Source organism: Streptomyces sp. NPDC059668, from assembly GCF_042734135.1.
In the GTDB taxonomy this organism is placed as follows: domain Bacteria; phylum Actinomycetota; class Actinomycetes; order Streptomycetales; family Streptomycetaceae; genus Streptomyces.
Map to the genome: position 1 here is coordinate 952 of NZ_JBHWEL010000051.1, position 48,704 is coordinate 49,655.

The following is a 48,704-nucleotide window of genomic DNA, read 5'->3' on the forward strand; positions in this document are numbered from 1 at the left end:
CCCCTGGGAGGACGGGGCGCGCCGCCGGTCGGTGGGGCAGGGCGTGCTCAGCCGGTGGTGAGCATGCCTGTCCGGAGCTTGGTGAGGGTGCGGTTCAGCAGGCGAGAGACGTGCATCTGGGAGACGCCGAGGTGCTCGCCGATCTGCGCCTGGGTGAGTTCGTCGACGAACCGCATATGGATGATGCAGCGTTCCCGCTCGTCGAGCGCGGCGATCATCGGCGCCAGCGCGTGGAAGTCTTCGACGAGTTCCAGGGCGTGGTCGTCGGCGCCGATGAAGTCGGCCAGCGCGGCCTCGCCCTCGTCACCGGAGTTGACGGTGGCGTCGAGGGAGGACGAGTTGTAGCCGTTGGAGGCGAGCCGTGCCTCGTTGACCTCCTCCTCGCTCAGGCACATCAGCTCGGAGAGCTCCTTGACCGTGGGGGTGCGGCCGAGCCGGCTGCGGAGCTCCTCGGTGGCCTTGGCGAGCTGGATGCGGGCTTCCTGCAGGCGGCGGGGAACGTGGACCGCCCACGAGGTGTCGCGGAAGAAGCGCTTGATCTCGCCGACGATGTAGGGGACGGCGAAAGACGTGAACTCGACTTCCCGAGTGAGCTCGAACCGGTCGATGGCCTTGATCAGTCCGACCATGCCGACCTGGACGATGTCCTCCATGTCGTCCGGGCCGCGGCTGCGGAACCGCGCGGCCGCGAAACGGACGAGGCTCATGTTCATCTCGATCAGCGTGTTGCGTGCGTACTGGTACTCGTGCGTGCCCTCTTCGAGCACGGCCAGCTGTTCGAAGAACAGTCCGGACAGCTGACGCGCGTCCCGGGGAGCCACCCGCGAAGGCACCTCTATCTCCGGCAGCGCCACCGTCTGTGTCTCTGTCGCCTCGGTCACCGTCATACCAGGCCCCTCCCACGTGATCCAGCCCCCGTGCCGCCGACTGCTGGAGGCCGACGCAAGGCCGACTACCCCCATACAGGCGGGCCATACCGGCGCATCGCCGAACGGCCGGACCACGGGGCCGGATCGCGCGCACTCGCCCGGCGGATGAAGTGCGGCCGCACGTCCCACGGCGCGGCTCACCCGACGTCTGCCCCGGGGTGTTGACGTGGGCTTTCAGTCGGCACCGAACCAGCACGGGAGTCGGCACGCCGCCGCCGAATCATCCCTGCCAAGGGGACATCTCGTACGGCACTCGTTCCGGTCCCCTTCAGGCCGTCGAACCATCCTTCCGCGAGCGGCATGGGGGCCGCACGCACAAGCCGCCCCCAAAGTATGGTGCCCCACCACATGTGCCCCTGACCTGCATCTTCCTACGGTGTGCCACACGTACCCGTCCCCACGGCACACAAGGAAGTGGCGCACATGGCCTCCGCAGCAACCGCTCCCCCACCACCCGCCAACCTGAAGCGCATCGTCGCCGCCAGCCTCATCGGTACCACCATCGAGTGGTACGACTTCTTCCTGTACGGCTCGGCGGCCGCGCTCGTCTTCAACAAGCTCTTCTTTCCCGGCTCCGACCCGCTCGTCGGCACGCTGCTGTCGTTCCTCACGTACGCGGTCGGTTTCGCGGCCCGGCCGCTCGGCGCCCTGGTCTTCGGACACTACGGGGACCGGCTCGGCCGCAAGAAACTGCTGGTGCTCAGCCTGTTGCTGATGGGCGGGGCGACGTTCGCGATCGGTCTGCTGCCGACCCACGCGACGGTCGGCGCGGCGGCCCCCGTACTGCTGACGGCGCTGCGCCTGGTGCAGGGCTTCGCGCTGGGCGGCGAGTGGGGCGGCGCCGTCCTGCTGGTGTCCGAACACGGGGACGCGAAGCGACGCGGCTTCTGGGCCTCCTGGCCGCAGACCGGAGCTCCCGCGGGACAACTCCTGGCGACCGGCGTGCTCTCGCTGCTCACCGCCACCCTGTCGGACGGCTCCTTCGTCGCCTGGGGCTGGCGCGTCCCCTTCCTGCTGTCCGGTGTACTGGTCGTCGTCGGTTTGTGGATACGTCTGTCTGTCGATGAATCACCCGTGTTCAAGGAGGCGTTGGCGCGGGCCGAGGAACGCGGGCGGGCACCGGCATCCGCCGCGGAGAAGCTGCCCCTGGTGTCCGTGCTGCGCCACCACTGGCGCGACGTCCTGGTCGCCATGGGCGCTCGTATGGCGGAGAACATCAGCTACTACGTGATCACCGCCTTCATCCTCGTGTACGCCACCACGTCCGCGGGCGTCTCCCGGCAGACCGCGCTCAACGCGGTACTGATCGCCTCCGCCGTGCACTTCGCCGTCATCCCGGCCTGGGGCGCGCTGTCGGACCGGATCGGCCGCAGGCCCGTCTATCTGCTGGGCGCCGCCGGGGTGGGGCTGTGGATGTTCCCCTTCTTCTCGCTCATCGACACGGGCGGCTTCGGCAACCTGGTCCTCGCCGTCACCGTCGGACTCGTCCTGCACGGCGCGATGTACGCGCCCCAGGCCGCCTTCTTCTCCGAGATGTTCGCGACCCGGATGCGCTACTCCGGTGCCTCGATCGGCGCCCAGTTCGCCTCGGTCGCGGCGGGCGCTCCCGCCCCGCTGATCGCGACCGCGCTGCTGTCCGACTACGGCAGCTCCACACCGATCTCCCTGTACGTCATCGCGGCGGCCGTCGTGACCCTGATCGCGGTGGGCGTCGCCGACGAGACCCGGCACCGCGACCTGGCCGGCGTGGCGGACCACGACGAGGCAGAGGTGGCCGTGCCGGTGGCGGACGCGCGCTCCACGTCCTGACGCCGCACGTCCACGCCCTCATCTCCCGACCCCCGTACCCGCGTACGGGGGTCAGTGCGGTGCCACCGTGGACAACCGATGCAAGCGCAGGGCGAGTTGGATCTCCAGCACCCGGGCCGGGCTCTGCCAGTCCTCGCCCAGCAACCGGCCCACCCGCTCCAACCGCTGGGCCACCGTGTTCACATGGACGTGCAGGTCCTCCTTGGTGCGCGCCGGGCTCATCCCGCACGCGAAGTAGGCGTCGAGGGTGCGCAGCAGGTCCGTGCCGCGCTGCTGGTCGTAGGCCACGACCCGGCCGATGGTTCGCCCGACGAAGCCGGAGATGTCCCGGTCCCCGGCGAGCAGCAGCCCCAGGAACCCGAAGTCCTCGGCTGCGGCGCCGTCCCCGGCACGCCCGAGCAGGCGCAGCGCCTCCAGACAGCGCTGCCCCTCCTCGTACGCCGCCGCGACCGCCTCGGGGTGCGCGGCGAGGGCCTCCAGGGGTGCCGAGGCGCCGACCGTGACGGCCTCGTGGACGGCGGTGCCCAGTTGTCCGGCCGTGCGGCGGGCCAGGTCGGTGGCGGTCTCGTCCGGGCCGAGCGGGAGCAGCAGCACCGTGCCGCCGTCCCGGGCGGCGGCCAGTCCGTGTCCGGTCGCGGCCAGATGGGACGCGGCGGACCACAGCCGTCGGCGGGCGTCCGCCTCCCGGTCGGCGTCGGCGGCCGTGGTGTCGAGGCGGGCGGCGAGCACCACGTGGACGGCGTCCAGGTCGGCGTGGAGCCGGCTGGCGCGCTCCCGCAGCAGCCGCGGGTCTCGGTCCCGCGCGTCCAGCAGATCGTCCAACAGCTCGCCACGGACGCGCTGTTCGGCCTCGGCCGCCGAGCGTCTGGCCAGCAGGAGCAGTGAGGTGACCATCGCGGCGCGTTCAAGGGTGCGCTGGTCGACGGGGTCGAGGCCCGGGTGTCCGCCCAGCACCAGCGCGCCGAGCAGCTCGCCCCCGGCCGTCACGGCCGCGACCCAGTCCCGGCCGTGCCGCACCGCGTGGCCCTCGGCGCGGGAGGCCTGGAGGGCGGCGCCCGGCGCGGTGTCCGTCCCGGTGAACTCGACCGGCCCGTCGAGCACTTCGGAGACCGCGGCGGCCACGTCATGGACCCCGCCGCCGCGCAGCACCAGCTCGGCGAGGCGGTCGTGGACCTCCGAGGCGCGCTCGATCACTCCGCTGCGGTCCCGGATGATCTCGTTGGCGCGGCCCAGGCGATCGAGGGCCGAGCGGGTCTCCAGCAGCCGGTTCGCCGTGTCGATGGCCGCCGCGGCCAGCGCCGCGAACGAGCCGAGGAGGGCGATCTGCTCACGCTCGAAGATCCGTGCCCGCCGGTCCGCGGCGAACAGCACTCCGATGACATGACGCCCGATCATGAGGGGGACGCCGAGGATCGCGACCAGGCCCTCGTCCCGTACGCCCGCGTCGATGGCCCGGGTGTGCTGGAAGCGGTCGTCCTTGAAGTAGTCGTCGGTGACATAGGGACGGGCGGTCTGGGCGACGAGGCCGCCGAGCCCCTCCCCCATGCCGAGCCGCAACTGCTGGAAGCGCGCCGCGACCGAGCCCTCGGTGACGCGCATGTAGGTGTCTCCCTCGGCCTCGTCGTGCAGGCTGAGGTAGGCGACGTCCGTGCCCAGCAGTGACCGGGCCCGCTGCACGATCGCGCGCAGCACCGCGTCGAGGTCGCGCAGGCCCGCCAGGTCGTGGGCGGTCTCGAAGAGCGCCGACAGTTCCGCCTCGCGACGGCGCCTGCCCTCCATCTCGGAGCGCACGCGCAGGGCCAGCAGCTTCGCCTCTTCCAGCGCGGCGACTCGGGCGGCGGGACGGCCCTCGGCGCGGGCGAGCAGGACCGGCTGCTCGTACGCCTCGGCGGGGGCGCCTCTGGCCAGCAGCCGGAGGAAGGGCGTCTCGGCGTTGTCGGCGGGGCGTTCGGCGGACGGCACGTGATCGCGGGACATGCTCACAGGATGACCTGTCGTCGGGTCGGCCCGGCCGGCCCTGTGGACAACTCGGCGGCGACCGGATCGGCCGGTGCCGCGGCGGGCGGGGTTCGCCGCGTCCGGGCGCCCGGCACCGGGTGTGGACAGCGTTCGTGATCGATACGCCTAGTGCGCGGTCCAGCCGCCGTCCATGACCAGCGAGGTGCCGGTGACGAAGGAGGTCAGGGGCCCGCACAGATAGACCACGGCCTCGGCGACCTCCTCGGGTTCGACGAGACGTTTGACCGCGCTGTCCCGCAGCAGCACCTCGGACAGCACACGCTCCTCGGGAACGGCGTGGGCCCGCGCCTGGTCCGCGAGCTGCTTCTCGACCAGTGGGGTGCGCACGTAGGCGGGATTCACACAGTTCGAGGTCACTCCGTGGGGGGCGCCTTCCAGGGCGGTCGTTTTCGACAGCCCCTCCAGCCCATGTTTCGCGGCCACGTACGCCGACTTGAAGGCGGACGCACGCAGCCCATGGACCGAGGACACGTTGACGATGCGGCCCCAGCCCTGCCCGTACATGTGCGGCAGTGCGCCGCGGATCAGCCGGAAGGGGGCTTCCAGCATCACCGTGAGCATGGTGTGGAAGACCTCGGGCGGAAACTCCTCGATGGGCCGCACCGTCTGCAGTCCGGCGTTGTTGACGAGGACGTCCGTGCCCTCGGCGGCGCGCTCGGCCGCGTCGAGGTCGGTGAGGTCGAGCGGATGCGGCTCGACGGTGCCCGGGAGGCCTCGGGCCAGCTCGGCGAGTTCGTCCAGCCCCGCGGTGTCCAGGTCGACCGCCCGCACCGTGGCCCCGTCGGCGGCCAGCCGCAGCGCGCAGGCTCGGCCGATGCCGCCGGCGGCGCCGGTGACCAGGGCGGTACGGCCGTGGAGGCCGGACGGGAGGGCGTGGGGGCCCGGGAGGGCACTGGGCGCGGTCATGGCTCGACCCTAGGCAGGCCGACCGGCCCCACACATGTGCTCACCGCACACAGTTCCCCCTCAGCTCGTGGTGTCGAACCATGTGGGTGCCTGGGACAGGGCCTGCTTGATCCGGAGCAGCGCGAACTCGTTCAGCTCCGGCAGGGCGTCGACCGAGAACCAGCCGACCTCCAGGGACTCGTCGTCGTTGACCCGCGCCTCGCCGCCGACGGCCCGGCAGCGGAACGTGATGTCCATGAACTGGCAGACGTCGTCGTTCTCGTAGGTGACCGGTTCCATGGCCTGGACGAGCACGACGCGCTCGACGACGCAGTCCACGGCCGTCTCCTCGAAGACCTCCCGCACCGCGCAGGCCGCGGGCTGCTCGCCGGGATCCGGGATGCCACCGACGACCGACCACTTGCCGGTGTCCGTGCGCCGGCCCAGCAGCACTCGGCCCTCGTCGTCGAAGACGATGGCGGTGACTCCGGGGAGCCAGAGCAGCTGATGCCCCGCGGAGGCCCGGATCGTACGGATGAAGTCAGGGATAGCCATGACCCGACCCTAACGGTCGGCTTCCGCCACCCGGCCGCGGCCGCGGCCGCACGACACGACCCGGCCCCGGCGCCCAGGACCCCTAGACCGCGCCGTCCCGGCGCCCGCGGACCGCCCGGGCCCCGGCCCAGCCGAGCCCGCCCGCCGCGACCAACACCAGAAGCATCTCGGGGAGGATCCCCAGCCGCGTCGCCGGGGTCTCGGAGGAACGCAGCGGCACCTTCTGGACCAGCGAGTCCGCCACGAACATCCCGGTCCGCTGGGTGATCCGCCCGTCCGGCATGATGACGGCGCTGACGCCGCTGGTCACCGGCACCGTGACGGTACGGCTGTGCTCCACGGCACGGACCCGGGACATGGCGAGCTGCTGATAGGTCATCTCGCTGCGGTCGAAGGTCGCGTTGTTGCTCGGCACCGAGATGATCTGCGCACCGTCCGTCACGGTGCTGCGCACGGCCCAGTCGAACGCGGCCTCGTAGCAGGTGACGAGTCCGACCCCGGTGCCGTCCATGGAGAAGACGCCGGGCTTGTGACCCCGGCTGAAGTCCTGGCGCACCATCGACGTCCAGTTCTCGTTGATCGCGCCGAGCAGCGAGCGCAGCGGAAGGTACTCGCCGAACGGCTGGACCTGTCGTTTGTCGTAGGTGTCCAGGGGCCCCTTCACCGGGTCCCACAGGATCTGCTCGTTGTAGAGCCTGCCGTCCCGCTCGACGACCCCGCCGACCGAGATGGGCGCACCGATGGCCTTCGCCGCGGTGTCGATGACGGCACGGGCGTCGGCGTTGGTGAACGGATCGACGTCCGAGGAGTTCTCCGGCCACAGCACGAAGTCGGGCCGTGCGACCTTGCCCGCCTTCACCTCGGCGGCCAGCCGCTCGGTCTCCCGCGCGTGGTAGTCGAGGACGGCGCGCCGCTGGGAGTTGAAGTCGAGTCCCGCGCGCGGCACGTTGCCCTGCACCACCGCGACGGTCGCCGTGCCGTCCTCGGCCTTGTCGCTCACCAGCGCACGCGCTGCGAGCGCCCCCACCACGGGGACCGCGACGGCGAGCAGCGCCACCGCGGCGGCACCCCGTCGTACGGCACCGGCGCGACGGCCCTCGACGATCTGGCGCACGATCTCGTACAGCCCGAAACCGCAGAGCACCACGCCGAAGCCGAGCACCGGAGTGCCGCCCAGCGCGGCCAGCGGGAGGAACACGCCGTCCGCCTGACCGAAGGCGATCTTCCCCCAGGGGAAGCCGCCGAACGGCGCTCGCGCGCGGGCCGCCTCTCCAGCGATCCACACGGCAGCGGCCCACAGGGGCCAGCCGGGCAGCCGGGACACCAGGGTGATGCCCGCGCCGACGAGCGCGATGTACACCGCTTCCACGGCGACGAGCGCCAGCCATGGACCGGGACCCACCTCGACGCCGGTCCACACGAGCAGCGGGAGCAGGAAGCCGAGCCCGAACAGATAACCGAGCCCGAGCCCCGCCTTCCAGGAGCGTCCGCGCAGGACCCAGGCGAAGACCGCGAAGGCGGGCAGGGCCAGCCACGACGCGGTGCGCGGCGGGAAACTGACGTAGAGCAGCACTCCGGAGAGCGCAGCGGCGGCGGCCGGTGCGTATCGCCGTGCCAGTCTGGCCCCGCGCGATGCGGACGCGGCGTGGGGCTCGAGCTGTTCCGGCTCGTCTACGGAGGTTGCTGTGGCGGTCACCCGGGGAGTGTACGGCGCGTGACCTGGGCTCCGACAGCACGGTCCGTCCCGGGGCCCCTGAGGGGATCTCCCGCCCTTCCCGGCCGCCCCCGTCCAGGGTCCCGCGCCGCCCAGGAGACGGATCACGCGCCCCGGAGGCCGCTCACCCTCCGTCCGATGCATCGTTTTTCTGCGCAAGTCATCCACAAACCGGCGCATCAGCCGTTACGGTGTGCCCGAGCTTCTGACGTGGCCGGATATGGCCACGACGGTCTGGGCTCGTCACAGGTCGGGGGGCTACGGGGTGGGTTCGACGGGGATGACGTCCGCGGCCGGTGCGACGGCCGCGGGAGAGAGACGAAACGTTTCGGACGCGGCGGGCGTGCTGGCCCTCGGGGCCTGCGCGGTCTGGTCACTGATCACCGCGGGCGTGCACGACGGGCGCCCCGAGGGAGTCCTGCTGGCGGTGCTCGCGATGGCCGCCGGCTACGCCTCGGGGCGGATCCTGGGCGCGGTCGCACCGGTCGCCGCCCCCTGCGCCGGTGCCTTGGTCGGACTCGGCCTCGCCCTCGTCGCGCGATACACCACCCCGGGCCCGCAGATCACGGTGCCGCTCGGGCACACCGGCGCCGCGGCAGCACTGCTGACCCTCTCCACCGCGGCGGCGTGCTGCGCGGCCTGGGCGGCACGCCGGCCGGGGCTTCGGCTCGCGCTGCGCCTGCTGGCCCTCGGGATCACGGTGGCCGCCGCGATCCTCGGCTCGGCCGCCGGATGCGCCCTCGGCACCGGTGTGCTGCTGTGCTCGCTCGCCGCCGACCGCGTACGGCGCCGCGCCCTCGGCCTCGGGGGCTTCGCGCTCGCCGCGGCCGCGGTCACGTCGACGACCTGGGCCGTCGCGGAGAACGCGCTCCCGGACGGGCTGACCGCCTCCCTCGAAGGCCAGCTCACCGAGCACCGGGTGCTGCTCTGGCAGGACGCGCTCCATCTGACCGGCCGGAATCCGGTACTGGGAGTGGGACCGGGCCGTTACGCGGAGCTCAGTCCGACGGTCGCGCAGACGCCGCTGCCCGACGGCAGGCCGCACTCCGCCGCGCTCCAGCAGATGGCCGAACAGGGAGTGACCGGCGCACTGCTGCTCGCATTGCTCTTCTGCTGGGTCCTCTACTCACTGTGGCGCTCGCCGCAGTCCACGCCGGTCGTGCTGACGGCGGGAGCGGGCCTGACGGCCCTGGCCGTGATCGCCTCGGTGGGCAACGCGCTGAGTTTCACCACGGTGACCGCGGGCGCGGGGCTGCTCGCGGGTCTCGCGACGGCACGGCCGCTGGCGGACGGATGTCCTGAGAACGTCGTCAAGGAGGACGAGCGGCCCTGGGCACACCGGCTCGAACCGTGAAGCCCACGAGCCGGCCCCGACCCCGACCCCGTGCTCGTACAGGCGCGCATTGCCGTGCGGGCGCTTTGCCGCACCGAACGTACCGGCGTACCGGACGTACAGGCGTACCGGCTCAGATCACGGCGCCGGGAGTGGCCGGCCGCAGCCTGTCCCGGATCACCCGGACGGCCGCCTCCGCGTTGTCCACCGTGATGGTGAACGTATGGCCGTCCCCGAGCCGGAGCACCATGCCCTCGCCGCGCCGGACGATGACGGCGGTGCCCTTCTCGGGACGCCAGCGGTAGCCCCAGCCGCCCCACTGCCACGGCGTGACGCTGGGCGCGAAGTCGGCGCCGACCACGTCCGAGAGGGGAATGCGGCGCCGGGGCAGCCCGACGTGCCCGCAGCGCACTTCGAGGCAGTCCTTGTCGACCTTCACGGCGACGTGCACGAAGGCGAGCGTCCCGAAGAGGACGAGCAGTCCCGCCGCGATGCAGCCGACGACGGACATGGCGAGCGCGGCGACGCCCGAGGTCCAGGTGGACTCGACGGCCAGCTCGATGCCGAGCGCGATACAGGCGGCACCGGCGAGCGCCGGAAGCCACTGGACACGATTGGTCGCACGCCCGGTCCAGACATCGGAGTGCGGGACGTATTCGCCGTGGGGGTGGTCCCTCATGCGTAAGAGACTACTCATGTTCCGCAGCGCGGGCACCGGCTCGCGGAGGGTCACTGCTCCGGCGGGAGGCCCGGCGACGCAGGGCGCCCGAGGGGTGACCGGCGGTCAGCGGACGGGGCTGACCGACTGAAGGAGGCGGCCCTCCTCGTACTCCAGCGCGGGCTCGGGCAGCGCACCGGCCCGGCCGCTGAGAAGCACGGTGACGGTGCCGTCGGGGGACGCTCCCGGGTCCGGGAACGCGCCGATCCTGCGCAGCGCCTGCGCGGCCACGGCGCCCGCGGAGGCGTGCAGGACGAGCGGCGGGAGACCGGGCCGCTGCACCGCCGCGCGGATCCGTTCGGCGACCAGCTCGTAATGGGTGCAGCCCAGGACGACGGCCCTCACATCGTCGGGGGTCCGGGCGGCGGCCGCGGCGATCGCGGCGTCGATACCCGCCTGGTCCCCGTGCTCCACGGCGTCGGCGAGCCCGGGGCACGGCACCTCGGTGACGGCCACTCCCTCGGCGAACTCGCTGATGAGTCCCCGCTGGTAGGGGCTGCCGGTGGTGGCGGGCGTCGCCCAGATCGCGACGGGACCGCCGCCGGCCGCGGCCGGCTTGATCGCCGGGACCGTGCCGATCACCGGCACGTCCGGCTCCAGGCGGGCACGCAGGGCGGGCAGCGCGTGCACGGAGGCCGTGTTGCAGGCGACGATCAGAGCGTCGGGGTGGTGTCCGGCCGCCGCCTCGGCGACCGCCAGCGCGCGCTCGGTCACGTCCTGCGGCGCGAGGGGTCCCCAGGGCATGGTGTCGGGCGCCGAGGAGAGGACGAGATCGGCGTCGGGCCGCAGTCTGCGTACCGCGGTGGCGGCGGCGAGCAGTCCGATTCCGGAGTCCATGAGCGCGATCTTCACCCGGTCACCATAGACGATCCGCCCCGACGGGCCCCCGGGGTGGGGCAGACTGCCGCGCGTGAGTGCCGTCGCGTGGACCGCCGTGGGATCACTGGCCGCCTGGCTGTGGCTGCTGCTCGGCCAGGGCTTCTTCTGGCGTACGGATCTGCGGCTGCCACCGCGCCGGGAGCCGGACCACTGGCCGTCCGTCTGTGTCGTCGTCCCCGCACGCGACGAGGCCGGTGTCCTGCCCGCGAGCCTGCCGACGTTGCTCGCGCAGGACTATCCGGGACGGGCCGAGGTCTTCCTCGTCGACGACGGCAGCTCGGACGGCACCGGGCAGCTGGCCCGTGAACTGGCCGGCGCGCACGGCGGGCTCCCGCTCACCGTCGACTCGCCCGGGGAGCCGCCCGCGGGCTGGACCGGCAAGCTCTGGGCCGTACGCCACGGCATCGCCCTGGCCCGCACGCGCGAGCCCGTGTACCTGCTGCTGACGGACGCGGACATCGCCCACGCGCCCGACAGCCTGCGGTCCCTGGTGGCCGCGGCGGACGCCGGCGGGTTCGACCTCGTCTCCCAGATGGCCCGGCTGAGGGTGGAGAGCGTGTGGGAGCGGTTCGTCGTGCCCGCGTTCGTCTACTTCTTCGCCCAGCTCTATCCCTTCCGGTGGATCGCGGTGAGGGGGTCGCGCACGGCGGCAGCGGCCGGTGGCTGTGTGCTGCTGCGCGCGGACGCCGCCGAGCGGGCGCGGGTTCCGGACGCCATCCGGCACGCGGTCATCGACGACGTGGCGCTCGCGCGGGCGGTGAAGGGCGCGGGGGGTCACATCTGGCTGGGGCTCGCCGAGGGGGTGGACAGCGTGCGTCCCTACCCTCGGCTGCACGACCTGTGGCGCATGGTCTCGCGCAGCGCGTACGCCCAGCTGCGGCACAACCCGCTGCTGCTCCTGGGCACGGTCCTCGGCCTCGCGCTGGTCTACCTGGTCCCGCCGCTCGCGCTCGTCACGGGTCTGGTCGTGGGAAGCACGGGGGCTGCGGCGGCCGGGGGGCTCGCGTGGCTGGTGATGACGGCGACGTACCTGCCGATGGTGCGCTACTACCGGCAGCCCTGGTGGCTGGCTCCGCTGCTGCCGGTCACCGCGTTCCTGTACCTCCTCATGACGGTCGATTCCGCGGTGCAGCACTACAGGGGGCGCGGCGCGGCCTGGAAGGGCCGCACCTACGCCCGTCCGGACACCGCCCTCGACGAACGCTGACCGGTCACTTCCCGCCGGTCACTTCCTGCCGGGTGTCCAGTTCATGCCCCACCCGTAGACGCGGTCGACGGTGCGCTGGGGGCTCACACCGCGTTCGGGGACGAGGTAGCGGGCCTCACGCTGGACGATCAGGTCGCCGCCGCTGTTGGTGATCAGAGCGAGGGCGCAGACGGTCGAGGGCACGGTGCACTCGTCGAGCGAGAAGTCGACCGGCGCGCCGTTCGTCGGCTGGAGGGTGACCGTCGCGTGCAGGTCGGCGAAGGAGCGCGCGCCCTCGTAGATGGTCACGAAGATGAGGATGCGCCGGAAGCTCTGGCGGTGGTCGAGGTTGACGGTGAGGTTCTCGCCGCTCTCGACGGCACCGGTGCGGTCGTCGCCGTCGAGATGGATGTACGGCGGCTGGTTGAGCGCTCCGAAGGCGTTGCCGAGCGCCTGGACGACTCCCTTGCGGCCGTCGGAGAGTTCGTACAGGGCACACAGGTCGAGGTCGAGGTCCGCGTGCATCGCGACGGCCCGGCCCCGTTTGCTGCCCCACCCCGAGAACTGTTTGCGTACTTGCCAGTTGAGGTTCACCCGCATGGAACCTGAGGTTCCGCCCTGTTTGGTGAGCGACACCGAGGGGGCCTCTTTGGTGAGGGTGACCTTGGAGAGACGTACCGGGGGCCGGGGCGGGACGGGCGGCGGTGGCTGCGTGGGGGGCGTCATGGTGGCGGGCGCGGGGACCGGCGGGGGCGGGCCGACCACGCGTGTGCCGGGCACGGGCGGGGGCGAGGAGGCGGCCGGCCCGGGGGCGGAGGGGAGCGGGGCGGGCGGTGCCGTGTGCTGCGGCTCGTCCACCGTGATCCCGTAGTCCGTGGCCAGGCCTTCCAGGCCGCTGCCGTACCCCTGTCCGACGGCGCGGAACTTCCAGGCGCCCTGGCGCCGGTAGAACTCCCCGAGCACGAAGGCCGTTTCGACCGTCGCGTCCCTGCTGTCGAAGCGGGCGACCTCCGTGCCCCGGCCCGCGTCGAGCACCCGGACGTACAGGCCGGGCACCTGTCCGAAGGTGCCGCCGTCGCAGGAGGCGGCCAGCACCACGGTCTCGATGGCGGGCTCGACGCGCGCGAGGTCGACGAGCAGCGTGTCGGTCACCTGGCCGCCCGCGTCACGCTTCCCCTCGTGACGCACGGCGCCGGAGGAGTGCGCGGGCTGGTTGTAGAACACGAAGTCGTGGTCGGACCGCACCTTCCCGGCGACCAGCAGGAGCGCCGAGGCATCCGCGTCGGGCACCCCGGGGCCCGGACTCCAGCCCATTTCGACGCGCAGCGCACTCGTCGGCACCGGAACATTTGATCCTTTAGGCATTGTCATGTCCGCCCCCATCACATGTCACCGCGCCAGGCCGTGCCCCGGGCCGCCTCTCCGACCCGTTGCCGCCCAACCTATTCCCCCGGGGCCGGGAAGGGCCCGGACAGCCCCGGAAGACGAATGGTCAACCCCCGGTAACCCCTTGGGAACTCGGCCTTTACACGATCTGAACCCGGTTTGGCGCCCTTTTTTGCCGAGTTCGCTCGCATTGGGGATCCCGAGGTGCCGCCGACACGGAAAACAACCCTCTTATCGGTCTCCCCAACCAGCACATCGTGGGCTTAACTTATGTCCCATGACCTCCCCCCGCTCCACCTATGGCGGCGGTTACTACTCCGCGCCGTCCTTCCCGGACACCCCGATCTACGACTCGCTCGTCGCCGAGCGGGGCACCCCCCAGATCGCCCCGATCCGGGTTCCCGCCGCCTACGACACGAGCAGCAGCTACCTGCCCGCGCTCCCGTCGGCACTCCCGGCCCTTCCGGCCGGACCCTCTCATCAGGTCCCCGCGTACGGCGGTTACCCGCAGGCCCAGCAGCCGTCCCCGCTGCAGCAGGCCCCCGCGCCCTACATCCCGCAGCAGGCCGGCGCCCCGCGCGGCTACCCGGGCCCGCAGCAGCAGCCGCAGCGCCCGATGGCGACCGGCACCGGTTACGAGGCGATGCGCCCCGCCGCTCCCCGCCCCGCCCCGGCTCCGTACCAGGACCCGTACAACAACCAGCAGTACCGCGGATACTGAGGCCTTAGGACGGAATTGTCGGCGCCGCCTGGCACGATGGGCGCCATGGGGAACGCGGAGCTGCACTCGATCCATGTCCACCCGGTCAAGGCGTTCCGTGGTCGGTCGCCACGGGACGCCGTGGTGGAGCCCTGGGGACTGGCCGGGGACCGGCGCTGGGCACTGATCGACGACGGGGGAAAGGTCGTCACCCAACGCCAGCAACCACGTCTGGCGCGAGCCGCCGCCGAGCTGATGCCCGGCGGCGTCCGGCTGTCCGCTCCCGGCCGTGCGTCAATCGGGGTCCCGGTGCCCGATCCGGCAGCCGCGGACAGGGTCACGCTGGACCTGTTCGGCGACAAGGTGGAGGCGGTCCTCGCCGGCCCCGCCGCACATGCCTGGTGCAGCGAGTATCTGGGGGCGGAGACCCGCCTCGTCCACATGGACGATCCCGCCACCCGCCGGCCCCTGGACCCGGAGTACGGGCGACCGGGCGAGACCGTCAGCTTCGCGGACGGCTATCCGCTGCTGATCACGACCCTCGCCTCGCTGGACGCGCTCAACTCCTTGATCGCCCAGGGTGACCGCGCCCACGAGGGCCCTCTGCCGATGAACCGCTTCCGGCCGAACCTGGTGGTCTCCGGCACCACGGCCTGGGCCGAGGACGACTGGACCCGCGTCACCATCGGCGAGGTCGCCTTCCGGGTGGCCAAGATGTGCGGCCGCTGCGTCGTGACCACCACCGACCAGGAGACCGCGGAGCGCGGCAGGGAACCCCTCCGCACGCTCGGGCTCCATCGCCGCTTCGGGTCCCGGCTGATGTTCGGACAGAACCTGGTGCCGGAGACCACGGGCATCGTGCGCGTCGGCGATCAGGTCACGGTCGTCGCATGACCGCCGTGACCGGTTTCCGGTCGCCCTTCCGATCCTCTTCCGCCCGTCCCCCGCACCCGGGAACCCGAGCCCCGGGCACGGTCGTTGGGTCTGTGTGAGAAGTTCATGAGAGGACCGCGGGAACCGCGGGAGGGGTGATGTCGCTCTCTCCTTCCCCGGCCCACGGGTGAACGGCTCTGCCGGGGGTTGTCACGGACGCGGAAGGCGGAAGGGGGGCGCGGTGATGCGCGCGATCGGCGGACTCTGGCGCTGGCGGCACAACCCGTTGCGCCGCGGGACCGATCTGGCCGAAGCCTGGCTGGCCGTGCTGGCCCTCGTGCTGATCGCGGTCGTCGCTCCCATGGCCGGGGTCGCCGCCGGAGCCGCCGCCGAGCACGCCCTCCAGCAGTCCGTCCGGGAACAGCACAGGGCCCGGCACGAGGTGGTGGCCACCGTGGTCAGGAAGCTGACGCGCGCCCCGCTGGAACCCGACCCCGAGGCCTCGTCGGCGCAGGACCCGCACAGCCGCGTGCTCGCCGACTGGACCGCCCCGGACGGCTCCGCGCACCACGGCAGGGTGATCACGGTGCTCAGGTCCCCGCACCGGGGCGACCACTTCACGCTCTGGACCGACCGGCACGGCCGGCTGGTCGGCCGCCCCCTGGACCCGGCCACCGCGACGACGCACGCGGTGCTGGCGGGGATCGGCGCGGCCCTCATGACCGTGGTGCTGCTGGAGGCCGCACGGCGTCTGATCGTCTGGCGCATGACCCTTGGCCGGTACGCCCGTTGGGATCAGGCATGGGACCGGGCAGGCCCGGACTGGGGCAGGACCGGTACCGGCAGTTGACCGCCTTCCCGCTCCGGTCAACCCTCCGTCCCCGCGCACGCTACGGTGGGACGGCCGGACTGCTCGGCATCGTCGTGAGAAGCTGTTCTTGATCGCGACGGCGTTTCAGCACGGCCTCGCAGGACCCGCGTACGACGAGGTGGGGGCAGAACAGCGCCATGGCACAGGGCACGGTCCAGGTGACGCACACCGGCACCTCGCGGTGGCGGCGCCGCACGGGAGAGTACGCATCACTGGCCGCGGCCCTGGAAGCGGCAGCCGACGGAGACGTGCTCACCGTCGCCCCCGGCACCTACCGGGAGAACCTCGTCGTCGAGCGCGCGGTGACACTGCGCGGCCCCGAGGGCTCGCCCGGCTCCGTGCGCATCGCGCCGGTCGACGGGGTCCCGCTGACCGTCCGTGCCTCCGCCGTGGTCCAGGACCTGCACGTCGAGGGCCAGGACTCGGCCGCGCCCGCACTGCTCGTCGAGGAGGGCACCCCGGAGCTGCTGGACATGCGGATCGTCACCCGGTCCTCGGCCGGCATCGAGGTGCGCGGCGGCGCGCGTCCGACCGTGCGCCGCTGCACGGTCGACAATCCGGCGGGCGTGGGCATCGCCGTACTCGACGGCGGCGGCGGGGTGTTCGAGGAGTGCGAGGTCGTCGCGGCCGGCCAGTCGGGCATCGCGGTCCGCGGCGGCGGCCGTCCCCGCCTGGAGCGCTGCCGGGTGCACCACACCTCCGGCGCGGGCCTGTCGGCGACCGGCGAGAACTCCTCGCTGGAGGCGATCGGTTGCGAGGTCTACGAGGTCAAGGGCTCCGGGGTGCAGATCACCGGACGGGCCGCCGCCCACCTCACCGACTGCGATGTGCACCGCACGACCTCGGACGGCGTCACGCTGGACACGGACGCGGTCCTCACGCTCGCCGACTGCCGCATCCACGACATCCCGGAGAACGCGGTCGACCTGCGCTCCCGCTCGGTCCTCACCCTCACCCGCACCACCGTCCGCAAGTTCGGGCGCAACGGCCTGTCGGTGTGGGACCCGGGCACCCGTGTGGACGCCAACCAGTGCGAGATCTTCGACAGCACGGGCGACTACCCCGCGGTCTGGGTCAGCGACGGCGCCACCGCCGTGCTGGAGTCGTGCCGGGTGCACGACGTGCCGGACGCCCTGTTCGTCCTCGACCGCGGTTCGCGTGTCGACGTCGTCGACAGCGACCTCTCCCAAGTACGCAACACGGCTGTCTCGGTGAGCGACGGCGCCACCGCGCAGCTCGACGACTGCCGCATCCGGGACGCCGCGACGGGCGCCTGGTTCCGCGACCACGGAAGCGGCGGAACGCTGTCCGGCTGCACCGTGGACGGCACCCAGACCGGTGTCATCGTCACCAAGGGCGCCGACCCCACCATCGAGCGCTGCACGGTCGACTCCCCCGCGGAGGCGGGCTTCTACGTCTCGGCGGGCGGGCGCGGCAGCTTCCACCACTGCCGGGTGACGGGCAGCGGGGGCTACGGCTTCCATGTCATCGACGGCTGCCGCTCGACGCTGAAGAAGTGCCGTACGGAACGGTGCGCGCGCGGGGGCTACGAGTTCGCCGACGGCGGCAACGCGGCGGGCGGCGGCCCGGTCGTCGAGGACTGCACGAGCGACGAGAGCGCCGGAGTGCGGTCCCCGGCCCCCGAGACGGCCGTACAGACGTCCGGTCCGTCCTCCGGCCTGCTGGGCGCGATCCCGGGCCAGCGCACCACCGAGCAGGAGTCGCCCGCGGGCTCCCCGGAACCCGAGGAGCCGGCGCGCTCCTCCAAGGCAGTCCTCGGCGAACTCGACGCGCTGGTGGGCCTGGAGAGCGTCAAGCGCGAGGTTCGGGCCCTCACCGACATGATCGAGGTGGGCCGGCGGCGGCAGGAGGCGGGCCTCAAGGCGGCCTCGGCGCGGCGCCACCTGGTCTTCACGGGCTCACCCGGTACCGGCAAGACGACGGTCGCCCGGCTGTACGGCGAGATCCTCGCCTCGCTCGGTGTCCTGGAGAAGGGACACCTGGTCGAGGTGTCCCGCGTGGACCTGGTCGGCGAGCACATCGGCTCCACGGCGATCCGCACCCAGGAGGCCTTCGACCGGGCGCGCGGCGGTGTGCTCTTCATCGACGAGGCCTACGCGCTGTCGCCGGAGGACTCGGGGCGCGACTTCGGCCGGGAGGCCATCGACACGCTCGTGAAGCTGATGGAGGACCACCGGGACGCGGTCGTCGTGATCGTCGCGGGCTACACGGCCGAGATGGAGCGCTTCCTCACGGTCAACCCCGGGGTGGCGTCCCGCTTCTCGCGGACCATCACGTTCAGCGACTACATCCCCGAGGAACTCCTGCGGATCGTGCAGCAGCAGGCCGAGGAACACGAGTACAGCCTCGGGTCCGGAGCGCCCGAGGCGCTGCTGAAGTACTTCACGGCCATCCCCAAGGGACCCGCTTTCGGCAACGGCCGCACCGCGCGGCAGACCTTCGAGGCGATGGTCGAGCGGCACGCCGGCCGGGTCGCCCAGCTCGACGAGCCGAGCACGGACGACCTGACCCTGCTCTACGCGGACGATCTTCCCGAGCTGCCCTGAGCGTCCCCCTCGGGACGCGGGCCCGGCACCTCGTGCCGCAACCGCGCCAGCAGCCGCTCCCGTTCCTCGGCGAAGGCCGGGTCCGACTGGTAGTCGGAGTGTCCGAGGATCGGTGCGGGCAGGGGGTGCTCCTGAGTGCGTCCGTAGACGAGCGGGTCCGCCAGGGGGGCGCGGTCGACCTCGGGGCCGCAGTCCCCGGGCAGGCGTACGGGGCCGCCGATGGGGTCGGTGAGCCGGTACAGGTTGCGCCAGCAGTCGACCTCGCGATGCAGGGAGACGAGGGCGGCCGGCCCGAAGTGGGCGGGGAACCAGCGGCCGTAGAGCCGTTCCAGCGGTGAACCGTAGGTGAGCAGGGCGACCCGTCTGCGGACCGAGGGCGTCAGCTGCCAGGCCGCGGCCGCCGCCAGCACGCTGCCCTGGGAGTGCCCGGACAGCACGAGGCGTCCGCCGGTGGCCCGGGTCCAGGTGACCATGCGCCAGGTCAGGTCGGGCACGGCACGCTCGGCGTAGCAGGGCGGCGCGAAGGGATGGGCGGCACGCGGCCAGAAGGTGCCGACGTCCCAGAGGATGCCGATGGTGCGGCGGGCCGCGGGGTCCTTGTAGGCACGCCGGCCCGAGGCGACGAGCAGTATGAAGCCGAGGCCGATCAGCCAGGAGCCGAGGGACTGCGAGGCTTCGGCCGCGCCGTGGACGAAGGCGTACGACCCTCGCGCGGCGCGTGCCGGCGTGTCGCCCGTCGTCAGCGCGCCCATCACGGCTCCGCAGCCCAGCAGCAGCGTCACGAAGGAGACGATCCCGACGACGAGGGGTGCCTGGTCGGTGAGGGCGGCCATGGCGCGCGTGCCGGCGATACGGCGGGTGCGGGTTCTGTCCGTCGGCTCCCCCTGGTGGTCGCGCTCCACCGCGCGCGTCTCGCGGGCGCGCAACCGCCGGGTGCGCAGGGCCAGTCGTCCGCAGAGTCCGAGGAGCACGAGCAGGGTCGGCGGGATCACGGACGCCTGCCAGGTCAGCAGGACGGGCGGGCCCGGCAGTGAACCCCGGGTGCCGTCCAGCCAGTCGGCGACGCGTTGGGCCACTCCCCCGGACATCACACCGCCCAGCGCGCAGGCCAGCATCGCGACGGCGGGGCCGGCCAGACCGCGCAAGGCCGTGCGCGTGTCGGTGGGAAGGGGGGTGTCCGGTGTTCCGGGGGAACCGACGCCGCGCGGGAGGGCGCGGTGCAGGACGCGGGCCACCAGGGCGAGCGCGACGACGAGCAGGCCCTGGGCGAGGGCGAGGCCGCCGAAGGCCGCGTCGCCGGGCAGCCGGCCCGTCGACTGCCAGCCGGGCCGTGACCAGCCGGCGTACAGCAGGGTGAGCGCGAGCAGGACGATCGCCCCCAGGGGCAGCGCGCGCACCAGTCTCGCGTCCAGTTCCCGGTCGAGCCGGTGTTCGCTGCGGCCTCGTCGGCAGACCACCCACAGCACGACGAACGCGCCGACGGCGAGGGCCGTGTGCAGCAACTGGCCCAGGAAGCCGAGCGGGACGGGCCCCGCGGCCCGGCTGTCGAAGCGGGCGGCGGGCCCCCCGACCGCCGCGGTGACCGTCAGCAGTCCCGCGGCGGTGTGCGCCGCGCGCAGCCGGGCCACCAGGCGGCGCCCGTACCAGAAGCCGGGGCGGCCGAGCGCGGTGGGGCCGGTCTCCTCCTCGGGTTCGGCCGCGCGGGACACCGGCTGCTGGGACTCGTACGCGCTCCAGGTGCGGTGGGACAGGTACCACAGCAGGCAGGTCAGCGCCATGGGCACCAGGCCGGCCAGGGCGAGGCGGCGGCCGGGTCCGCTCCACCAGCCGTCGTGCGACAGGTCCGGGGAGAGGAAGGCCAGCCAGGAGTGTTCCTCGGCGCAGGCCCGCGTGCCCGCGCACTGCCAGGCGGCCAGGTCGAGGGCGACCTCGCAGGCGGCGGCGACCAGCAGCACGGTCAGGGTGAGCCCGGTCAGCCGGACGAGCAGACCGTACAGCCGCACCGCCCGCCGGCGGCCGCCGCCGGCGGGGCGCATCCAGTGGGCGAGGTTGACGACCATGAAGGGCAGCAGCAACAGCCACAGGGCACGGGTGCCGTTGCCGGAGGTGAGGTTGCACCACACATAGGCCTCGGGGACCGGCCTGCCCCGGTAGTCGTCGGGGCGCCGCTCCGCGTCGGCGTCCTCCAGGCGCCGGTGGACGGCCGCGACGTCGTCACCGCTGATCCGCACCGTGCGCGGATCGTCCAGCATCTCCGCGGGTGTGGTGCCGCCGACTCCGTGGACCAGGAGTTCGAGGGCGGTGTCGGCCGCTTCGGGCCGTTGCGCGGGGCCGGTGAGCGCTCCCGCCGAGGTCTGTTCCCGTTCTCTCTCCACTGTTTCCGCGCTTCCCCGTGCCGTGTCCGTCGCCTGTGTCATGGGCAGGGACAAGGATCTCCGCCGGGGGCCGCGCCCGCACCGGTGGTCACGGAATCTCCCCGATACGGATGACGGCACGGTGAAGGGAGAGGAACGGTGTCCTCACAGGGAGTGGCGCGACTGTCGGTACCCCGTGCGAGGATGGGTCGTCCTGCAGGCCTCGGAGAGGGAGAATGGCCACGTGGGAGTGGGTTCGGACGGAGTGTCGGGCAGGGCGGACGAAAGGACCGGAGCGGACGTGAGTGAGAATCAGAACCTCCTCGCGGAGCAGCGTCGCGCCCTGATCCTCGACGAGGTGCGGCGCCGGGGCGGCGTCAGGGTGAACGAGCTGACGCGCAAGCTCGGGGTCTCCGACATGACGGTCCGCCGCGACCTCGACGCTCTCGCGCGCCAGGGCGTGGTGGAGAAGGTGCACGGCGGTGCGGTGCCGGTGGCCGAGGCGAGTACGCACGAGCCGGGTTTCGAGGCCAAGTCCGGACTGGAGCTGACCGCCAAGGAGGACATCGCGCGGGCCGCCGCCGAGTTGGTCGTCCCGGGCACCGCGATCGCGCTCTCGGGCGGTACGACGACGTACGCGCTGGCCCATCGTCTCCTGGACGTGCCGGACCTCACCGTGGTCACCAACTCGGTGCGGGTGGCGGACGTGTTCCACGCCGCGCAGCGCGTCTCCGGTCAGCGGCAGGGTGCGGCCACGGTCGTGCTGACCGGTGGGGTGCGCACGCCTTCCGACTCGCTCGTCGGCCCGGTGGCCGACCAGGCCATCGCCGCGCTCCACTTCGACGTGCTGTTCCTGGGGGTGCACGGCATATCCGTGGAGGCGGGTCTGTCCACACCGAACCTGGCGGAGGCCGAGACCAACCGGCGGCTGGTGCAGTCCGCGCGGCGGGTCGTGGTGGTCGCCGACCACACCAAGTGGGGCACGGTGGGGCTGAGTTCGTTCGCCGCGCTGGAGCAGGTGGACACGCTGGTGACGGATGCCGGGCTGCCGGCCGAGGCCCGCGCCGAGATCGCCGAACACCCGACGCATCTCGTGGTGGCCGGTGAGCCGGCGGACGGTACAGACATCTGACGGTCCGCCAGCTAGGGTGACGCTGCCCGTGCGGAGGTCGCGGTACGGGCGTGCTCAGGTCACCGTCCGCCCGCGCCCGGGACTCCGGTCCCGTCAGGGGGTTTCGTCCATGGCACGCCGTCTGCGCCCGGAGGGTCTCGACTTCACCGAGACCGCTCCCCTGCGTCTGGTGTTCGCCCGCGAGATGACCGCTCCTCCCGAGGCCGTCTTCCGGGCGCTGGCCGAGGACGTGTCCGGCTGGAGCGAGTGGTTCCCGGCCGTGGCGCTCGCCCGGCCGAGCGGGGACGGCACCGGGCGTGAGGTCCGGCTCCGCGGCGGCACGCGCTTCCAGGAGACCGTGCTCGCCTCCCGGGCTCCCGAGGTGTACGCGTACCGGGTGGACGTCACGAACGCGCCCGGTGCCCGTGCCCTGGTCGAGGAGTGGCGGCTGACGCCGGCCGGAGGGGGCACGCGGGTCCGGTGGACGTTCGCCGCCGACGGGACGGCTCCCTTCCGGGTGGCCCTGAAGGTGGGCCGGGCGGGCCTCGGCCGGGCCTTCCGGGACGCGGTCACGAAACTGGACCGGCGGCTGGAGTCGGCCCACGCGTGAGCCGGCGGCATACGTCGCCTCTTGAAGCCGTGCGTCCGGCCGAAGCAGTGCGTCCGGTCGAAGCGGTGCCTCCGGCCGAAGCGGTGCCTTCGGTTGAAGCGGTGCCTCCGGCGTGCGCGCCGGGGGCTCAGTCGGGCCAGACGCCCGTCTCCAGGAGTGACGCGATGGCGGCCGTGTAGGGCGCGATGTCCAGGCCCTGGTCGGCCAGCCAGGTGTCCGAGTAGTACTTGTCCAGATACCGGTCCCCCGGGTCGCACAACAGGGTCACCACGCTGCCGTTGCGCCCCTCGGTCACCATCTCGGCGACGATCTTCAGCGCGCTCCACAGTCCGGTGCCGGTCGAACCGCCCGCCTTGCGGCCGATGGCCTGTTCCAGCGCCCGCACGGCCGCCACGGTCGCGGCATCGGGCACCTTCATCATCCGGTCGATGGCGCCGGGTACGAAACTCGGTTCCATCCGGGGCCTGCCGATGCCCTCGATCCGTGAGCCGCAGTCGCAGGTGACGTCCGGATCGCCGGTGGTCCAGCCTTCGAAGAAGCAGGAGTTCTCCGGGTCGGCGACGCAGATGCGGGTGTCGTACTGCATGTAGTGGACGTAGCGCGCGAGGGTCGCGGAGGTGCCGCCGGTGCCGGCCGTGGCGACGATCCACGCGGGCTCCGGGAAGCGTTCCAACTCCAGCTGCCGGAAGATGGATTCGGCGATGTTGTTGTTCCCGCGCCAGTCCGTGGCGCGTTCCGCGTAGGTGAACTGGTCCATGTAGTGGCCGCCGGTCTCGACCGCGAGGGCGGCGGACTCCTCGTACATCCTGCGGGAGTCGTCCACGAAGTGGCACTGCCCGCCGTGGAACTCGATCAGCCGGCACTTCTCGGCGCTCGTCGTGCGCGGCATCACCGCGATGAAGGGCACTCCGACGAGCTTCGCGAAGTACGCCTCGGAGACGGCCGTCGAGCCACTGGACGCCTCGATCACGGGACGGCCCGGACGGATCCATCCGTTGCACAGGCCGTAGAGGAAGAGCGAACGGGCGAGCCGGTGCTTGAGGCTCCCGGTGGGGTGGGTCGACTCGTCCTTCAGATACAGGTCGATGCCCCACGCCTCGGGCAGCGGGAAGCGCAGCAGGTGCGTGTCGGCCGAGCGGTTCGCGTCGGCGTGTACCTTGCGGACGGCCTCTTTGAGCCAGGTCCGGTACCGCGCGTCACTGTGGTCGACGTCGAGGGTTTCGCCGGTCCGGATCTGCTGGGGGCTGCTCACGGCGGGGCTCCTAACGCATCACGCCGACGCCGGTTCAAACGGTCGGACGCCCCGATCATAAACACCTTGCGCACGCTTCTCACCTGCATAAACACGTCTTTGAGCGACCCAAAGGCACCCCTGGGGCAGGATGTCCGAAGCGATGGGGGCGCACCCGGACAAGTGCTCCCGTCCCCGTCGTCACCTCGTCGTGCGCACTGGTGCTCGCCGCTGCCTGCGGGCAGACTGCACCGCACGGGACGCTGCCCGCGTCCGACCGCACCGCACGGGACGACACTCCCGCGACGGGTGCGCACACCGGACCGCCGCCCGCGCGGGACCCGGGTCAGGGCACAGCCGAGGCGCACAAGGGGGCGGGGCAGCATGGCGGAGCCGGAGTTCACGGCCACGGGCGTGCGGATCGGGAAGAGGCTGCGCTCGCTCACCCGGGCCGGACAGGTCCGGATCAGCGACGGCAGGCTGGAACTGCTCACCAGCTACGGCAGCGAGATCGACAGTGCCCCGGTGCAGGCGGTGCGGGCCTCCAGGCCCTGGTTCGCGCCCGAGGACCGGGCGTTGGCGGACGTCAACGGCACGCGCTACTCGCTCACGCTCGGCGAGCACGATCCCTCGCCCGGCAAACCGGGACCTCCGTCGGCGCGCCGGTTCATCGAGGCGGTCCGCAGGGCGGCGGGGAGCAGCGGCTGACGTGGTCGCCGCGAAGGGCGTGGCGGGAGCCTCGTCGCACCGGCGCCGCGACGGCCCGCGGTGCGCGCCGTGTCCGCCGAACGCGCCGCGAGTTGCGGGACGGCACCCCCTGGGTCACGCTGTTCTCACATCACTCTGGGTTTACCGGCGATAACGCTGCGAACCAGCCCGCCGGACACCACAGCAGGCGGCTGTTCCACTTCAGCCGCTCTGCTGGATCCGATCTCCGTCTTCTTCCGGACCTCAATTCGGGGAGTCGCAGCCGTGATCAGCCAGCCGAACAGGCATTGCACGGTGGAGCTCCAAGCCCTGCCGTCGCGGATCGGCCAGGTCCGCAGAATCGTTTCTGCACAATTGCGCTACTGGCATCTGGACCCCTTGATCGACCGCGCCGCGCTCGGCGTGACCGAACTGCTGACCAACGTTCACCTGCACGCCCAGCCGGACAAGGTGTGCACCGTGGAGATCGAGCTGCTGCTCGACCGGCTCACGGTCTCGGTGCACGACCACGACCCCCGCCTGCCCGAGTTGCAGGACGCCGGACCCACCGCCACCGGCGGGCGGGGCCTGGCGATGGTCGCCGCCGTGAGCGAGAGCTGGGGCGTACGACCGGACGGGCAGTCGGGCAAGGTCGTGTGGTTCACCCTTCCGGCATCCTCGCCCGCGGTGGCGGCGCCCGTCGTGGCGCCGTACGACACCCTCCGCGAGCCCACTCTCCGGCACACCGTCGACCCGCTCGACGGGCGCAGGACCGAACACGCTCCCGCCCGGTCCGCCGTTGCCGGCTGACCGGGCGGTGACCCTCTCCTCGTACGCCTCGGACCGGGGCGGGAGGCCGCAGGGCCCACGGCGGCTCACTCCGTGCCGATGGCCCGCAGCACGTCCAGGCGTGCCGCCCTTCGTGCCGGACGCAGGCCCGCGAGGGCTCCGGCCGCGAGGCCCACCAGCGCCACCACGACAAGTCGCGCGGGCGGGATCGCGAAGGCGAAGGCACTGTCCGACGCGCCGTCGGAGGCTTTCACCAGGACCCAGCCGAGGAAGGCACCGAGGGCGAGGCCGCCCGCCGTGCCGAAGGCGGCGACGAGGACCGACTCCCAGCGGACCATGGCACGCAGTTGCGCGCGGGTCTGTCCGACCGCTCGCAGCAGACCGAGTTCACGGGTGCGTTCGTGGATCGCGAGGGCCAGGGTGTTGGCGATGCCGAGCAGGGCGATGAGCACCGCGAGCGCGAGCAGCGCGTAGACCAGGGTCAGCATCATGTCGATGCCGCCGGCCGAGGACTGCGCGTACTCGTCGCGGGTCTGCACCTCGGGGTCGCCGTACCGAGCGGCCACCCGCTCCACCGCGGCCTTGCCGTCGGCCGTGCTCACGCCGTCCTCGAACGTGACGGCGACGAGCGAGTCGGCGTCCTGGGTGCGGTGCGGAGCCCATGCGGCGCGGGTGATGACGTAGTCGCCCGCCAGTTCCGAACGCCCGTACACCGCGCGGACGGTGAAGGTGACCTGCTTGCCGTCGGTGAAGGCGAGCCGGGCGGTGTCACCGGTCGTGAGGTGCTGCCTGACGGCCTCGCTCCTGGTGACGGCGATCCCGTCGGCACCCAGGTGGTCGAGCGAGCCGCGTACCGCGCCGAGATCGAAGACCCTGCCGAGCACCGCCGGATCGGTGACGGTCAGGGCGCGGCCCTTCCCGTCGACCTCGGCCACGCCGCGGCCCAGCCCGACCGCGTACTTCACGGCGGGCTGCCGCGCGATCGCGGGGGCCAGCCCCGGGCTCAGCCCGCTGCCGCCCGCGCCGAACGACGGGGTGCTCACGGCCACGTCCCCGGCGAAGGACCGGGAGACCGTGCGGTCCATGGTGGCCTTCAGCGAGGCGCCGAAGACCGTGAAGAGCGAGACGACGGCGACACCGACCATCAGGGCGCTCGCGGTGGCCGCGGTCCGTTTGGGGCTGCGCAGCGCGTTGCGCCGGGCGAGTGAACCCGTGACACCCCGCAACCGGTCGAGAGGGACGCCGATGACACGTACGGCCGTCGAGGACGCGACCGGGCCGAGGACCACGAACGCGGCGAGAGCCAGTACGGCACCGAGGCCCGCGAGCCAGAGGGAGGGTTCGGCCAGTACGCCGGTCAGCGTGGCCCCCGCCGCGAGCGCGGCCAGTGCGGCACCCACCACGGACCGCGCCCGGGAGGCCCCGGACCGGTCGACGGCCGTCTCGCGCAGCGCCGCCAGGGGTGCGGTGCGTCCGGCGCGTACGGCGGGCAGCAGAGCCGAGCCGAGACAGACCACCACGCCGACCGCGAGGGGCAGCAGCAGGGACAGCCCGCTGATCACCAGGTCACCGGACGGGAAGGGGAAACCGATGGCCGGGAACAGCGCCTGGAGCCCGGCCGCGATGCCGATACCGCCCCCGAGGCCGACGGCCGACGCGGTCACGGCGACGGCGCTCGCCTCCACCAGGGTCGAGACGGTCACCTGTCGGCGGGAGGCGCCCAGCGCCCGCAACAGGGCGTTCTCGCGTATGCGTTGGGCGACGACGATCGCGAAGGTGTTGTGGATGGAGAAGGTCGCGACGAGCAGCGCGACGCCGGAGAAGACGAGCAGGAAGGTGGTGAAGACGGTCAGGAACCGGCTGGAGATCATGTCGGTGTTCTCCTGCGCCGACGCCTGGCCGGTGATCGCCTCGACACCGGCGGGCAGCAGCCGGGTCAGGTCGGCGACGAGCTTCTCCTGGCCTACTCCGGGAGCCGCCCGCACCCGGATGCTCGCGGCCTCGCCGGGCTTCGCCGTGAGGTACTTCGCGGCGTCGGCCCGCGTCATGCCGGTGAAGGTCACCTGCGCCATGCCGTCCTCACCACCGAAGGTCGCGAGGCCCACGATCGTCACCCTGACGGGGTCGGGGGTGCGCAGCGTCGTGGTGTCCCCGATCCTCAGGCCGCCCTTCTTCGCGGCGCCCCGGTTGATCACGACCTCGCCGGACCTCGCCGGGGCACGGCCTTCGGCGATCCGGTACGCGTTGAGCCCGGGGTCCTCGATCCAGTTGCCCGCGAGGGTGGGCGGCCCCTGGCCGCCGATGGGTTTGCCGTGCGCGTCGACGAGCTGGCCCGCGCCCTCGATGTCGGGCACGGCGGCGGCCACCCCGGGGGCCTTCTCGATCGTCCTCACCAGGGCGGTGTCCACGGGCCGCCGGACGCCCTGGCTCTCGCCGGGCGTGGTGATGGTGTCGGCGCCGCGGACCACCGCGTCGGTGCCCTTGGCGGCGTTGCCGAACATGGTGTCGAAGCTGGCCCGCAGGGTGTCGCCCATGACCAGCGTTCCGGTCAGGAAGGCGACGCCGAGGAACACCGCCACGAACGTACCGGCGAAGCGCCGTCCGTGGGCGCGCAGGGAGGCGGCACTGATGCGGAGGGAGGCGTTCACGCGGGCGCACCCCTGGTGTCGAGGGCCTTCATGCGGTCCAGCACCCCGTCGGCGGTCGGGGACTCCATCCGGTCCACGAGGCGGCCGTCGGCGAGGAAGACCACCTCGTCGGCGTGGGCCGCGGCCACCGGGTCGTGGGTGACCATGACGACCGTGCGGTTCATCCGGCGGACCGCGTCACCCAGCAGGTCGAGGACCTCACCGCCGGCCCGGGAGTCGAGGTTCCCGGTGGGTTCGTCGGCGAAGACGACGTCGGGCCGGCCGGCGAACGCCCGTGCCACGGCGACGCGTTGCTGTTGCCCGCCGGAGAGTTCGGAGGGGCGGTGGTGGAGCCGGTCGCGCAGGCCCACGACATCGACGAGCGCGTCGATCCACTCGGCGGACCCCTTGGCCCCCGCGAGATCCAGGGGCAGGGTGATGTTCTCCGCGACGGTGAGCGTCGGGACCAGGTTGAACGCCTGGAAGACGAAGCCGACGTGATCGCGGCGCAGCAGGGTGAGGCGCCGGTCGTCGAGTGTGCTCAGCTCGGTGTCCCCGATGAAGGCGGTGCCGGAGGAGAGCGTGTCCAGGCCCGCCGCGCAGTGCATCAGCGTGGACTTGCCGGAGCCCGAGGGTCCCATGATCGCGGTGAAGCGCCCGGCCGGAAAGCCGACGCTCACCCCGTCGAGGGCCCGTACGGCCGTCTCGCCGCTGCCGTACACCTTCACGGCGTCGGTGACGCCCGCGGCCGGACGCGTCGCGGTCGCGGAGGTCATGCCGTTCCTCCCTTGCCCGTGAGACCGAACTGCTCGTCGAGGACGGAGAGGCGGCGCCAGTACTCGTCCTCGTCGATCTCGCCGGACGCGAAACGGCGGCCGAGCACGGCGACCGGCGAGTCACCCGTGACCCGGGAGGGCCCGGCGGGACCGAGGTCGCCCCGCGTGCGCCACGGTCCGCGGCCACCGCGCCGGGCCGCGCCGCGCAGGACGGTCACCACACCGATCACGGCGGCCGCCCAGACCAGTGGAAGGAAGAGGATCCACGGCCCGGGGCCGCCGTCCCAGTTCGCCAGGGTCTGCATCTCGGGTCATCTCCTCGTCGAGGTCTGCTGTGTCGCCTCGAGAGTCGCTCCCGGAGTGCCCCCGGGTCGTCGTACGGCCAGCGGCAGTGCGCGTACCACCGCGGGAGTACGCGGGGCGATCACGCCTGCTTCCCGGGTCGGGTCCGGGGCGGGTGCCGGCGCGGCGTGATCGTCCCCGCGAGGGCCGCGACCGTGGGGTCGAGGCCCTCGGTCCGTCAGGCGCCGAAGACCTGGAACTCCGATACCTGTCCGGCCGGCCAGCCGCTGTTGGCGGTGAAGGCGAGCCGGACGTAGCGGGTGGTGACGGTGGAGGGGAGGGTGAGGGTCGCGGTGTTGCCGGTCGCCGGGTCGAAGGTGTGCCCCGCCGACGCGAGAAGCGTGGTGAAGGCGCCGTCGGTGCTGCCCTGGACGGAGATGGTCTGGGTGCGGGTGCCCCAGGCGGTCGCCGGGGGCAGCCGGAGGACGATCCGTCGGACGCCGGTGGTGGCGCCCAGGTCGACCTGTATCCACTGCGGGAAGGCGTTGTTGGCCGACTCCCAGTAGGTGTTGGCGTCGCCGTCGGTCGCGTTGCCCGAGGCGTACGTCTGGGTGTGGCTGCTCTCCGTGGTGGGGCGGTGGAGGGCGAGGTCGACGGTGCCGGACGGGGCGTCGGTGGTGACGGTGACCTGGTTGGAGGGTCCCGACACGTTTCCGGCCGCGTCGAGGGCGACGACGTCGAAGGTGTAGGCGGTGGCCGCGCCGAGTCCTGTCACCGTGTACGCGGTGGCGCCGGTGGTGCCCACCTGGGTACTGGTCGAACCGGACACCTGAAGGATCCGGTAGCCGGTGACACCGACGTTGTCGGTCGAGGCGTTCCAGGCCAGCGAGACGGAGTTGCTGGTGTGTCCGCTGACGGTCAGCGCACCCGGCGCGGCGGGCGGTGTGGTGTCCCCGCCGGTGGGGACGGTCGGCCGGGTGGGACGGGTGGCGGTCAGCGCCAGCTGGCCCTTGAGCATGCGGCCGCCGTCGCCGGTCAGGCGCAGGTAGTAGTCGGCGGAGCAGGCGGTGCCGTCCTCGTCGAGGGCGAGGAACCCGGAGTTGGTGGGCACCCAGGCCTGGGTCTCGGCGGTCTTGGCGATCTGGTTGCCCTCGTTGTACTCGTCGAACATCGAGATGTAGATGCCCTGCGCGCCGGCCCGGACGACGTTGTAGAACTGCCGCCACATGAAGTCGCCGTGCGCGCGCTGGCGTCCGGACAGGTCGCCGGGCAGGACACAGGGCTGGTAGTCGATGCCGTTGGCGTTGCAGTCGGCCTGGTCGCCGACGGTGTAGGTGGTGTACGCGTTGTCGGCCTCGGCCACGTTGCCGATGGCGCCGACCATCCACGGCGAGATCATGTGGAAGGCGTGGTAGACGCCGAGATAGCCGGCCCGTGAGCCCCCGGTGCCCGTGCGCCATTCGCGTGGGACACCGCCGATGACGTAACAGCCCTGGCCCTTGAACCAGTTGATGACGTCGAGGCAGGCGTCGGCCGTGAAGGGGTGGTTGTTGTCGTCGAAGCCGAAGCCCCAGATGCAGACGACCGGCTTGCCGTTCTGCTTCGCGTAGGCCGGGGACGCGGTGTGCGCGGACATCTTGTTCGTCCAGTCCGTCTTGATCTCGGACTGCATGTTCGTCCAGTTGGTGACGTCGTACATGATGTAGAACTTGCGGCCGTACGACTCGGCGGCGCCGCGCACCTTGGTGGCCATGGCGTCGCGGGTGGGGCCCTCGCCGCCGGTGGGGTTGAAGCGCTGCAGAGCCGCGGTGTCGATGCTGTTCTGCTGCATCCACAGGAAGTGCGTGTTCACCGTCTGCTGGTCGTACGAGGAGAACAGCGTGGCGGGCCGGCCGTTGCCGAAGGCGGCGTACGACGTCTGGTAGGTGCTCGTGTAGTCGCGCAGGTCGGGCCAGCACTTGATGCCGGTGTTGGACGGCGACGGCGACTGGCCCCAGTTCTGGGTCCAGTGCCACCAGCCGTTGATGGGTGCGCCGTCGCCGACGCACGCGAACCAGCCCTGGTAGCCGACGCTGACCTTGCCGACCACGTCGCCCGGTGAGCTCGCCGCCGACGCGGGCTGGGCGAGAACGGTCTCGGCGACTCCCGTCGTTCCCACCGCGGTGGCCGCGATCGCGGCCTGCAGGAAGGCCCTGCGTGTGACACCCATCTGGAATCCTCCGGTCGGCTGTCGACTTCCGTCGACCACGGGCGTGCGGACTTGGGTGACCGGCGCCGACCGTGAACCTGCGGGGCCGGGCCTGTCGGATCGGTCGGGTGCCGCCGGGCACGAGCGCGCCCGGCGGCACCCTCGGGTCGGATCAGCTGTTCCAGACCTGGAACTCGGAGATCTGGCCGGCCGGCCAGCCGGTGTTCGCCGTGAGGTTCACCCGAAAGTAGCGCTGGGTGGTCGCCGCGAACGTGAGGGTGACCGTGTTGTCGGTGGCGGGGTCGAAGGTGTACGTGGCCGACGACTTGACGGTGGTGAAGGCGGAACCGTCGGTGCTGCCCGACAGGGACAGCGTCTGGTTACGGGCGCCCCAGCCGGCCGGGAGCTGGAGGACGACTCGGCTCGCGCTCCGTGCGGAACCGAGATCCACCTGCACCCATTGCGGGAAGGCGTTGTTGACGCTCTCCCAGTAGCTGCCCTGGTTGCCGTCCGTCACGTTCGACGACGCGTACACGTCGGCGTGGCCGGACTCGGTGGTGGGCTTCCCGGCCGCCAGGTTCTGGTTCGTCGCGCCGGCCCCGACGCCGGTCAGCGCGACCGTGGTCGTGCCGTTCGACGCGTTGCTGGCGATGCCGAGGTCACCGGTGCGGGTGCCGGAAGCGGTGGGCCTGAACGTGACGTCCACCGTGCAGGAGCCGCCCGCCGCGATCGAGTTCCCGCAGGTGTTCGTCTGCGAGAAGTCGCCCGTGACGGTGATGCCGGAGAGGTCCGCGGCCGCGGTGCCGGTGTTGGTCACCGTCACCGTCCGCGCGCCGCTCGCGGTGTTGAGCGCCTGGCTGGGGAACGACAGCGACGCCGGGTCGGCCGACAGGGTCGCCGGCGAGGAGCCGCCACTGCTGGGGAACACCTGGAGGGCCGACAACTGGGCCGCGTTCCAGCCCGTGTTGGCGCTGATGTTCACCCGCACGTATCTCGCGGTGGCGGCGCTGAACGTGATCGTCGCCGTGTTGTTGTTGACGTTCGGGTCGAAGGTGTACCCGGCCGAGGCCTTGATCGTCGAGAAGCTGGATCCGTCCGTCGATCCCTGCACGGACAGGGTCTGCGTGCGAGCCGACCACGCCGTCGCCGGCGGGAGCTTGAGGACGACCTTGCCGACGCTGTAGCTCTTGCCGAGGTCGACCTGGGCCCATTGCGGGAAGGAGCCGTTGGTGCCCTCCCAGTACGTCGACGCGTCCGGGTCGGTGAGGTTCGAGGGGACGTAGGGGCTGCTGCTCGAACTCGCCGTCGCGGGCCGTGCGGCGGCGATGTCGGTGCCGCTGTCGATGCCGCTGCCGGACAGGGAGACGGTGGTCGGGCTGTTGTTGGCGTTGCTGGTCACGGTCAGGTTGCCGGTGCGCGCTCCGCCCGCGGTGGGCTTGAACCCGACGCTCACCGTGCAGGACGCGCCGACCGCGAGGCTGGAGCAGTTGTTGGTCTGGCTGAAGTCACCGCTCGCCGCGACGCCCGAGATGTTCGCCGTGGTGGTACCGGAGTTGGTCACCTTCACCGTCTGCGCGGCGGCCGGCGAGCCGACCACCGTGCCGTCGAAGGACAGGCTCGCCGGGTCGGTGTTCAGAACGGGGCCCGGCGCGGTGCCGGTACCGGAGAGGCTGACCGTGTTGGTGGTCCCGCCCGCGTTGACGGTCAGGGCGCCGCTGCGGCTGCCGGTCGCCGTCGGCGCGAACTTCACGCTGACGGTGCACGAGCCGTTCGCCGGGATCGACGAGCCGCACGTGTTGGTCTGGGAGTAGTCGCCACTGGTGGAGACCGAAGAGACCGACGCGGCGGTGCCGGTCGGGTTGGAGACGGTCACGGTCTGCGCGGCGCTCGTCGAACCGGTCGCGACCGAGCCGAAGTTCAGCGCGCCGGGGGTGGCCGTCACGCCTTCGGACGGGTAGGGCGGATAGACCGGAGCCGGCCAGCCGCCGCAGTACGGCGTGCCGCTGATGCCGGAGTTGCCGCCGCCGTCGGTGACGGCGAAGTTGCCGCCCGAGCAGTTGTACACGGGGGACGAGTAACCGACGCCGGTCGCCGTGACGTTGGTGAACTTGGCGGCGCCGCCGGTCTGCTCCTGCAGGGCGAAGGTGCCGGTACCGGCGATGGTCACGTCGGTGAGATTGACCCCGCTGATCGTGCCCTCGACCCACTGGACGGCTTCGTACGGGCTCTGCTGGATCAGCGCGTTGGTCACGTTGACCGGACCGGTGATCGCGCCCTGACTGCCGTCGAACCACAGCGCGCCCACACCGAACTGCCAGTTCGGGTCGAGGCTGCCGGCCCGGATCATGGTGTTGTCGGAGATCGTGGTGAGGCCGACCGGCGTCGAGGTGAAGCGCTGCCCCACGTGGATGCCGCCGCCCTGGGCGAGGCCGGTGTCCACCACCCGGTTGCCGCTGACGGTGTTGTCGTGGCCGCCGTAGATCGCGATGGCGTTGGCGAGGATCTGCAGGGACACGGTGTTGTCGGAGATCGTGTCGTTGGCGTCGGCACCGATACCGGAGTCCGCCCAGGTGGCGATGCCGTCGTCACCGGTGTTGCGGATGTCGCTGTTGGTCACCTTCGAGTGGGTGACGGCGCCGTGGAAGTTGATGCCGTCCGCGGTGGTGTCCCGGATGCGCATGCCGCTGAACGTCAGCCCGTCCATCGGCCCGTCCATCCAGGCGCCGACCTTCATGTGGTCGATCCACACGCTGGAGACGGTCGAGTTGCTCATCGCGCCGCCGATGCCGTTGACCTGGGCGCTGTCGTCGCGTTCCTGCACGTTGCCGAAGATCGCGAAGTTCTGCAGGTGCACGCCGGTGCTCGCCGAGGGCGCGGAGTTGCCGTAGAAGCCGGGTGCCGTGCCGGTGACGGTCGAGTACCACATGCCGGCGCCGGCGATCGTGACGTTGTTGACGCTGATGTGGCCGGGGATGTTGTAGGTGCCCGGCGGGATCCACACGGTGCCGCCGGGACCGGCGGCACTGATCGCGGCGTTGAACGCGCTGGTCGCGTCGTTCGCACCGGTCGCGTCGGCGCCCTTGCTGGTCACCGACACCGCCCCCGACGGTGCGGCCAGTACGGCGCCGACCTGCTCGAAGTCGGCGAAGTCGATGGTGTACGAGGAGGCGGTGTCCCCCGCGTCGACCTGGAGCTTGAAGGTCGTTCCCGCCGGATAGGTGGTGGGGAAGAGGCGGTGGGCCTCGTCGTAGAAGTGGTGCGGGTTGCTGCCCGGCGAGTTGGTGAAGGGGTAACTGCCGTAGTACCAGCTGTAGGCGTTGGTCAGGGTGAAGTCGGGCTGCTTGACGCCGTTGATGTACAGCGACAGCGGGGCGGTGTAGACCGAGCCGTTCGAGGTGTCGGGAATGCTGTAGCGGAAGTTGATCGAGTTGGTCGCCACCGGCGTGGTGAACGTGACGTACTTGCCGGTGCCCTGCAACGTCGTCGCCTTGCGGTACGACGCCTCGTCGGCCAGCTGACCCTGGGTGTAACTCGGGCCGATGGCTGAGCCGTTGGTGGCGGAGCTCTCCGCCTGCACCTCGACGTACGGCAGGCTCGCGCCGCTGCCGCCGGTGGCGACGGCCGCCGCCGCCAGGGCGGGTTGGACAGCCAGAGCCAGGACGCCGGCGGCGGCCACCATCGCAGTGCACACCGCCCAGACGAGGGCTCGTCTCAGATCTCGGATGGAATGGAACACGGGACCACTCCTTTCATCGCGAAATGCCGGAACTGTTCCATTGGCGCCGCCGGAAAGGGAGGGACGGGGAGACACGTGAGAACGCAAGCGGTCGACGAAGCGGCTCGAGGGAGACGCGGGGAGAGGGGGGAGGTGACGACGCAAGGGGGACCGTAATATCCGTGACATGGACGCGCAATAACTCAACAGGACTTTGCAATATAAAAAATGCAGCCCGCAAGATCTAATGCGATCGCGGGCTGCGGTCGGCACCCGGCCGCACAGCCGGTGCCTGGGCGAGGGAGTCGGCGACCCCGGGGGCGCCGCGGACGCCGAGCGGGTCGACGGGGGGGCCCCGGCCGGGGGGGGGCGGCCCCCCAGCGGCGGCGGGGGGGCGGGCGGCGCCCCCCCGGGGGGCCCGGCGGCCGCCGCGGGGGTCGGGGGGGCCGCCGGACGGGGTGTCCGGCGGCACCGTCGCAGGGCGGGGTCAGGAGTTCCAGATCTGGAGGTCGGACAGCTGGCCCGCGGGCCACCCGCTGTTGGCGGTGATCGTGACACGGAAGTAGCGCTGGGCGGTCGCGGGGAAGGTGAGCGTGACGGTGTTGCCGGTGCTCGGGTTGAAGGTGTAGGCGGCCGAGGACTTCAGGGTGGTGAAGGTGGTGCCGTCGTCGCTGCCGCTGAGGCTCAGGACCTGGGTACGGGCACCCCAGGCCGCGGGCAGCCGCAGGACCGCACGGGACGCGCTCCGGGCCGAGCCCAGGTCGACCTGGACCCACTGCGGGAAGGCGTTGTTGGCGCTCTCCCAGTAGGTGGACTGGTTGGCGTCGGTGATGTTGGCGGAGGGATAGACGTCGGTGTGGCTGGACTCGCTGGTGGGCTTGCCGGCGGCGAGGTCGGTCTGGGCCGTGCCGGTGCCCGTCAGGGTCACCGTGGTGGGGTTGGCGGACTGGTCGCCGGTCAGGGTGAGGGTGCCGGTGCGGGTGCCGGAGGCGGTGGGCCGGAAGGTGACGGAGACCGTGCAGCTCGCTCCGGCGGCCAGGGAGGTGCCGCAGGTGTTGCTCTGGGCGAAGTCACCGCCGGCGGTGACCCCGGTGATCGAGGCGGTGGCGGTGCCGGAGTTGGTGACCGTGACGGTCTGCGCGGCGCTGGTCGTGTTCACCGCCTGGCCCGCGAAGGTCAGTGCCCCGGGGGACGCGGTCAGGGTGGCCGGCGGCGTGCCGCTCCCCGTGGCGAAGCCGAGGTGGTTGATGTTCCAGCCGCCGCTGTCCTGGTGGAGGGTCAGTACCTGCCGGCCCGCGGGCAGGGTCACATGCGTGGTCACCGTGGCCCAGGACTGCCAGTCGCCGGTGGCGGGCAGGTCGACGGCTCCGGTGAGGTCGGTGCCCGCGGCGTCCGACAGGTGCAGTGCGCCGGCCACCGCGGCCGGAGCCGCGACCCGGAGGCCGAGCGTGTAGGTGCCGGCCGTGGCGACGTCCACCGTGTAGCGGAACCACTGTCCGCCGCTGGTCCAGCCCAGGTTGTAACCGCCCCCGGTGTCCGAGGTGTTGTCCAGGTCCACCCCGTCGGCGCGGTAGGCGTTGGCGTTGCCGTTGACGGAGGTCACGTTGTAGGCCAGGCCCTGGCCGCCGGTGTCGTAGTTCTCCGCCTGCACCGTGCCGGGCACCGCGGCCGGGGTGCCGCCGTAGGGCGCCTCGGGAGCGGCGGGCGGCCAGTCGTTGTCACTCACCGTCGCGACGAACCCGCTGGAGTTGTTGACGAAGGCCGAGGCGCCGGAGCCGAGCCCGGTGACCCTGTTGCCGGTGATGGTCGCGGAACCGGTGGGCGCCGGGTAGAAGGGCGGCGAGATCGCGATGCCGTTGCGGCCGGGACGGCTGACCGTGTTGTCGTGGAGCAGGGTGCCGGTCGAGGTGGAGAAGCCGATCCCGTCGTAGAGGGAGTCGGTGACGGTGTTGCCGGTCACCGTGACCTGGTCGACGGTCCCGGTGTTCTGTCCGTCGCCGCCGTTGCCGATGTGCAGCGCGGGCTGGCCTTGGCTGTAGGCGTTGCCGCCGGAGCGGACCACGGTGTTGCCGGTCACGGTCGTGGACAGCAGGTCGCTGCCGTTGACACCGAAGCGCCCGGCTCCCAGGCCGATGTAGCGGGCCGTGTCGCTGATGTAGTTGTCCTCGACCCGGTGGCCGCTGCCCCCGTAGATCCCGACGCCCTTGCCGCCCCACGGTGCGATCGAGGTGTTGTCGCTGACGGTGACATTGCTCATCGGGTGGTAGTACGTCTTGGAACCGTCGCTGTTGGTGTTGTAGTTCACCGAGTTGATGGCGATCGCGTCGTCCCCGGTGCCGCGGACGAAGTTGTCGGTGACCGTCAGGTTGTTGCCGGTGTCCGCGCCCAGCGACACGTTGTTGACGTTGATCCCGTCCGCCCAGATCGACGTCAGCCTGCTGTTCCGCACCTTCCCGCCGGTGCCGGAGGCCCAGAAGCCCGACATGGTGTGCTGGGTCCAGATGCCGTCGGCCAGCCAGTCGGTGCCGGTGGTGTCCATCGCGCCGCCGTCCCCGCCGATGGTGCTCCGGCTGACCGCGTTGGCGTCGATGTGAAGATTCCGTACGGTGCAGGAGGTCAGGTTGAACAGCGCCGGCAGCGGTGTGCTGTTGGGGACCGGGACGTCACGGTAGACCGTGCTGTACCACAGGCCCGCACCCGCGATGGTGATTCCCTGTGCGTTCAGTCCCGCCGTGCCCTTCACGTAGAAGGTGCCCCGCGGGATCCACAGGGTCCTGCCCTGCGACCGGGCCTGGTCGATGCAGTCCTGGATGGCGGCCCGGCTGTCCACCGACTGGCTGTCGGCCGCGCCGTTGGTCGGATTGTCGTCCGCCACCGCACCGCAGCTCGTGATCGGGATCGAGTTCGCCGGCTGCGTCAGCGGTGCCGGCGGGTTCTCCACGTCGACGGAGTCCACGTCGTAGAAGGTCGCGCTGTTGTCGGAGTCCTTCCGCAGCGAGAACGTGGCGCCCGCCGGGATCGGGGACCCGGTGACGAAGGTGTGCGACTCGTCCCAGAAGACCCTCGGGTCGCCGTCGGCCGGGTTCTGGTTGTCGCTCGTGTTGTAGTTGCCGTTGCCCTCGTAGACCCAGGTCTGGCGCGAGTTGAGGTTCAGCGCCTGCCGGAACACCCCGTTGACGTACAGGTTCAGCGTCCCGGTGACACCCCCGCCGGAAGCCGAATCCGGGATGCTGGCACGGACGTTGAGGAAGGAGATCGGCTGCCCGGTGGTGTTCGTCCACTGCACCGACTGGCCCGTGCCGCCCAGGTGGACATAGGAATGGCCCGAGGCCTCCAGGGCGGGGCTCGAGTACTGTGTCGTCGGCGCCGAGGTCAGCGACCGGACGGCCGCGCCCGCGCCCGGCGTTCCCGCCTCGGCCTCGTACACGGAGAACGGCGTCGTCGCTCCCACCGCCGCGCTCGCCCGCGCCGGCCGGGGAGCGTGGTCCGTCGGACCGGACCGGAGTGGCCCGGAGGGCGGCGCCCCCTGTGTGGCGGAGGCCGGTAAGACGGACACGCACATCGCGCCGACCGCGGCGACGGCGGCCACCGCCAGACGGCGCCCGGCCCGGCGGACGCCGCGCCGGGGTCTGGTGATCGTCAGCATGTGATGCTCCTTCAGGGAGTGCGGGAAACCGGCGCCCCGACCGTACAGAGCCCTCATCCACCCCGCTAGATTCCGACGAAGCAAAGAAATGGCCACGCAAGTCTGTGCAAGTTTCTTGCCGTCAGCCGCAAAATAGCGATGAATCGAGGCGCGGTCCCTCGGCACCTCGCCGGTGCGGACCTGCCCCCCACGGTCCGCGCCGGCAGAAGGTCGCGAACGGGCGGTGACCGCGAGACGGCCGGGTCGGGAACCAGGCCACGCCGCCTGCGCCGGAGCAGACTTGAGTCTCCCGCGGGGGGAGAGTCGAAGGTGGGGACATGGACAGCGGCACCCAGTACTCGATCGGTGAACTGGCCCGGCGCACCGGGCTGACGGTCAAGACGATCCGGTACTACTCCGATCGCGGACTGGTGGCTCCCACCGACCGCACCCGAGCCGGCTACCGCCGCTACGCCCCGGATGCCGTCGCTCGTCTGGCCTTTGTGCGGACCCTGCGCGAACTGGGACTCGGCCTAGACACCATCCGGCGGGTCGCGGACGAGGAACTCCCGCTCGGCGAAGTCGCCGCGGAGCACGCCGCCGCACTGGACGTGCAGATCGGCATCCTCCGTCTGCGACGGGCGGTACTGACGGCCGCCGCACAACGCGACCCCACCCCCGAGGAGTTGGAACACATGCACCACCTGGCCACACTCTCCGAAGCCGAACGCCGGCGCCTGACCGACGACTTCCTCGACTCCGTCTTCGAAGGCCCCCACGGCGGCGCCCACTATGCCGCGGCCCGACGCACCATGACGCCCGAGCTCCCGGACAGTCCCACGGACGAACAGGCCAGGGCATGGGTGGAGCTGGCCGAGCTGTCCCTGGACCCGGACTTCCGGGCCGGTTTCCGGCGACTGGCGGAGGATCACGTATCCGACCTGCCCGACGGTGCGCGGCCCCGCCCGGACCTGGTCGCCATCGCCCGGGACGTCGTGGGAGAAGCGGTGGCGTGCGGCATGGGCCCGGATTCGCCGCAGGCCGGTCCTGTCGTCGCGACGCTCACCGCCCGGTGTGCAATCGCCTACGACCGCCCCGACGACGCCGAACTGCGCCGGTGGCTGCTTCACCGTCTGGAGGCCGCGGGGGATCCGCGCCGGGACCGGTACCTCCGACTCCTCGCACGCATCAACGGCTGGCCGGCCCCGGGTGACCTGAGTCCGCTGATCGGCTGGGCCGTCGCAGCCCTGCGCACACGAGGGACGCGGTGACCCCGCGGCCCCACCGCACCGCCGGACGGCCGGAAGAGGCGCCTGCCGCCACTGTGACCCCATACGCTCGGCCGATGGACAAGATCGCCGCGCGACTGGAGGCCGACGCCACTCCGTCAGGCCCCTCTCTCATACTCCGCCCCTGGAGCCCGGCGGACACCGCCGACCTGGTCGAGCTGTACCGGGACGACACCCTGCGCCGCTGGACGAGCGCGGCCGTGAACGACGAGGCCGGCGCCGCACGGTGGGTTCACGACCAGCAACGGGGATGGGAGGCGGGGAACCGCTTCGGATTCGCCGTCGTGGAGGCCGGGTCTCCGGGCACCGAGGGGCGGTTGGCGGGCCACGTGGTCCTCAAGGACGTCACCCCGGGCGCCTCGTCGGCCGAGGTCGGCTACTGGACCGCCGGGCACGCGCGCGGCCGGGGAGTGGCTCCCCGTGCACTGCGGGCGCTGACGGACTGGGCCTTCACGTCCTTCGCCGGTGACGGACCGACGCGGCTTGAGCTCCTGCACCAGGTGGACAACACGGCGTCGTGCCGCGTCGCGCAGAAGTGCCGGTACGCACTCACCTCGCTCCTGCCCCCGGCACCGCCCGCGTACCCACTGGCCGGTCACCTGCATGTACGGGAGAGGCCGACCTCACTCGACTGACCGCGCCCTGCCCCGAAGCAGGCACATTGCACGGGCAGTTGGCCGACGGTCCGTGGGGCAGGCCCGAGGGACAGGGAACTCTCCGGACGGGCGCCGGACCGAGCCGGCGCCGCGACGGGGCGTGTCAGGCGTGGGCCAGCGCCGCCGGCGGATCGTCCAGCACCGGCTGCCACGCCAACTCGGCCGCCCCCACCAGGCTGTTGTGGTCCAGCGTGCAGGCGAGGATCGGGACGCCGCCGCTCTGGCCCCACAGGCTGCGGTCGGCGACCACGGCGCGCAGCCGGTCCGGGTCGGCGTCCAGGAGCGTGCGGTGCAGCCCGCCGAGGATGATCCGGTCGGGATTGAGGATGTTGACCAGGCCCGCGAGTCCGAGGCCCAGCCGGTCGATCAGGGCCTCGGTGGCCGTACGTACGGAGGGGTCGGTGTAGTGGTTGCGGATGAGGTCGTTGGACACCTCGAGCAGGGACACCTCGGGGCCCGGTTCGCGGCCGGCCGCCGTGAGGAACGCCAGGGGGTCCGCCTCGACGTCCAGGCAACCGCGGCTGCCGCAGTAGCAGGGGCGGCCCTCCGGGTTGACGGTGAGATGGCCGACTTCGAGGGCGAGACCCGAACTGCCGGTGTGCAGGCGGCCGTCGAGCACCAGCGCGCCACCGACGCCCCGGTGTCCGGTGGCGACGCAGAGCAGGTCGCGGGAGCCGCGGCCCGCTCCGTGCCGGTGCTCGGCGAGGGCGGCGAGGTTGACGTCGTTGGCCGCGAACGCCGGCCCCTGGATGCCCGCCGCGCGCACCCGCTCGGCGAAGATCTGGCGTACCGGGGCGCCCGCCGGCCACGCCAGGTGCAGCGGGTTGAGGGCGAGTCCGTCCGGTTCGGCGACGGCCGACGGCACCGCGAGCCCGGCGCCCACGCAGCGCCGTCCGGTCGCGCGGAGCAGTTCGGCGCCCGCCTCGACGACGGAACCGAGCACCTTCGCCGGATCGGCGTCGACGGCCTCGCAGCCGGGCGCGGTGGCGACGATCCGGCCGCCGAGTCCGACCAGCGCGGCCCGGAAGCCGTCGGTGTGCACCTGCGCGGCGAGCGCGACCGGGCCGCCCTCGTCGACTTCGAGACGGTGCGAGGGCCGTCCCTGCGAACCGGCCGCCGCCCCGGGACGCGCGTCGACCCGGATCAGTCCCAGCGCCTCCAGTTCCGCGGCCACCGCGCCCGCGGTCGCCCGGGTCACCCCCAGCTCGGCGGTGAGCACGGCACGCGTCGGCGCACGTCCGGTGTGCACGAGCTCGAGCGCCGGCCCGAGCGCACCGCGCCCCCGGTCCAGCCGCGTCCGTGTGTTCCCTTCCCCCGCCATCCGGGGGCCCGCCTTGCCGTTCATGAGGGCGAGTCTCCCATGATCCGCTCCAACGGTGACCCGTGCGGCCGCCCGGAAACCCTCACCTCCGCCGTGACGTTCCGCTCACCGGTCACGCACCCGTGGTGCCCGGTCCGGCGGGAAGGCCGCTCACCCGGAGGGTGATGTTCAGACGCCCGCTCAGCCCGAGTTCGGGCGGGCCCGTGCCGGCGTACACCCGGGGCACCCCGTGGTAGGCCAGCCGCGACGCCCCGCCGAACACGAACAGGTCCCCGCTGCGCAGTTCCACGTCCACGTAGGGCTTCGTCCGCGACTCGGCGTTCCCGAACCGGAAGACGCAGGTGTCGCCGAGGCTCAGCGACACGACCGGCGCGTCCGAGCGCTCGTCACCGTCGCGGTGCATGCCCATGCGGGCGTCCGCGCCGTAGAAGTTGATCAGGGCGATGTCGTACGCCGCCGACACCGCGTCGGGGCCGAGCGCGTCCGTCACCGCTCGCCGCCCCAGTTCGTCCAGCCAGGCAGGGAAGGGCTTCACGGGGCTGCCGTCGCCGTCGACGGCCGTGCGCGCGTAACGGTAGGGATACCAGTGCCAGCCGAGGCACACCTGGCGCGAGGTCATCGTGCCGCCGCCGGGGGTGTGGACCGTGCGCAGTCCGGCGGGTGGACGGGCCCAGGCCCGGCAGGCCGCCAGCAGGTCCCGCCGGAGGCCGGCGTCGAGCCAGTCGGGCAGGTGCACCGCGCCCGGCGCGACCTCTCTCCGGGTACGGGGAAACAGCTCGCCGTCCATGGACTCCATCATCACGCATCGTCCGGCCGGCCCGTCCCGTCCCCGACTCCCGGGGCCGCTCGCTGCGGCAGGCGACGGTCCCCGCGGGCCCGCGGCGCTCGCCTGCCGGAGGCAGGGCCGTGCTCGGCTAGCCTGGACCCACGATGAACGACCGTATGACGACACCCTGGGCCGAGTACGCGCTGACCCGCTTCCCCGAGGACCCCCGTGACCAGCTGCGCGCCTGGGACGCGGCCGACACCTATCTGCTGCGGCACCTCGCGGAGAGCGGCACCTCCCTGTCCGGCACGGTCGTGGTGGTCGGCGACCGCTGGGGCGCGCTCACCACGGCGCTGTCGGAGCACCGGCCGACACAGATCACCGACTCGTTCCTCACCCAGGAGGCGACCCGCGCGAACCTGGCCCGAGGCGGCGCCGCGGCGGACGCGGTACGCCTCCTCACCACCCAGGACACACCGCCGGACCGCATCGACGTGCTCCTCGTCCGGGTGCCCAGGAGCCTCGCCCTGCTGGAGGACCAGCTGCACCGGCTGGCGCCCGGCGTGCACGAGGGAACCGTGGTCGTCGGCACCGGCATGGTCAAGGAGATCCACACCTCGACGCTGCGCCTCTTCGAACGTGTCCTCGGCCCGACCCGCACCTCGCTGGCCGAGAAGAAGGCCCGCCTGATCTTCTGCACCCCGTTCCAGGGACTGGCGCGGGAAGCCAACCCGTGGCCGTACCGCTACGAGCTGCCCGACGGCGTCGGCCCGGTCTCCGGCCGCACCGTGACCAACCACGCCGGTGTGTTCTGCGCCGACCGGCTCGACATCGGCACCCGGTTCCTCCTCCAGCACCTGCCGCGCGGCCGGGGCGCCGAGCGGGTCGTGGATCTGGGCTGCGGCAACGGGGTCGTCGGTACGGCGATCGCGCTGGCCGATCCGGCGGCCGAGGTGCTGTTCGTGGACGAGTCGTACCAGGCCGTCGCCTCGGCGCGGGAGACGTACCGGGCGAACGCCGGGGGCGCCGCGGAGTTCCTGGTCGGCGACGGGTTGACCGGGATCCCGGCGGAGAGCGTGGACCTCGTCGTGAACAATCCGCCGTTCCACTCGCACCAGGCGACGACGGACGCCACGGCCTGGCGGATGTTCGCGGGGGCGCGGCGCGCGCTGCGACCGGGGGGCGAGCTGTGGGTGATCGGGAATCGTCACCTCGGCTATCACCTGAAGCTGCGCCGGCTGTTCGGCAACAGTGAACTCGTGGCCAGCGACGCGAAGTTCGTGGTGCTGCGCGCGGTCAGGAAGTAACCGCGCGCGGCGCGCCGGGGGCGCCGCTCCACGTTCGCGGCGGCCCCCGGACCGCGGAACCCCTACAGGGCCACGGTCCGGGTCCGCGGCGTGGTCACCCGTTCCGGAGCGGGGGTGCGCCGACGACGCCGATGAGACGCGTCACTGCCCGTGCCATCGACTCCCGCCCCACGCTGAGGTAGGCGCGCGAGTCGACCGCCTCGGGGCGCCCCGCGAGGTATTCGCGGATGGCTCCGGTCATGGCGATGTTCAGGGCCGTGCCGATGTTGACCTTGGCTATGCCGCCCGCGACGGCGGCCGTGAGTTCGTCGTCCGGCACGCCGGAGGACCCGTGCAGGACGAGCGGCACGTCGAGTGCCGCGGCGAGCCGTGCGAGCCGGTCGTGGTCGAGGGTCGCGGTGCGCGTGGTCATCGCGTGCGAGCTGCCGATCGCGACGGCCAGGGCGTCCACGCCGGAGTCGGTGACGAAGGCGCGGGCCTCGGCGGGGTCGGTGCGGGCGCCGGGGGCGTGGGCGTCGAGCGCCGGCTCTCCGTCCTTTCCCCCCACCTCTCCCAACTCGGCCTCGATCCATATCCCCCGGGCGTGCGCCCAGTCCGCGGCGGCCCGGGTCGCGACCAGGTTCTCCTCGTACGGGAGCCGTGCCGCGTCGTACATCACGGAACTGAATCCGGCGCCGGGCGCCTGCCGGAGCAGGTCGTCGCTCTGGACGTGGTCCAGGTGCAACGCCACGGGCACCGCGGCGCGTTCGGCCGCCGCGGCGGCGGCGCGGGCCAGCGGCAGCAGCCGCCCGTAGCGGAACTTCACCGCGTTCTCGCTGACCTGGAGGACGACCGGGGCCCCCGCGGACTCGGCGCCCGCGATGACGGCCTCGACGTGCTCCAGGGTGATGACGTTGAAGGCGGCGACGGCGGTCCGCGCCCCGGCCGCGGCGGCGATCAGGTCACCGGTGGCTGCGAGTGGCACAACTCCCCCTTGTAAAAAAGCGGTTGAGCGGTCTCAGTGGGACGTGGGGTCGAGGACGACCGAGCGGGTGAGGTGGCGCGGCCGGTCGGGGTCGAGTCCGCGGGCCGCGGCCACGGCGACCGCCAGCCGCTGGGCACGGACGAGTTCGGCGAGCGGGTCGAGTCCGCCGGCCACCCACTGTCCGCCGGTGGCGCGCACCTGTTCGGCCAGTCCTTCGGGCGCCTCGCCGAGCATCCAGGTGGCGGTGCCGCGGGTGGTGATGCTGATGGGTCCGTGCCGGTACTCCATCGCCGGGTAGGCCTCGGTCCAGGCGAGCGAGGCCTCGCGCATCTTCAGTCCGGCCTCGTTCGCCAGCCCGACCGTCCAGCCGCGGCCCAGGAAGGTGAACTGCCCGCAGTCGACGAGGCCTTCGGGCAGCGGGGTCTCCAGCGCGGTGCGCGCGTCGGCGACGACGGCGTCGGTGTGCCGTCCGAGGTGGGCACGGAGCAGGGTGAGGGCGCTGGTGGCGAACCGGGTCTGCACGACGGAGCGCTCGTCCGCGAAGTCGAGCACGACGACGTCGTCCGCCGAGTCCATCACGGGGGTCAGGGGGTCGGCGGTGACGGCGGTCGTACGGGTGCGTCCGCGCAGGCGCCCGAGGAGTTCGAGGACCTCGGTCGTGGTCCCGGACCGGGTCAGGGCGACCACGCGGTCGTACGCGCGGGTGTGCGGGAACTCCGACGCGGCGAAGGCGTCCGTCTCCCCCTGTCCGGAGCCCTCGCGCAGCGCTGCGGCGGACTGCGCCATGAAGAAGGAGGTCCCGCACCCCACGATCGCGACCCGCTCCCCCGCCGCCGGCAGCGCGTCGCCGTGCGTCGCGGCCAGCTCGGCGGCACGGGTCCAGCATTCGGGCTGGCTGGTCAGTTCGTTCTCGACATGGGTCATGCCTGTCCCTCCCCCAGGGCCCACTCCGGGCACCGATGCTCGTTCGTGCAAGGTATAGCGAGGTTTCAAGCACAATCAAGCATTCGAGGTCAGAAATGCGGTGCGCTAGGGTCGCGGAGGATCGAGGAACGGAGAGTGCGGATGTCGCGCGACGCCCGCTGGAAGGCGCTGCTGGAACTGCTCGTGGAGCGGGGCCGGCTGGAGGTCGAGCAGGCGGCGGTGGAGCTGGACGTGTCGGCCGCGACGATCCGGCGTGACTTCGACCAGCTCGCCGAGCAGCAGATGCTCGTCCGCACCCGGGGCGGCGCGGTCGTGCACGGGGTGTCGTACGAACTGCCGCTGCGCTACAAGACCGCCCGCCGGGCCTCGGAGAAGCAGCGCATCGCGAAGGCGGTGGCCGGCCTCGTCGCGCCCGGTGAGGCGGTGGGCCTGACCGGGGGCACGACCACCACCGAGGTGGCCCGCGCCCTGGCCGTACGTCCCGATCTCGCCGCCGGGTCGCCCGCCCTGACCGTGGTGACGAACGCGCTCAACATCGCCAACGAGCTGGCCGTGCGCCCGCAGTTCAAGATCGTGACGACCGGCGGGGTGGCCCGCCCCCAGTCGTACGAGCTGGTCGGCCCGCTCGCGAACGGCGTGCTCGGGCAGATCACCATGGACGTCGCCGTCCTCGGCGTGGTCGCCTTCGACGTCGTCCACGGCACGGCGGCCCACGACGAGGCCGAGGCAGCCGTCAACCGGCTGCTGTGCGAGCGCGCCGAGCGCGTGATCGTCGCGGCCGACTCCAGCAAGCTGGGTCAGCGCGCCTTCGCGCGGATCTGCCCGACGGACGCCGTGGACACACTGGTCACGGACACGTCGGCGGACCAGGAGACCGTGCGCCGGTTCGAGGAGGCGGGGGTGCGGGTCCTCACCGTCTGAGGGATCTCGTTGGCCCCGTCCGTCACAGGCCCTTGCGTGTGTCCGCGGTGCGGGTGAGCGTGCTCAGGTCGAGGCTGGTGGCCGAGGCCTCGGGAGCGGTGATCGCGATCCTCGGACCGCCCGGGCGGTGCAGGGTGACGGTCGGGAAGAGCGGTTCCGCCAGGGCCAGTTGTCCGGTGCCGGGCGTCTGCGGGTACATGCCCAGGGCGGCCCAGACCGCCCAGGACGACATCGCGCCGAGGTCGTCGTTGCCGACGAGACCGTCCGGGCGGTCGGCGAACAGGCCGGCCAGGGCGCGGCGGACGGTGGCACGGGCCCGGTCGGGACGGCCCGCGTAGTCGTACGCCCAAGGGGTGTCGAAGGAGGGCTCGTTGCCCAGGTAGGCGTACGGCTCGGTGCCGCCCGCGTTGAGCCGGGTGAAGAAGGTGTCGAGACGGCCGGTGACCGCGGCGTTCCCGCCCATCAGCCGGAAGAGGCCGGGCAGGTCGTGCGGAACCATCCAGGTGTACTGGGCGGCGTTGCCCTCCACGTAGTCGGTGGTCTGCGCGGGGTCGAAGGCCGGCCAGCTGCCGTCGGCGGCACGCGGCTGGAGATAGCCGGTGGCCGGGTTGAAGAGGTTGCGCCAGTTCCCGGAGGCCTTCGACAGGGTGCGGTACGCGGCGGTGTCACCGAGACGGTGCGCGAGCTGGGCCAACGCGTAGTCGCAGACGGCGTATTCGAGCGTGGTGGCCGCCGGACCCCACACGCCCTTGGCGCCCGCGGGAACGTAGCCGAGGGTGTCGTACTGCCGGTGTCCTGGCCGCTGGCGCTCGTCCTCGCGGCCCGCCATGGCGGCGCGCAGCAGGCCGCGGGCGTCGAAGTCGGTGGCCCCGAAGGCGTGCACGGCAGAGGCGATCACCGGCAGCGGATCGCCGACCATGACGCCGGTGCCGCCGTTCGCGACCGTCCAGCGGTCGAAGTAGCCCGCCTGGCGGCCTTGGTCGAGGACGGACTGCGCGATGTCGGAGGCCTCGCCAGGGGCCAGCAGGGCGAGCAGCTGGACCTGGGAACGGTAGACGTCCCAGCCGGAGAAGTCGGCGTACTGGACGTGTCCCGTGCGGGTACGGTGCATCGCGCCGTCGGTGCCGGGGTACCGGCCGTCGGTGTCGCTGAAGGCGCTGGGGTGCAGGAGCGCGTGGTAGAGGGCCGTGTAGAAGACCCGGCGCTGGGCCAGGGTTCCGCCGCCGACGGCGATGCGGCCGAGCCAGTCGTTCCAGCGGGCGCGGGCCGCCCGCCGGACCTCGTCGTACGCGCGCCCCCGCTGCTCGGCCGTGACGTTGCGGAGGGCGCCCTGGACGTCGACGAACGAGACGCCGACCCGGACCGTCACCGTGCGGACCTCGGGGCCGAAGGAGACCAGGGCCGCGCCGGGCCTGCCGTCCGGGTGCGCGGTGCGGGCGAAGGGGTGGTCGAACGTGGCGTGGAAGTGGAGCCGGTAGCGGTTGTGCGACTTGCAGAAGCCGCCGCTGTCCGTGAAACCGGACAGGGTGTTGGTGCCGATGTCGACCGTTCCGGTCGCCGCGTTGAACGCCTTGCCCGCGTCGACGCTCAGCGTGGCGGCCCGGCCGGCGGTGGCCGGGTAGGTGAAACGGGCGACGCCGGAGCGCTGGGTGGCGGCGAGTTCGGTGCGGATGCCGTTGTCGAACGTGACCCGGTAGCTGCCGGGCGACGCCTGCTCATGGCTGTGCGAGAAGGCGGCCTGCCCGGTCGTGTCGCCGTCGAGCAGGGGCATGAACGGCACGTTGCCGTAGTCCTTGCATCCGGCTCCGGAGAGGTGGGTGAGGCTGAACCCTCTGATCCGGTTGTCCCGGTAGGCGTAGCCGCCGTGCTGGTAGGTCACCGTGTCCGGGCTCCACTGCACTCCGCCGAGCGGTGCCGTCGCTCCGGGGAAGGTGTTCCCGGCGCCGCCGCCATGGCCGAAATCGGCCCCTCCGGGTGCGGTGCCGACGAAGGGGTTCACGTATTGCGCCGGGTCGGCGACCGCGTCGTCCGCGACGGCGGGCGCGGTCGGAGCGGGAGGCCGCGACGGCGGAGCCGGTGATCGCCGCCCAGACGGAGGTCGTCGACCGGCTCAAGGCGGGCCTGGAGGCGATGGAGG

The 48,704-nt window shown here is 72.3% G+C and carries 35 protein-coding genes and 1 pseudogene; 15 read left to right on the forward strand and 21 right to left on the reverse strand.

Features of this window, described 5'->3' with window-relative positions; all coding sequences use genetic code 11:
- Positions 1-47: 47 nt before the first annotated feature.
- A complete protein-coding gene (locus ACFV2J_RS29250; protein ID WP_385441428.1) occupies positions 48-887 on the reverse strand; it encodes an RNA polymerase sigma factor SigF in 840 nt (279 codons plus the stop codon).
- Between the two features lie 465 nt (positions 888-1,352).
- Here ACFV2J_RS29250 and ACFV2J_RS29255 point away from each other — a divergent pair, with 465 nt between their 5' ends.
- On the forward strand, positions 1,353-2,738 hold the full coding sequence (locus ACFV2J_RS29255; RefSeq protein ID WP_385093269.1) for an MFS transporter: 1,386 nt from the start codon (positions 1,353-1,355) through the stop codon (positions 2,736-2,738).
- A gap of 51 nt (positions 2,739-2,789) precedes the next feature.
- Here the strand turns inward: ACFV2J_RS29255 and ACFV2J_RS29260 are convergent, their stop codons facing one another.
- The 4 genes from ACFV2J_RS29260 to lnt all read right to left on the reverse strand — a co-directional run bounded on the left by ACFV2J_RS29260 (position 2,790) and on the right by lnt (position 7,893).
- Positions 2,790-4,715: a helix-turn-helix domain-containing protein gene (locus tag ACFV2J_RS29260; RefSeq protein ID WP_385441432.1), complete on the reverse strand. Its 1,926-nt coding sequence runs from the start codon at positions 4,713-4,715 to the stop codon at positions 2,790-2,792.
- A 147-nt stretch (positions 4,716-4,862) separates the two neighbouring features.
- Positions 4,863-5,663, reverse strand: coding sequence for a 3-hydroxybutyrate dehydrogenase (locus ACFV2J_RS29265; protein ID WP_385093274.1), 801 nt, complete (start codon positions 5,661-5,663; stop codon positions 4,863-4,865).
- 60 nt (positions 5,664-5,723) lie between these two features.
- Positions 5,724-6,197, reverse strand: coding sequence for an NUDIX domain-containing protein (locus ACFV2J_RS29270; protein WP_385093277.1), 474 nt, complete (start codon positions 6,195-6,197; stop codon positions 5,724-5,726).
- A gap of 82 nt (positions 6,198-6,279) precedes the next feature.
- Complete coding sequence (lnt, locus tag ACFV2J_RS29275) at positions 6,280-7,893, reverse strand: apolipoprotein N-acyltransferase (protein ID WP_385093280.1); 1,614 nt, start codon at positions 7,891-7,893, stop codon at positions 6,280-6,282.
- Between the two features lie 298 nt (positions 7,894-8,191).
- Between lnt and ACFV2J_RS29280 the strand changes: the two genes are divergently transcribed.
- Positions 8,192-9,265, forward strand: coding sequence for an O-antigen ligase family protein (locus ACFV2J_RS29280; protein WP_385441436.1), 1,074 nt, complete (start codon positions 8,192-8,194; stop codon positions 9,263-9,265).
- A gap of 112 nt (positions 9,266-9,377) precedes the next feature.
- Here ACFV2J_RS29280 and ACFV2J_RS29285 read toward each other — a convergent pair whose 3' ends face one another.
- On the reverse strand, positions 9,378-9,923 hold the full coding sequence (locus ACFV2J_RS29285) for a hypothetical protein (RefSeq protein ID WP_385087586.1): 546 nt from the start codon (positions 9,921-9,923) through the stop codon (positions 9,378-9,380).
- Positions 9,924-10,028: 105 nt separating this feature from the next.
- Positions 10,029-10,814 carry a glutamate racemase gene (locus tag ACFV2J_RS29290; RefSeq protein ID WP_385087588.1) on the reverse strand — a complete coding sequence of 262 codons (786 nt, stop codon included), beginning with the start codon at positions 10,812-10,814 and terminating at the stop codon, positions 10,029-10,031.
- 58 nt (positions 10,815-10,872) lie between these two features.
- Here ACFV2J_RS29290 and ACFV2J_RS29295 point away from each other — a divergent pair, with 58 nt between their 5' ends.
- Positions 10,873-12,048, forward strand: coding sequence for a glycosyltransferase (locus tag ACFV2J_RS29295; protein WP_385087589.1), 1,176 nt, complete (start codon positions 10,873-10,875; stop codon positions 12,046-12,048).
- Positions 12,049-12,066: 18 nt separating this feature from the next.
- Here the strand turns inward: ACFV2J_RS29295 and ACFV2J_RS29300 are convergent, their stop codons facing one another.
- Positions 12,067-13,398 (reverse strand): TerD family protein, encoded by a 1,332-nt coding sequence (locus ACFV2J_RS29300; protein ID WP_385087605.1) that lies wholly within the window; start codon positions 13,396-13,398, stop codon positions 12,067-12,069.
- Between the two features lie 292 nt (positions 13,399-13,690).
- Between ACFV2J_RS29300 and ACFV2J_RS29305 the strand changes: the two genes are divergently transcribed.
- The 4 genes from ACFV2J_RS29305 to ACFV2J_RS29320 all read left to right on the forward strand — a co-directional run bounded on the left by ACFV2J_RS29305 (position 13,691) and on the right by ACFV2J_RS29320 (position 18,424).
- Positions 13,691-14,134 carry a DUF6643 family protein gene (locus ACFV2J_RS29305; RefSeq protein ID WP_385087591.1) on the forward strand — a complete coding sequence of 148 codons (444 nt, stop codon included), beginning with the start codon at positions 13,691-13,693 and terminating at the stop codon, positions 14,132-14,134.
- A 45-nt stretch (positions 14,135-14,179) separates the two neighbouring features.
- The gene (locus ACFV2J_RS29310; RefSeq protein WP_385087593.1) at positions 14,180-15,007 is read left to right on the forward strand and encodes an MOSC domain-containing protein; all 828 of its coding nucleotides are present in this window, start codon (positions 14,180-14,182) and stop codon (positions 15,005-15,007) included.
- Positions 15,008-15,230: 223 nt separating this feature from the next.
- The gene (locus ACFV2J_RS29315) at positions 15,231-15,836 is read left to right on the forward strand and encodes a hypothetical protein (RefSeq protein WP_385087594.1); all 606 of its coding nucleotides are present in this window, start codon (positions 15,231-15,233) and stop codon (positions 15,834-15,836) included.
- 158 nt (positions 15,837-15,994) lie between these two features.
- Complete coding sequence (locus ACFV2J_RS29320; protein ID WP_385087596.1) at positions 15,995-18,424, forward strand: right-handed parallel beta-helix repeat-containing protein; 2,430 nt, start codon at positions 15,995-15,997, stop codon at positions 18,422-18,424.
- Here the strand turns inward: ACFV2J_RS29320 and ACFV2J_RS29325 are convergent.
- Positions 18,394-20,676 (reverse strand): hypothetical protein, encoded by a 2,283-nt coding sequence (locus ACFV2J_RS29325; RefSeq protein ID WP_385087607.1) that lies wholly within the window; start codon positions 20,674-20,676, stop codon positions 18,394-18,396. The genes ACFV2J_RS29320 and ACFV2J_RS29325 overlap by 31 nt on opposite strands.
- Positions 20,677-21,079: 403 nt before the next feature.
- Between ACFV2J_RS29325 and ACFV2J_RS29330 the strand changes: the two genes are divergently transcribed.
- Positions 21,080-21,910 (forward strand): DeoR/GlpR family DNA-binding transcription regulator, encoded by an 831-nt coding sequence (locus ACFV2J_RS29330; protein ID WP_385087598.1) that lies wholly within the window; start codon positions 21,080-21,082, stop codon positions 21,908-21,910.
- Between the two features lie 109 nt (positions 21,911-22,019).
- Positions 22,020-22,499: an SRPBCC family protein gene (locus ACFV2J_RS29335; RefSeq protein WP_385087599.1), complete on the forward strand. Its 480-nt coding sequence runs from the start codon at positions 22,020-22,022 to the stop codon at positions 22,497-22,499.
- 127 nt (positions 22,500-22,626) lie between these two features.
- On the opposite strand, the gene ACFV2J_RS29340 is transcribed toward ACFV2J_RS29335, so the two are convergent.
- Positions 22,627-23,751, reverse strand: a complete 1,125-nt coding sequence (locus ACFV2J_RS29340; RefSeq protein ID WP_385087601.1) for a PLP-dependent cysteine synthase family protein — start codon at positions 23,749-23,751, stop codon at positions 22,627-22,629.
- A 363-nt stretch (positions 23,752-24,114) separates the two neighbouring features.
- On the opposite strand from ACFV2J_RS29340, the gene ACFV2J_RS29345 reads away from it, so the two are divergent.
- Positions 24,115-24,438, forward strand: coding sequence for a hypothetical protein (locus ACFV2J_RS29345; protein ID WP_359492997.1), 324 nt, complete (start codon positions 24,115-24,117; stop codon positions 24,436-24,438).
- 264 nt (positions 24,439-24,702) lie between these two features.
- Positions 24,703-25,227, forward strand: a complete 525-nt coding sequence (locus ACFV2J_RS29350) for an ATP-binding protein (protein WP_385441446.1) — start codon at positions 24,703-24,705, stop codon at positions 25,225-25,227.
- Between the two features lie 65 nt (positions 25,228-25,292).
- Here ACFV2J_RS29350 and ACFV2J_RS29355 read toward each other — a convergent pair whose 3' ends face one another.
- The 6 genes from ACFV2J_RS29355 to ACFV2J_RS29380 form a co-directional block, all read right to left on the reverse strand.
- Positions 25,293-27,854: an ABC transporter permease gene (locus ACFV2J_RS29355; protein WP_385095121.1), complete on the reverse strand. Its 2,562-nt coding sequence runs from the start codon at positions 27,852-27,854 to the stop codon at positions 25,293-25,295.
- Entirely contained in the window at positions 27,851-28,609 is a 759-nt protein-coding gene (locus ACFV2J_RS29360; protein ID WP_385095118.1) for an ABC transporter ATP-binding protein, read from the reverse strand. The genes ACFV2J_RS29355 and ACFV2J_RS29360 overlap by 4 nt, the downstream gene beginning before the upstream one ends.
- Positions 28,606-28,914 (reverse strand): SHOCT domain-containing protein, encoded by a 309-nt coding sequence (locus tag ACFV2J_RS29365; RefSeq protein ID WP_385441449.1) that lies wholly within the window; start codon positions 28,912-28,914, stop codon positions 28,606-28,608. Before ACFV2J_RS29365 ends, ACFV2J_RS29360 begins: the two co-directional genes overlap by 4 nt.
- Before the next feature lie 215 nt (positions 28,915-29,129).
- Positions 29,130-31,100 carry a discoidin domain-containing protein gene (locus ACFV2J_RS29370; RefSeq protein WP_385095115.1) on the reverse strand — a complete coding sequence of 657 codons (1,971 nt, stop codon included), beginning with the start codon at positions 31,098-31,100 and terminating at the stop codon, positions 29,130-29,132.
- Between the two features lie 151 nt (positions 31,101-31,251).
- The gene (locus ACFV2J_RS29375) at positions 31,252-34,815 is read right to left on the reverse strand and encodes a choice-of-anchor D domain-containing protein (RefSeq protein WP_385441453.1); all 3,564 of its coding nucleotides are present in this window, start codon (positions 34,813-34,815) and stop codon (positions 31,252-31,254) included.
- Positions 34,816-35,281: 466 nt separating this feature from the next.
- Entirely contained in the window at positions 35,282-38,440 is a 3,159-nt protein-coding gene (locus ACFV2J_RS29380) for a carbohydrate-binding protein (RefSeq protein ID WP_385093342.1), read from the reverse strand.
- 317 nt (positions 38,441-38,757) lie between these two features.
- Between ACFV2J_RS29380 and ACFV2J_RS29385 the strand changes: the two genes are divergently transcribed.
- Complete coding sequence (locus ACFV2J_RS29385; protein ID WP_385093339.1) at positions 38,758-39,690, forward strand: MerR family transcriptional regulator; 933 nt, start codon at positions 38,758-38,760, stop codon at positions 39,688-39,690.
- Between the two features lie 74 nt (positions 39,691-39,764).
- Positions 39,765-40,343 carry a GNAT family N-acetyltransferase gene (locus ACFV2J_RS29390; RefSeq protein WP_385093336.1) on the forward strand — a complete coding sequence of 193 codons (579 nt, stop codon included), beginning with the start codon at positions 39,765-39,767 and terminating at the stop codon, positions 40,341-40,343.
- A gap of 124 nt (positions 40,344-40,467) precedes the next feature.
- Here the strand turns inward: ACFV2J_RS29390 and ACFV2J_RS29395 are convergent, their stop codons facing one another.
- Together ACFV2J_RS29395 and ACFV2J_RS29400 are read right to left on the reverse strand one after the other, a co-directional pair.
- Positions 40,468-41,709, reverse strand: a complete 1,242-nt coding sequence (locus ACFV2J_RS29395; protein WP_385093333.1) for an ROK family protein — start codon at positions 41,707-41,709, stop codon at positions 40,468-40,470.
- 88 nt (positions 41,710-41,797) lie between these two features.
- On the reverse strand, positions 41,798-42,472 hold the full coding sequence (locus ACFV2J_RS29400) for an alpha-ketoglutarate-dependent dioxygenase AlkB family protein (RefSeq protein WP_385093330.1): 675 nt from the start codon (positions 42,470-42,472) through the stop codon (positions 41,798-41,800).
- A gap of 143 nt (positions 42,473-42,615) precedes the next feature.
- Here ACFV2J_RS29400 and ACFV2J_RS29405 point away from each other — a divergent pair, with 143 nt between their 5' ends.
- Positions 42,616-43,758 (forward strand): methyltransferase, encoded by a 1,143-nt coding sequence (locus ACFV2J_RS29405; protein ID WP_385093328.1) that lies wholly within the window; start codon positions 42,616-42,618, stop codon positions 43,756-43,758.
- Positions 43,759-43,852: 94 nt separating this feature from the next.
- Here the strand turns inward: ACFV2J_RS29405 and ACFV2J_RS29410 are convergent, their stop codons facing one another.
- Positions 43,853-44,722 (reverse strand): ketose-bisphosphate aldolase, encoded by an 870-nt coding sequence (locus ACFV2J_RS29410; protein ID WP_385441458.1) that lies wholly within the window; start codon positions 44,720-44,722, stop codon positions 43,853-43,855.
- A 33-nt stretch (positions 44,723-44,755) separates the two neighbouring features.
- Complete coding sequence (locus ACFV2J_RS29415) at positions 44,756-45,646, reverse strand: SIS domain-containing protein (RefSeq protein WP_385090301.1); 891 nt, start codon at positions 45,644-45,646, stop codon at positions 44,756-44,758.
- A 141-nt stretch (positions 45,647-45,787) separates the two neighbouring features.
- On the opposite strand from ACFV2J_RS29415, the gene ACFV2J_RS29420 reads away from it, so the two are divergent.
- On the forward strand, positions 45,788-46,567 hold the full coding sequence (locus tag ACFV2J_RS29420; protein WP_385090299.1) for a DeoR/GlpR family DNA-binding transcription regulator: 780 nt from the start codon (positions 45,788-45,790) through the stop codon (positions 46,565-46,567).
- A 22-nt stretch (positions 46,568-46,589) separates the two neighbouring features.
- Here the strand turns inward: ACFV2J_RS29420 and ACFV2J_RS29425 are convergent.
- A pseudogene (locus tag ACFV2J_RS29425) lies at positions 46,590-48,581 on the reverse strand (GH92 family glycosyl hydrolase); the annotation flags it as partial.
- Positions 48,582-48,704 lie beyond the last annotated feature (123 nt).

What these genes read in the sequence shown, in the direction of transcription:
- ACFV2J_RS29300 (WP_385087605.1), bottom strand. Translation starts at nt 13,398, where the DNA reads ATGACAATGCCTAAAGGATCAAATGTTCCGGTGCCGACGAGTGCGCTG.
- ACFV2J_RS29365 (WP_385441449.1), bottom strand. Translation starts at nt 28,914, where the DNA reads ATGCAGACCCTGGCGAACTGGGACGGCGGCCCCGGGCCGTGGATCCTC.
- ACFV2J_RS29415 (WP_385090301.1), bottom strand. Translation starts at nt 45,646, where the DNA reads ATGACCCATGTCGAGAACGAACTGACCAGCCAGCCCGAATGCTGGACC.
- ACFV2J_RS29265 (WP_385093274.1), bottom strand. Translation starts at nt 5,663, where the DNA reads ATGACCGCGCCCAGTGCCCTCCCGGGCCCCCACGCCCTCCCGTCCGGC.
- ACFV2J_RS29315 (WP_385087594.1), top strand. Translation starts at nt 15,231, where the DNA reads ATGCGCGCGATCGGCGGACTCTGGCGCTGGCGGCACAACCCGTTGCGC.
- ACFV2J_RS29380 (WP_385093342.1), bottom strand. Translation starts at nt 38,440, where the DNA reads ATGCTGACGATCACCAGACCCCGGCGCGGCGTCCGCCGGGCCGGGCGC.
- ACFV2J_RS29285 (WP_385087586.1), bottom strand. Translation starts at nt 9,923, where the DNA reads ATGAGGGACCACCCCCACGGCGAATACGTCCCGCACTCCGATGTCTGG.
- ACFV2J_RS29385 (WP_385093339.1), top strand. Translation starts at nt 38,758, where the DNA reads ATGGACAGCGGCACCCAGTACTCGATCGGTGAACTGGCCCGGCGCACC.
- ACFV2J_RS29310 (WP_385087593.1), top strand. Translation starts at nt 14,180, where the DNA reads ATGGGGAACGCGGAGCTGCACTCGATCCATGTCCACCCGGTCAAGGCG.
- ACFV2J_RS29390 (WP_385093336.1), top strand. Translation starts at nt 39,765, where the DNA reads ATGGACAAGATCGCCGCGCGACTGGAGGCCGACGCCACTCCGTCAGGC.
- ACFV2J_RS29255 (WP_385093269.1), top strand. Translation starts at nt 1,353, where the DNA reads ATGGCCTCCGCAGCAACCGCTCCCCCACCACCCGCCAACCTGAAGCGC.
- ACFV2J_RS29400 (WP_385093330.1), bottom strand. Translation starts at nt 42,472, where the DNA reads ATGGACGGCGAGCTGTTTCCCCGTACCCGGAGAGAGGTCGCGCCGGGC.
- ACFV2J_RS29325 (WP_385087607.1), bottom strand. Translation starts at nt 20,676, where the DNA reads ATGCTGGACGATCCGCGCACGGTGCGGATCAGCGGTGACGACGTCGCG.
- ACFV2J_RS29305 (WP_385087591.1), top strand. Translation starts at nt 13,691, where the DNA reads ATGACCTCCCCCCGCTCCACCTATGGCGGCGGTTACTACTCCGCGCCG.
- ACFV2J_RS29270 (WP_385093277.1), bottom strand. Translation starts at nt 6,197, where the DNA reads ATGGCTATCCCTGACTTCATCCGTACGATCCGGGCCTCCGCGGGGCAT.
- ACFV2J_RS29370 (WP_385095115.1), bottom strand. Translation starts at nt 31,100, where the DNA reads ATGGGTGTCACACGCAGGGCCTTCCTGCAGGCCGCGATCGCGGCCACC.
- ACFV2J_RS29260 (WP_385441432.1), bottom strand. Translation starts at nt 4,715, where the DNA reads ATGTCCCGCGATCACGTGCCGTCCGCCGAACGCCCCGCCGACAACGCC.
- ACFV2J_RS29345 (WP_359492997.1), top strand. Translation starts at nt 24,115, where the DNA reads ATGGCGGAGCCGGAGTTCACGGCCACGGGCGTGCGGATCGGGAAGAGG.
- ACFV2J_RS29420 (WP_385090299.1), top strand. Translation starts at nt 45,788, where the DNA reads ATGTCGCGCGACGCCCGCTGGAAGGCGCTGCTGGAACTGCTCGTGGAG.
- ACFV2J_RS29250 (WP_385441428.1), bottom strand. Translation starts at nt 887, where the DNA reads ATGACGGTGACCGAGGCGACAGAGACACAGACGGTGGCGCTGCCGGAG.
- ACFV2J_RS29320 (WP_385087596.1), top strand. Translation starts at nt 15,995, where the DNA reads ATGGCACAGGGCACGGTCCAGGTGACGCACACCGGCACCTCGCGGTGG.
- ACFV2J_RS29335 (WP_385087599.1), top strand. Translation starts at nt 22,020, where the DNA reads ATGGCACGCCGTCTGCGCCCGGAGGGTCTCGACTTCACCGAGACCGCT.
- ACFV2J_RS29405 (WP_385093328.1), top strand. Translation starts at nt 42,616, where the DNA reads ATGAACGACCGTATGACGACACCCTGGGCCGAGTACGCGCTGACCCGC.
- ACFV2J_RS29395 (WP_385093333.1), bottom strand. Translation starts at nt 41,709, where the DNA reads ATGAACGGCAAGGCGGGCCCCCGGATGGCGGGGGAAGGGAACACACGG.
- ACFV2J_RS29360 (WP_385095118.1), bottom strand. Translation starts at nt 28,609, where the DNA reads ATGACCTCCGCGACCGCGACGCGTCCGGCCGCGGGCGTCACCGACGCC.
- ACFV2J_RS29280 (WP_385441436.1), top strand. Translation starts at nt 8,192, where the DNA reads ATGACGTCCGCGGCCGGTGCGACGGCCGCGGGAGAGAGACGAAACGTT.